Annotated in this window: 46 protein-coding genes; 31 read left to right on the top strand and 15 right to left on the bottom strand. The window is 73.7% G+C overall.

The window, feature by feature from the left end; translation table 11 throughout:
- From AOK09_RS02635 to AOK09_RS02595, 9 genes are all read left to right on the top strand, one after another.
- The coding region (locus AOK09_RS02635) for a hypothetical protein (RefSeq protein WP_055585443.1) at window positions 1–633 on the top strand (633 nt) is incomplete at its 5' end.
- A 344-nt stretch (window positions 634–977) separates the two neighbouring features.
- Window positions 978–2,552, top strand: coding sequence for an MBL fold metallo-hydrolase (locus AOK09_RS02630; RefSeq protein ID WP_063795811.1), 1,575 nt, complete (start codon window positions 978–980; stop codon window positions 2,550–2,552).
- Between the two features lie 64 nt (window positions 2,553–2,616).
- On the top strand, window positions 2,617–3,639 hold the full coding sequence (locus tag AOK09_RS02625) for a VOC family protein (protein WP_055585442.1): 1,023 nt from the start codon (window positions 2,617–2,619) through the stop codon (window positions 3,637–3,639).
- Entirely contained in the window at window positions 3,636–5,033 is a 1,398-nt protein-coding gene (locus tag AOK09_RS02620; protein WP_407675333.1) for an aminotransferase-like domain-containing protein, read from the top strand. Before AOK09_RS02625 ends, AOK09_RS02620 begins: the two co-directional genes overlap by 4 nt.
- 74 nt (window positions 5,034–5,107) lie before the next feature.
- A complete protein-coding gene (gene dpgA / locus AOK09_RS02615) occupies window positions 5,108–6,247 on the top strand; it encodes a 3,5-dihydroxyphenylacetyl-CoA synthase DpgA (RefSeq protein WP_107101210.1) in 1,140 nt (379 codons plus the stop codon).
- 11 nt (window positions 6,248–6,258) lie between these two features.
- Window positions 6,259–6,969 carry an enoyl-CoA-hydratase DpgB gene (gene dpgB / locus AOK09_RS02610; protein ID WP_055585441.1) on the top strand — a complete coding sequence of 237 codons (711 nt, stop codon included), beginning with the start codon at window positions 6,259–6,261 and terminating at the stop codon, window positions 6,967–6,969.
- 11 nt (window positions 6,970–6,980) lie between these two features.
- On the top strand, window positions 6,981–8,327 hold the full coding sequence (dpgC, locus tag AOK09_RS02605) for a (3,5-dihydroxyphenyl)acetyl-CoA 1,2-dioxygenase DpgC (RefSeq protein WP_407675332.1): 1,347 nt from the start codon (window positions 6,981–6,983) through the stop codon (window positions 8,325–8,327).
- Window positions 8,324–9,130 carry an enoyl-CoA-hydratase DpgD gene (gene dpgD / locus AOK09_RS02600; protein ID WP_055585440.1) on the top strand — a complete coding sequence of 269 codons (807 nt, stop codon included), beginning with the start codon at window positions 8,324–8,326 and terminating at the stop codon, window positions 9,128–9,130. The genes dpgC and dpgD overlap by 4 nt, the downstream gene beginning before the upstream one ends.
- A gap of 145 nt (window positions 9,131–9,275) precedes the next feature.
- Window positions 9,276–9,716: a cold-shock protein gene (locus tag AOK09_RS02595; protein ID WP_055585439.1), complete on the top strand. Its 441-nt coding sequence runs from the start codon at window positions 9,276–9,278 to the stop codon at window positions 9,714–9,716.
- 258 nt (window positions 9,717–9,974) lie between these two features.
- Here the strand turns inward: AOK09_RS02595 and AOK09_RS02590 are convergent, their stop codons facing one another.
- Window positions 9,975–10,367, bottom strand: a complete 393-nt coding sequence (locus AOK09_RS02590; RefSeq protein ID WP_055585438.1) for a nuclear transport factor 2 family protein — start codon at window positions 10,365–10,367, stop codon at window positions 9,975–9,977.
- A 449-nt stretch (window positions 10,368–10,816) separates the two neighbouring features.
- Here AOK09_RS02590 and AOK09_RS02585 point away from each other — a divergent pair, with 449 nt between their 5' ends.
- The 3 genes from AOK09_RS02585 to AOK09_RS02575 all read left to right on the top strand — a co-directional run bounded on the left by AOK09_RS02585 (window position 10,817) and on the right by AOK09_RS02575 (window position 14,809).
- Window positions 10,817–13,381 carry a sensor histidine kinase gene (locus tag AOK09_RS02585; RefSeq protein ID WP_055585437.1) on the top strand — a complete coding sequence of 855 codons (2,565 nt, stop codon included), beginning with the start codon at window positions 10,817–10,819 and terminating at the stop codon, window positions 13,379–13,381.
- Window positions 13,378–14,061, top strand: coding sequence for a response regulator (locus AOK09_RS02580; RefSeq protein WP_055585436.1), 684 nt, complete (start codon window positions 13,378–13,380; stop codon window positions 14,059–14,061). Before AOK09_RS02585 ends, AOK09_RS02580 begins: the two co-directional genes overlap by 4 nt.
- A gap of 247 nt (window positions 14,062–14,308) precedes the next feature.
- Complete coding sequence (locus AOK09_RS02575; protein WP_157875776.1) at window positions 14,309–14,809, top strand: hypothetical protein; 501 nt, start codon at window positions 14,309–14,311, stop codon at window positions 14,807–14,809.
- Between the two features lie 79 nt (window positions 14,810–14,888).
- Here AOK09_RS02575 and AOK09_RS02570 read toward each other — a convergent pair whose 3' ends face one another.
- The gene (locus AOK09_RS02570; RefSeq protein WP_055585434.1) at window positions 14,889–15,386 is read right to left on the bottom strand and encodes a MarR family winged helix-turn-helix transcriptional regulator; all 498 of its coding nucleotides are present in this window, start codon (window positions 15,384–15,386) and stop codon (window positions 14,889–14,891) included.
- 107 nt (window positions 15,387–15,493) lie between these two features.
- On the opposite strand from AOK09_RS02570, the gene AOK09_RS02565 reads away from it, so the two are divergent.
- From AOK09_RS02565 to AOK09_RS02540, 6 genes are all read left to right on the top strand, one after another.
- Window positions 15,494–15,838 (top strand): DoxX family protein, encoded by a 345-nt coding sequence (locus tag AOK09_RS02565; protein ID WP_055585433.1) that lies wholly within the window; start codon window positions 15,494–15,496, stop codon window positions 15,836–15,838.
- A 28-nt stretch (window positions 15,839–15,866) separates the two neighbouring features.
- Complete coding sequence (locus tag AOK09_RS02560) at window positions 15,867–16,712, top strand: NAD(P)H-binding protein (protein ID WP_055585432.1); 846 nt, start codon at window positions 15,867–15,869, stop codon at window positions 16,710–16,712.
- A gap of 124 nt (window positions 16,713–16,836) precedes the next feature.
- Window positions 16,837–17,346: a fluoride efflux transporter FluC gene (locus tag AOK09_RS37195; protein ID WP_245687084.1), complete on the top strand. Its 510-nt coding sequence runs from the start codon at window positions 16,837–16,839 to the stop codon at window positions 17,344–17,346.
- The gene (locus AOK09_RS02550; RefSeq protein WP_079062667.1) at window positions 17,343–17,777 is read left to right on the top strand and encodes a DUF190 domain-containing protein; all 435 of its coding nucleotides are present in this window, start codon (window positions 17,343–17,345) and stop codon (window positions 17,775–17,777) included. Before AOK09_RS37195 ends, AOK09_RS02550 begins: the two co-directional genes overlap by 4 nt.
- Window positions 17,777–18,145, top strand: coding sequence for a fluoride efflux transporter CrcB (gene crcB, locus AOK09_RS02545; protein ID WP_055585431.1), 369 nt, complete (start codon window positions 17,777–17,779; stop codon window positions 18,143–18,145). Before AOK09_RS02550 ends, crcB begins: the two co-directional genes overlap by 1 nt.
- Before the next feature lie 329 nt (window positions 18,146–18,474).
- Entirely contained in the window at window positions 18,475–20,112 is a 1,638-nt protein-coding gene (locus tag AOK09_RS02540; RefSeq protein WP_079062666.1) for a cellulose binding domain-containing protein, read from the top strand.
- Between the two features lie 89 nt (window positions 20,113–20,201).
- Here the strand turns inward: AOK09_RS02540 and AOK09_RS02535 are convergent, their stop codons facing one another.
- From AOK09_RS02535 to AOK09_RS02525, 3 genes are read right to left on the bottom strand one after another with little or no spacing between them, the layout of a single operon-like run.
- Window positions 20,202–20,819: a methylated-DNA--[protein]-cysteine S-methyltransferase gene (locus tag AOK09_RS02535; protein WP_055585430.1), complete on the bottom strand. Its 618-nt coding sequence runs from the start codon at window positions 20,817–20,819 to the stop codon at window positions 20,202–20,204.
- Entirely contained in the window at window positions 20,816–21,307 is a 492-nt protein-coding gene (locus AOK09_RS02530; RefSeq protein WP_055585448.1) for an RNA polymerase sigma factor, read from the bottom strand. The genes AOK09_RS02535 and AOK09_RS02530 overlap by 4 nt, the downstream gene beginning before the upstream one ends.
- Window positions 21,308–21,356: 49 nt before the next feature.
- Complete coding sequence (locus AOK09_RS02525; protein WP_055585429.1) at window positions 21,357–21,863, bottom strand: methylated-DNA--[protein]-cysteine S-methyltransferase; 507 nt, start codon at window positions 21,861–21,863, stop codon at window positions 21,357–21,359.
- A 145-nt stretch (window positions 21,864–22,008) separates the two neighbouring features.
- Here AOK09_RS02525 and AOK09_RS02520 point away from each other — a divergent pair, with 145 nt between their 5' ends.
- A complete protein-coding gene (locus AOK09_RS02520) occupies window positions 22,009–23,163 on the top strand; it encodes a methyltransferase (protein WP_055585428.1) in 1,155 nt (384 codons plus the stop codon).
- A gap of 28 nt (window positions 23,164–23,191) precedes the next feature.
- Window positions 23,192–23,875 (top strand): maleylpyruvate isomerase N-terminal domain-containing protein, encoded by a 684-nt coding sequence (locus tag AOK09_RS02515; protein WP_055585447.1) that lies wholly within the window; start codon window positions 23,192–23,194, stop codon window positions 23,873–23,875.
- Window positions 23,876–23,990: 115 nt separating this feature from the next.
- Here the strand turns inward: AOK09_RS02515 and AOK09_RS02510 are convergent, their stop codons facing one another.
- Window positions 23,991–25,565, bottom strand: a complete 1,575-nt coding sequence (locus tag AOK09_RS02510) for an alpha-amylase family glycosyl hydrolase (protein WP_055585427.1) — start codon at window positions 25,563–25,565, stop codon at window positions 23,991–23,993.
- 422 nt (window positions 25,566–25,987) lie between these two features.
- Here AOK09_RS02510 and AOK09_RS02505 point away from each other — a divergent pair, with 422 nt between their 5' ends.
- The 3 genes from AOK09_RS02505 to AOK09_RS02495 all read left to right on the top strand — a co-directional run bounded on the left by AOK09_RS02505 (window position 25,988) and on the right by AOK09_RS02495 (window position 29,377).
- Window positions 25,988–27,760 carry a cholesterol oxidase substrate-binding domain-containing protein gene (locus tag AOK09_RS02505; protein ID WP_055585426.1) on the top strand — a complete coding sequence of 591 codons (1,773 nt, stop codon included), beginning with the start codon at window positions 25,988–25,990 and terminating at the stop codon, window positions 27,758–27,760.
- A gap of 153 nt (window positions 27,761–27,913) precedes the next feature.
- Window positions 27,914–28,564, top strand: coding sequence for a tetratricopeptide repeat protein (locus AOK09_RS02500; protein ID WP_055585425.1), 651 nt, complete (start codon window positions 27,914–27,916; stop codon window positions 28,562–28,564).
- 222 nt (window positions 28,565–28,786) lie between these two features.
- The gene (locus AOK09_RS02495) at window positions 28,787–29,377 is read left to right on the top strand and encodes a DUF421 domain-containing protein (protein ID WP_245687082.1); all 591 of its coding nucleotides are present in this window, start codon (window positions 28,787–28,789) and stop codon (window positions 29,375–29,377) included.
- 200 nt (window positions 29,378–29,577) lie between these two features.
- Here the strand turns inward: AOK09_RS02495 and aceE are convergent, their stop codons facing one another.
- Together aceE and AOK09_RS02485 are read right to left on the bottom strand one after the other, a co-directional pair.
- The gene (gene aceE / locus AOK09_RS02490) at window positions 29,578–32,262 is read right to left on the bottom strand and encodes a pyruvate dehydrogenase (acetyl-transferring), homodimeric type (protein ID WP_055585424.1); all 2,685 of its coding nucleotides are present in this window, start codon (window positions 32,260–32,262) and stop codon (window positions 29,578–29,580) included.
- A 119-nt stretch (window positions 32,263–32,381) separates the two neighbouring features.
- Complete coding sequence (locus tag AOK09_RS02485) at window positions 32,382–33,005, bottom strand: GntR family transcriptional regulator (protein WP_055585423.1); 624 nt, start codon at window positions 33,003–33,005, stop codon at window positions 32,382–32,384.
- A gap of 172 nt (window positions 33,006–33,177) precedes the next feature.
- Here AOK09_RS02485 and AOK09_RS02480 point away from each other — a divergent pair, with 172 nt between their 5' ends.
- On the top strand, window positions 33,178–34,296 hold the full coding sequence (locus AOK09_RS02480; protein WP_079062665.1) for a serine/threonine-protein kinase: 1,119 nt from the start codon (window positions 33,178–33,180) through the stop codon (window positions 34,294–34,296).
- 377 nt (window positions 34,297–34,673) lie between these two features.
- Here the strand turns inward: AOK09_RS02480 and AOK09_RS02475 are convergent, their stop codons facing one another.
- Entirely contained in the window at window positions 34,674–36,164 is a 1,491-nt protein-coding gene (locus AOK09_RS02475; RefSeq protein ID WP_055585422.1) for an ankyrin repeat domain-containing protein, read from the bottom strand.
- 431 nt (window positions 36,165–36,595) lie between these two features.
- On the opposite strand from AOK09_RS02475, the gene AOK09_RS02470 reads away from it, so the two are divergent.
- A complete protein-coding gene (locus AOK09_RS02470; protein WP_055585421.1) occupies window positions 36,596–37,126 on the top strand; it encodes a MarR family winged helix-turn-helix transcriptional regulator in 531 nt (176 codons plus the stop codon).
- Between the two features lie 61 nt (window positions 37,127–37,187).
- Window positions 37,188–38,723, top strand: coding sequence for an MDR family MFS transporter (locus AOK09_RS02465; protein ID WP_055585420.1), 1,536 nt, complete (start codon window positions 37,188–37,190; stop codon window positions 38,721–38,723).
- Between the two features lie 136 nt (window positions 38,724–38,859).
- Here the strand turns inward: AOK09_RS02465 and AOK09_RS02460 are convergent, their stop codons facing one another.
- The 3 genes from AOK09_RS02460 to AOK09_RS02450 are packed head-to-tail and all read right to left on the bottom strand — an operon-like array spanning window position 38,860 to window position 41,114.
- Entirely contained in the window at window positions 38,860–39,297 is a 438-nt protein-coding gene (locus AOK09_RS02460; protein WP_055585419.1) for a MarR family winged helix-turn-helix transcriptional regulator, read from the bottom strand.
- Window positions 39,298–39,325: 28 nt separating this feature from the next.
- Window positions 39,326–40,597 (bottom strand): MFS transporter, encoded by a 1,272-nt coding sequence (locus AOK09_RS02455; protein WP_079062664.1) that lies wholly within the window; start codon window positions 40,595–40,597, stop codon window positions 39,326–39,328.
- Between the two features lie 37 nt (window positions 40,598–40,634).
- On the bottom strand, window positions 40,635–41,114 hold the full coding sequence (locus AOK09_RS02450; RefSeq protein WP_055585418.1) for a MarR family winged helix-turn-helix transcriptional regulator: 480 nt from the start codon (window positions 41,112–41,114) through the stop codon (window positions 40,635–40,637).
- A gap of 190 nt (window positions 41,115–41,304) precedes the next feature.
- On the opposite strand from AOK09_RS02450, the gene AOK09_RS02445 reads away from it, so the two are divergent.
- Genes AOK09_RS02445 through AOK09_RS02435 form a run of 3 tightly spaced genes read left to right on the top strand, consistent with a single transcriptional unit; the run spans window position 41,305 to window position 44,580 of the window.
- Complete coding sequence (locus AOK09_RS02445; RefSeq protein ID WP_245687081.1) at window positions 41,305–42,714, top strand: APC family permease; 1,410 nt, start codon at window positions 41,305–41,307, stop codon at window positions 42,712–42,714.
- On the top strand, window positions 42,711–43,736 hold the full coding sequence (locus tag AOK09_RS02440) for an acetamidase/formamidase family protein (protein WP_055585416.1): 1,026 nt from the start codon (window positions 42,711–42,713) through the stop codon (window positions 43,734–43,736). The genes AOK09_RS02445 and AOK09_RS02440 overlap by 4 nt, the downstream gene beginning before the upstream one ends.
- Before the next feature lie 52 nt (window positions 43,737–43,788).
- Window positions 43,789–44,580: a GNAT family N-acetyltransferase gene (locus AOK09_RS02435; protein ID WP_055585415.1), complete on the top strand. Its 792-nt coding sequence runs from the start codon at window positions 43,789–43,791 to the stop codon at window positions 44,578–44,580.
- An 18-nt stretch (window positions 44,581–44,598) separates the two neighbouring features.
- On the opposite strand, the gene AOK09_RS02430 is transcribed toward AOK09_RS02435, so the two are convergent.
- Window positions 44,599–45,480 carry a diacylglycerol/lipid kinase family protein gene (locus AOK09_RS02430; protein WP_055585414.1) on the bottom strand — a complete coding sequence of 294 codons (882 nt, stop codon included), beginning with the start codon at window positions 45,478–45,480 and terminating at the stop codon, window positions 44,599–44,601.
- A 53-nt stretch (window positions 45,481–45,533) separates the two neighbouring features.
- Window positions 45,534–47,132 (bottom strand): FAD-binding oxidoreductase, encoded by a 1,599-nt coding sequence (locus tag AOK09_RS02425; RefSeq protein WP_055585413.1) that lies wholly within the window; start codon window positions 47,130–47,132, stop codon window positions 45,534–45,536.
- Between the two features lie 50 nt (window positions 47,133–47,182).
- On the opposite strand from AOK09_RS02425, the gene AOK09_RS02420 reads away from it, so the two are divergent.
- Window positions 47,183–47,782 (top strand): TetR/AcrR family transcriptional regulator, encoded by a 600-nt coding sequence (locus AOK09_RS02420; RefSeq protein WP_055585412.1) that lies wholly within the window; start codon window positions 47,183–47,185, stop codon window positions 47,780–47,782.
- Window positions 47,779–49,359 (top strand): glycerol-3-phosphate dehydrogenase/oxidase, encoded by a 1,581-nt coding sequence (locus AOK09_RS02415; RefSeq protein ID WP_055585411.1) that lies wholly within the window; start codon window positions 47,779–47,781, stop codon window positions 49,357–49,359. Before AOK09_RS02420 ends, AOK09_RS02415 begins: the two co-directional genes overlap by 4 nt.
- A gap of 37 nt (window positions 49,360–49,396) precedes the next feature.
- Here AOK09_RS02415 and AOK09_RS02410 read toward each other — a convergent pair.
- Window positions 49,397–49,791: YchJ family protein (locus tag AOK09_RS02410; RefSeq protein ID WP_055585410.1), on the bottom strand; the 395-nt coding region annotated here is incomplete at its 5' end.

The raw sequence follows: 49,791 nt of genomic DNA, 5'->3' as shown, positions 1-49,791 counted from the left end.
TCCGACCGGGCGATCGCCCGGGCGTCGGGCCTGGGAGCCAAGACGGTGGCGGCCATCCGCCGCCGTTCGACTGACGCCGTGCCGCAGTTGAACGCACGGGTCGGCCGGGACGGCAGGGTCCGTCCGCTGAGCAGCGTCGAGGGACGGCAGCGGGCCGCCGAGGTGATGGCCGAACGCCCCGGGGCCTCGCTGCGCGAGGTCGCGCGGATCGCCGGGATCTCCCCGGCGACCGCCGGCGACGTCCGCCGGCGGCTGGAGTCCGGGGAGGCCCCGGCGGCGGGCAGGCCCGTCGCCGTCCGCCCCGACGACACCGCCCAGGTGGTGCCCCAGGTGCCGCGGCAGCGCAGCGGCCGTACGGGGGCGCTGCTGCCCCCGGACCCCGCCTCCGTCCTGGAGAAGCTGCTGCGGGACCCGTCGCTGCGCCACCGCGAGGAGGGGCGGCACCTGCTGCGGCTGCTGCAGCAGAACGCCATCGGCGCGCAGGAGTGGGCCGAACTGACCACCGCCGTGCCGCCGCACTGCGGGGCCCTGGTGGGACGCCTCGCCCGCCAGTACGCCGAGACCTGGATGGAGTTCGCCCAGGAACTCGACGAGCGTGTGCGTTCGATCAGCTGCGAGGCGGGTGTCGGCTGAGACGGGGCGGTGCCCCGTTGACATATCGGGTACGGCCGAGGGGTGGTCCGGGCGGGGTGCTGCCGCGGACCGCCCCTCGGTCATTCATTCCCGGCGTCCCGGAACTGTTGCGGCACATCGCCGTTGATTGCCGCACCCGTTACGGAGAACTCTGCCCGACCGGCCATGAGCCCGGCCTGAGTATTGATCGAAAGTGCGCCGCCGGGTCATAGTGCTTGCGAAGCACGTTTCTTGCGCCGGCTGGGCGGACGGGTCGCCGCCGGCGCCCTGGACTTCATGTTCGTCGGCACCTGGATTTCCAGGCCGTCCCATAGTGCTGGTTTCGCCTGGGGGAGGGGCGAAGAATGGCTGATGAGCTGAAGTTCCTGCGGGCGAACGTGATCGCCGAACCGCTGGTGGACAGGTTCTGCGCCTGGCTGCACACCGTCGCCCCGGTGCAGGCGGCGATGAATCTGGCGTTTCTGCAGCTGCCACTGCTGGAGTCGCATCCGCAGTCTCCGGGGAGCCCGCTCGCGGCGGACCTCGCCCCGGATGCCTACGGCGCCGACGCCGCCGGGGACCGCACCGCGCAGGTGCGCCGGCTGGCCGAGGGCATCAGACGCGACCGGGCCGGCATCCTGCGCTTCGCCGCAGCGGTCGCCGAGGGCCAGGAGATCCTGCGGCTGAACCCCGACGGCCCCGACCTGGGCTCGCTGCAGGCCAAACTGCCCGGTGAGCTGGGCGGCCTGGTCGAACTGGTGCACGACATCGACGGACAGGCGCAGATGCGCTTCCTGGAGCCGCTGGTCTACGCGGACCCGGTGTACGACGAGTCCCGGCAGTCGGTGCGGATCTCCCCCCGGACCGGCACCCGGCGGCCGGCCCCGCTGACCGCTCCGCACCTCGCCTCCCCACCGGGACTGGAGCTGAAGATCCCGCTGCGGCACCATGGACTCCAGGCGCTCTTCAGGACCCGGGTGCGCCCCGCCGCCCTCGGTCGGCTGCGCGAGGAGCTGGAACTCGGCGACGCCCAGGCGGGCCTGCTCTCCCGGCTGCTCACCGACCGGCCCGTCCTGCCGGAGGACCGGCACATCGACGGCGGCGGCCGCATCCGCTACTTCGGGCACGGCTGCCTGGTCCTCCAGACACCCGAAGCCGCCGTGATGACCGACCCCTTCGTCGGCGCGGCCGGCAGCACCGCGGATCACTTCACCCTGGACGACCTCCCCGACTTCGTCGACCTGGTGCTGATCAGCCACGGCCGCCACGACCGCACCGCCCTCGGGACACTGCTGCAACTGCGGGGCCGGATCGGCGCGGTCGTGGCACCGCGCTCCTCACGGGGCAACATCGCCGACCCGTCCGTGGGCCTGATGCTGAAGCAGCTCGGCTTCCCCGTCATCGAGGCGGACGACTTCGACACGGTGCCGTTCCTGGGCGGCAGGGTCACCGCCACTCCGTTCCTGAGCGGCGACGGCGCCCTGGACATCCGCGGCAGGTCCACCTACTGGATAGAACTGGCGGGAAGGAGGATCTTCACCGGAGCGGACTCCTCCGGTGCCGATCCCGTCCTCCACCGCCGCATCAGGGACCACCTGGGCGCGGCCGACCTGGCCTTCCTCGCCATGGAGCACGACGGGGCGACCCTCGGCGCCCACTGGCAGGCCCCGCTCACCGGGCCGGCGGCCGAGCAGCCGGGCGTCACCCGCGCGTGGTCCGGCCCCACCGCGGAGCAGACCGCCGAGGCCACGGCGGAGCTGGGGGCCGCGGAGGCGTATGTCTACGCCGCGGGGGAGGAGGGCCGGCCGAGCCGCGCCGGGGCCGCTCCACCGGGCGGGGGCACCTGCCCGGGTGCGCGGGTCGAGCAGTTCCTGACCTGCTGCGCGGGCCGCGGCGTCCGGGCCCGGCAGCTCGCCGGCCGGCGCGAGTGGCGCTGGTAGGAGAGGCCCCCGACCCGACCGGCATCCCCATCCGTCCTGGCCACCGTCTGCAGGAGGCACCTCCATGGCCGTGCGAGACATTGCGTATGCAGAGCTGTACACACGCGACAAAGTCGCGTCCGTCGATCACCTGGTCTCCTCCCTGGGCTTCACCCGGGTCGCGGACTCGGTGGCGGCGGACCGCAGTTCCGTGCTGCTGCGGCAGAACGACGTGCAACTGGTCGTCACCTCGGGCCGCGGCATCTGGCGGTTCCTGGACGAGCACGGCGACGGCATCGCCGTGCTCGCCATGACCTGTGACGACGTGCCGGACTCGGTGGCCGCGGCGGAGGCCGCCGGTGCCCGGCTGCTCGGCTCCGAGTACGGCAGCCCGGTGGTGTCGGGCTTCGGCGGTGTCACCCACACCCTCCTGCCGCACACCCGCAACCCCGCGGCCGAGCTGCCCGCCGGACGCCGGTGGCACGCCACCCCGGGCGCCCCCGAGCGGCCCGGCGGGCGGATCCGCAGCCTGGACCATCTGGAGATCTGCCTCGACGGCGGCGGCCTCACGGACTACGCCGGCCTCTGCCGCGACGGCTTCGGATTCACCCGACTCTCGTCCGCCCGGGAGGAGTTCGGGGAGCAGGCGATGGACTCGGTCGTCATGTGCGGGTCCTCCCCGCGGGCCACCCTCAGCCTGGTCGCCCCCGCCCCGGACCGCGAGCCCGGACAGCTGGACGCCTTCCTGGACCGCAACGGCGGCCCGGGGGTGCAGCGCCTCGCCTTCCTGGTCGACGACCTCCCCGCGGCCGCCCACGAGTTCCGGGACCGCGGCCTGGAGGTCCTCACGGTCCCGGACGCCGGCGACGGCACCCGGCCGGAGGGCCGCACCGCCCCCACCGAGGACCCCGCCGCGCCGGGGGGCGTGGGGATACCGGTCGACCACGACGGGTCCGGCTCCCTGCTGCGGCTCCTCAGCCGCTCGCCCTATGAGCGCAACACGCTGTCCTTCGAACTCGTCCAGCGCCGCGGCGCCCGCGGCCTCGGCAGCGCGGGCACCCGGGCCCTGTACGAAGCGGTGGAGCGCGATCGGCTGGCAGCCGGATGAGCCCGGCGGTCCCCGGGGGCGGCACGGCCCTCGCCCAGACGGCGCCGGCCGGGCGGCGGACGGCGGATGCCCGGCCGCTGCGCAAGGAGGAGCTGCACGGCAGCCTCTCCCATCCGGTGCTGGACACCATGAACTTCCTCAACGAGGTCACCCACCGCTATCCCGAGGCGATCTCCTTCGCGCCCGGCCGGCCGTACGACGGCTTCTTCGAGACCGAGCAGGTCTTCGAGTACCTCCGCCGCTACCTGGACCATCTGGAGGAGAGCGGCCACTCGCCCGAGCGGATACGGGACGCGCTCTTCCAGTACGGCCCGACCGGCGGCAGGATCCGGGAGCTGATCGCCGACTCGCTCCGCCTCGACGAGGACATCGACGTACCCGCCGAGTCCGTCGTGGTCACCGTCGGCTGCCAGGAGGCGATGCTCCTCGCGGTGCGGGCGCTGATCGCGGGGCCGCAGGACGTGCTGCTGGTCTCCAGCCCCTGCTATGTGGGCATCACAGGCGCGGCCCGGCTGCTCGACATCGACCTCACCGCGGTCACCGAGCGGGAGGACGGATTCCGCTGCGCCGACCTGGAGGCGGCGATCGAGGCCGAGCGGGCCAGGGGCCGCCGTCCGCGGGCCTTCTACGTCATCCCCGACCACTCCAACCCCTCCGGCGCGACCATGCCCCTGGAGACCCGCCGGGAGCTGCTCGAACTGGCCGCCCGGCAGGACATCCTGCTGCTGGAGGACAGCCCCTACCGGATGGTCAGCCCCGGGCGGCAGCTGCCCACCCTCAAGGCGCTCGACCGGGAGCACCGGGTGGTCCATCTGGGATCGCTCTCCAAGACCCTCTTCCCCGGGGCCCGCGTGGGGTTCGCCGTCGCCGACCAGCCCGTCGTCGGCGCCGACGGCACCACCGGGCTGCTCGCGGACGAACTCGTCAAGATCAAGAGCATGGTGACGGTGAACACCTCCCCGATCAGCCAGGCCGTGGTGGCCGGCATGCTGCTCGCCGCGGGGGGCCGCACCTCGGAACTCAACGTCCGGACGTCCGCCTACTACGGGGACGCGATGGAGGCCACCCTCCAGCAGCTGGAGCAGTCCCTCCCGGCGGACCTGCGGACCGCCCTCGGGGTGCGCTGGAACCGGCCCAGCGGCGGCTTCTTCCTGGCCGTCACCGTCCCCTTCCGCGCCGACAACGCCGCACTCAGGCGCTCGGCCGAGGAGTTCGGCGTCATCTGGACGCCCATGTCGTACTTCTATCCCGACGGCGGCGGAGAGCACGCGATCCGGCTGTCCGTCAGCTATCTGACCCGCGCCGAGATCACCGACGGGATCGGGCGGCTGGTGCGCTTCATCCGGTCCGAGGCGCGGACCCCGCAACCACCACACCACACCACGGAAGGCTGACCAGGCATGCTGACGACAGTGCGGCTCATCCGCAGCAAGGCCCGCTCATGGGGGTGGACATTCCGATGACCGCCATGAGCCCCGCGGGCACCGCCCTCCTGGACCCTCCGGAGCCCGAGGGGAGGAAGACCGCCACCGCCGCCCGGATCGTCGGAGTGGGCACCGCCAACAGTGGGGAGTCCTACTCGCAGCGGGAACTGCTCGACATCTTCCGGATCACCGACCCCCGGGTCCGCTCGGTCTTCCTCAACAGCGCCATCGACCGCCGCTTCGTCACCGTCCCGCCCCAGGACGCCGACGGTGCCCGCCTCCCCGAGGCCCAGGGCGAACTGCTCGCCAAGCACCGCCGGCTCGCGCTGTCGATGGGCGCCGACGCCGTCCGGGCCTGCCTGGAGCGCTCCGGACTCGAACTCGCCGACATCGACTATCTGTGCTGCACCACCACCACCGGCTTCCTCACCCCCGGCCTGAGCGCCCACCTGATCCGTGAGATGGGGATCCGGCCCAGGACCAGCAGGGTCGACGTCGTCGGCATGGGCTGCAACGCCGGCCTCAACGCCCTCAACGCCACCGCCGGCTGGGCCGTCGCCAACCCCGGCAAGGTCGCCGTGCTGCTCTGCGCCGAGGCCTGCTCCGCGGCCTATGTGATCGACGGGACCATGCGCACCGCCGTGGTGAACAGCCTCTTCGGCGACGGCGCCGCAGCCGTCGCCCTGGTCGCCGACCCGCCGGACACCGCCTACGCTCCCGCGGACGTGCCGCCGGCCCCCGGCGGCCCCCGGATCCTGGGCTTCGCCAGTCATCTGATCACCGACGCCATCGACGCCATGCGCTACGACTGGGACGACGACCAGGGGAAGTTCAGCTTCTACCTCGACCCGCACGTCCCCTATGTGGTTGGCGCCAACGCAGAGCAGGTCGTCGACCGCCTGCTGTCCGGAGCGGGACTGCGCCGCAGCGACATCGGCCACTGGCTGGTGCACTCCGGCGGCAAGAAGGTCATTGACGCGGTCCGGGTCAACCTCGGACTCACCCGGCACGACGTACGGCACACCACCGGGGTGCTGCGCGACTACGGCAATCTCTCGAGCGGATCGTTCCTGTTCTCCTATGAGCGCCTGCTCCAGGAGAGCGTCGTCAGGGCCGGCGACTACGGCGTGATGATGACCATGGGACCCGGCTCGACCATCGAAACGGCGCTTGTCCAATGGTGACGGAGGACCGGATGAAGGACGCACTGGACGGGACGGCGGCCGGCGAGTGGCAGCCCGGCGAGGGTGAGCTGCTGCTCCGGATCGACGGCCGGCAGCCGCTGTCCGCCGACCGGGTGGCGGCGGTGGCCGCCGTCTGCGACAGCGCCGAGGACCTGGCCGGGCAGGCCAGGGTGATCGTCCAGGTCTCCGGCACCCCCGAGGGCCCGTGGACCGACGACCTCACCGTCGCACTGGTGAGCAAGTGGGAGCGCGCCCTGCGCCGTCTGGAGCGGCTGCCCGCGACGGTGATCGCCATCGCCGACGGCGACTGCGGCGGACCGGCCCTGGACGCCCTCCTCGCCACCGACTACCGCATCGCCACCGGCACCGTACGGCTGATGCTGCCCGTCGGCGACGACGCCACCTGGCCCGGTATGGCGCTCTACCGGCTCGCCAACCAGGGCGCCAACGCGGCCGCGATCCGCCGGGCCGTACTCTTCGGCGCCCCCGTGTCCGCGGCCGAGGCACGTGCGCTGCACCTGGTCGACGAGCTCAGCGACGACCTCGCCGGGGCCTTCACGGCGGCCGCAGGCCTCACCGGAGCGCTCTCCGGTACCGAACTGGCCATCCGGCGGCAGCTGCTCTTCGACGCCGCCACGACCAGCTTCGACGAGGCGCTGGGCGTCCACCTGGCCGCCTGCGACCGTGCTCTGCGCCGCGCCTCCGCCGGGGCCGCGCGGTGATGACAACCGACGTGATCCCCACCGAAGCGGCGGCCCCCGCGACGGGCGTCCCGGCCGTGCACCGGGACCTGGCGCAGGCCCGGGCCACGGTCGCCCGGGTCGCGGCGCAGACCGCCGGGCTGCTGGCCGGCCTGCCCGGCCCCCCGCAGCGCACCGCCGAGCAGCATGCGGCGGCCGCCGCCGCCAACGACGCCGCCCGCACCCTGCGCTGCGCCTTCCTGGACACCCATGGGGACGCCGTCTACGACGAGCTGACCGACGGCCGCTCCCGCAGCCTCCGGCTGCCGGAGCTGGCCGAGGCGGCCGCCACGGCGTTCCCCGGGCTGGTGCCGACCACCGCCGCGCTGGAGGAGGAGCGGTCCAGGCCGCAGGCCGCCAAGGAGGGCCATGAGATCGACCAGGGCATCTTCTTCAGCCGGGTGCTGAGCTCCCCACTGGCGGGACCCCATCTGCTGGACGCCATGCTGCGCCCCACGCCACGCGCCCTCGGGCTGCTTCCGGAGTTCACCCGCACCGGCCGGCTGGACCTGGGCTCGGTGCGGCTGGAACGCAGCGACGGCGTGGCGCGGCTGACCATGTGCCGTGACGACTGCCTGAACGCCGAGGACAACCGGCAGATCGAGGACATGGAGACCGCCGTCGACCTGGCGCTGCTCGACCCGGCCGTCGAGGTCGGCCTGCTGCGCGGCGGCGAGATGAACCATCCGCGCTACCGGGGCCGGCGGGTGTTCAGCGCCGGCATCAACCTCAAGTCCTTGCACGGCGGCGGGATCTCGCTGGTCGACTTCCTGCTGCGGCGGGAGCTGGGCTACATCCACAAGCTGCAGCGCGGCATCGTGCTGGACGAGGGCGCCGCCTGGCGGTCCCGTACCCGGGAGAAGCCGTGGGTCGCCGTGGTGGACTCCTTCGCCATCGGCGGCGGGGCCCAGCTGCTGCTGGTCTTCGACCGTGTGCTGGCCGCGTCCGACGCCTACTTCAGCCTTCCCGCGGCTAAGGAGGGCATCATCCCGGGTGCGTCCAACTTCCGGCTCACCCGGGCCGCCGGCAGCAGGCTGTCGCGCCAGGTCATCCTGGACGGCCGCCGGGTGTGGGCGACCGAGCCGGAGGCCCGGCTGCTGGTGGACGAGGTCCATGAGCCGGAGCGGCTCGACGAGGCCGCGGAACGGAGCGTCGACCGCCTCCGGGGGCCCGCGGTGCTGGCCAACCGGCGGATGCTCAACCTCGCGGAGGAGTCCCCCGACGAGTTCCGCCGCTACATGGCCGAGTTCGCGCTGCAGCAGGCGCTGCGACTGTACAGCGAGGATGTGATCAACAAGGTCGGCCGCTTCTCCGCCGGGAAGCAGGTGCAGCAGCAGTGAGCGGCGACGGCGAACCCCGTGTGCGGTACGAGAAGAGGGACCGGATCGCGCACGTCACGCTCAACCGGCCAGCCGTGCTCAATGCGATGGATCTGCGGATGCACCAGGAGCTGGCCGAGGTCTGGGACGACGTCGAGGCCGACGACGGCATCAGGGTCGCGGTGCTGACCGGCGCAGGCGACCGTGCCTTCTCGGTCGGGCAGGACCTGCGCGAGCGGGCCCGGCGCGATCAGGACGGGGTGCCGCCCTCGACCTTCGGCAGCCGAGGCCAGCCCGGCTGGCCGCGGCTGACCGAGCGGTTCGACCTCTCCAAGCCGGTGGTGGCCCGAGTGCACGGCTACGCCCTCGGCGGCGGTTTCGAACTCGCCCTCGCCTGCGACCTGATCATCGCCTCCGACCAGGCGGTGTTCGCCCTGCCGGAGGCCGGGCTGGGCCTGGTCGCCGGCGCGGGCGGGGTCTTCCGTCTGGCCCGCCAGCTGCCGCTGAAGATCGCCATGGGGTATCTGCTGACCGGGCGGCGGATGGGCGCCGACGAGGCGCAGCGGCTGGGCCTGGTCAACCAGGTGGTGCCCGCGGACCGGCTCGACGACTGTGTCGCCGAGTGGACCGACAGCCTGCTGCGCAGCGCCCCGCTGGCGGTCCGGGCCATCAAGGAGGCGGTGATGCGCTCGCTGGACATGCCGCTGGAGGAGGCGTTCGACGCCGAGTTCCGGTGGGAGCAGAAGCGCCGGCACAGCCAGGACGCCGTCGAGGGCCCCCGGGCCTTCGCCGAGGGGCGCGAACCGGTGTGGCGGGGCTGCTGAGCAGACCGTCCGGTACGGCGCCGCGGCGCCGCGCCGCCGTACCGGACGGGCACCGGGCGCGGGCGGGGTGCACTCCCGGGCGGCTGCCGCGTTACGATCCGGCCTAGGTGTCGGGCAAGGGGCCCGATGTGTTCTGGGGGTTGTTGTGGTTGCTGGTCGTGTGGTGCGGTTCGACGGCGCACGGGGTTATGGGTTCATCGCCCCCGACCACGGCGGGGAGGATGTCTTCCTGCATGTGAACGACATGTTGATCCCGGAGGCGTATGTGCGCTCCGGACTGGCGGTCGAGTTCGAGGTCGAGGACGGTGACCGCGGGCTGAAGGCGCTGGCGGTACGCCTCGCCAAGGGGCCCGACGGGAACCCGCTGACGCCGCCGCTGATGGCCGCTCCGGCGGCCGCGCCCGCGGTCTCCCGGCAGGTCGACGGGGAGGACCCCATGTGCGACGTGCTCACCGCGGAGGAGTGCACCACGGATGTGACCGAACTGCTGCTGCGGGCGGCTCCGGCACTGACCGGGGAGCAGATCGTGCGGATCCGCCGGGAGCTGGTGCAGTTCGCCAAGTCGCACGGCTGGGTCGAGGGCTGAGAGGCAGGGGCCGGTCCGGTCCCGGGCGGACACGGGTCCGCCGGACACCGGACCGGCCCCGCCGGCGTCAGGGCCCGTCCGACGGTTCGTGCCGGGCCGGGATCGCCGGAGAGGACGCCTGGCCCGCCCGGGGGCGGCCGGGGCCGGTGATCAGGAAGACGGCCGCCGCCGCCAGACACAGGAAGCCCGCGGCGCCGGGGGCCGGGACGGCGGGTCCCTGGGGAGCCGGGCGGAGCCAGTGGTCCGGTGGGACGGGCCCTAGAACATTCCATTGGTGTTGCGGGCGTCGTCGGGGACGGGCTGCATCACGTCCCAGTGCTCGACGATCCTGCCGCCCTCGAACCGGAAGATGTCGACGATGGCGGTGCCCCGCTGCCCCGGGATGCGCACCCCGTGCACATGGGCGATGACATGGTCGCCCTCGGCGAAGAGCCGGCGGACGTCGGCGCGCAGGTCGGGGAAGTTCTCGCGCAGGGAGTCGAGAAAGTCCCTGAAGCCCTCGACGCCGTCGGCGATCAGCGGGTTGTGCTGCACATAGCGGTCGCCGATCAGCTCCGATGCGGCGGCGAAGTCCTTGCGGTTGAGGGCGGCCTCGTAGAAGGCCAGCACGGTCTGCTTGTGCTGCTCCAGCTGTGCGGACGAAACGGACATGGTGCGGCTCCCGGACGGGTGAGAGTGCCGACGAATGACTGAAAGGCTGTAGTGCTACAGCTGTAGTGTCAACTGTCGTCCGACGGTCCGTCAACTGGTTCGGCCCGCAGGACGGTGGGCACCTCCCCGCCGCCCGACCGGCGCCGGAGTCCGCCGAACCCCCGGACGAGGCGCGACGACCCGGCGGGCAGGGGCGGATCAACCACCGGTCTTCGGCCCGGTCCGCGCGGCTCCGCACGTCCGGGCCCGTACACCCGGGCCGTAAGCCCGGCTCCGTCCGTCCGGGCCGATCGGCCCGTCCGGGCAGCCCGGCCCCCGGCCGTCAAGATGGCGCCAAGATTGACCCTCCCCGGCCCCCCAGCAGGCCGAGGCGCATTTCCCGGCCGTACGCTCGGGGCGGCGGGCAGCGCGGCTGTCCGCAGGTCGGCGGAAAATCGGGACTGGCACACATGGCGCGCGGCAGGCTGCGGATCTACCTCGGGGCGGCACCCGGAGTGGGCAAGACCTACGCCATGCTCTGCGAGGCGCACCGCCGGGTCGCCCGCGGCGCCGACCTGGTGATCGGCTTCGTCGAGGACCACGGCCGCCCCCACACCAGGGAACTGCTCGCCGGCCTGGAGACGGTGCCCCGGCGGCGGCTGGAGTACCGCGGCGCCTCCTTCACCGAGCTGGACCTGGACGCCGTACTGGCCCGCCGGCCCGCCCTGGCGCTGGTGGACGAACTGGCGCACACCAATGTCCCGGGCAGCCGCAACGCCAAACGGTGGCAGGACGTCGAGGCGCTGCTGGAAGCCGGCATCGACGTGGTCTCCACCGTCAACATCCAGCACCTGGAGTCGCTGGGCGACGTGGTGGAGGGCATCACCGGGGTGCGGCAGCGGGAGACCGTCCCCGACGAGGTGGTCCGCCGCGCCGACCAGATCGAGCTGATCGACATGTCGCCCGAGGCGCTGCGCCGCCGTCTGGCGCACGGCAACGTCTATGCGTCGGACAAGGTGGACGCCGCGCTGTCGCACTACTTCCGGCCCGGCAATCTGACCGCGCTGCGCGAGCTGGCGCTGCTGTGGACCGCGGACCGGGTGGACGAGTACCTGCGGCGATACCGGGCCGAGCATCGCATCGCGGCCACCTGGCAGGCCCGGGAGCGGATCGTGGTGGGGCTCACCGGCGGCCCCGAGGGCGCCACGCTGATCCGGCGGGCCGCCAGGATCGCCGCCAAGGGGTCGGGCAGTGAACTGCTGGCCGTGCACATCGTGCGGTCCGACGGCCTGGCCGGCGTCTCCCCCGGGGAGCTCGCCGAGCAGCGGCGCCTGGTGGAGGACCTCGGCGGCAGCTACCACTCGGTGCTGGGCGGCGACGTCCCCACCGCGCTGCTGGACTTCGCCCGCGGCGCCGACGCCACCCAGATCGTGCTGGGCTCCAGCCGCCGACGCGCCTGGCAGTACGTCCTCGGCCCCGGCGTGGGCGCCACGGTGGCTCGCGAGTCCGGGGACATCGACGTCCACATCGTCACCCATGAGCACGCCGCGGGCGGCCGCCCCCGGCTGCCCGGACGGCTGCCGGTCAAGCTGGGACGGGTCCGCGCGGCCTCCGGCTGGCTGCTCGGCTGCGGCGGTCCGCCGCTGCTGACCCTGCTGCTGACCCGGGCGTCAGGGAACCCCGGACTGCCCACCGCGCTGCTGCTCTTCCTCACCCTCACGGTGGGGGCGGCGCTGGCCGGCGGGGTCTTCCCGGCGATCGCCGCCGCGCTGCTGGGGTCGCTGCTGCTCAACTACTACTTCGCACCGCCCACCCACACCCTCACCGTCTCCGACCCGCAGAACCTGCTGGCCCTGGTGGTGTACGTCGCCGTGGGCATCTCGGTGGCCTCGGTGGTGGACCTGGCGGCCCGCAGGGCGCAACAGGCGGCCCGCAGCCGGGCGGAGGCCGAGACCCTGAGCCATCTGGCCGGCAGCGCGATGCAGGGCGAGGACACCCTGCCCGCGCTGCTGGAACGGGTGCGGGAGACCTTCCAGACCGAGTCCGCCGCGCTGCTGGAGCGCTCCGGTGACCGCGGCGCCTGGCAACGGGTGGCCGGGGCCGGACCGCGTCCGGCGGCGCGGCCCGAGGACGCCGAGGTGGACGTCCCGGTGGGGGAGCGGCTGACGCTGGCACTCAGCGGCCGGGTGCTGCCCGCCGAGGACCGCCGGGTACTGGGCGCCTTCGCCGCCCAGGCCGCGGCGGTCCTGGAACGGCAGCGGCTCGCCGCGCAGGCCGCCGACGCCCGTCGGCTGGCCGAGGGCAACCGCATCCGCACCGCGCTGCTCGCCGCCGTCTCGCACGATCTGCGCACCCCGCTGTCCGGGATCAAGGCCTCGGTCAGCTCGCTGCGCTCCGACGAGGTGGAGTGGGACGCCGAGGACGAGGCCGAGCTGCTGGCCGGGATCGAGGAGGGCGCGGACCGGCTGGACCACCTGATCGGCAACCTGCTGGACATGAGCCGGCTGCAGACCGGCACCGTGGCCCCGCTGACGCGGCCGGTCGACCTGGAGGAGGTCGTCCCGGCGGCGCTGGTGGGGGTGGAGCCGGGCGCGGTGCAGCTGAGTTCCGCCGAGGGGCTGCCGCTGGTCCTCGCCGACGCGGGGCTGCTGGAGCGGGCCGTCGCCAACGTGGTCGAGAACGCGGTCAAGTACAGCCCGCCCGGTGTGCCGGTGGTGGTCCGCGCCGACATGCTGCGGCTGCCCGAGGGCGACCGGGTGGAACTGCGGGTGACCGACCGCGGCCCGGGGATCCCCGACAGTGCCAAGGAACGGGTCTTCGAACCCTTCCAGCGGTACGGCGACGCGCCCCGCGGGGCCGGCGTCGGCCTCGGTCTGGCGGTGGCCCGCGGCTTCACCGAGGCCGCCGACGGCCGGCTGACCGCGGAGGACACCCCCGGCGGCGGCCTGACCATGGTCTTCTCCCTTCCGGTGGCCGGGCCCGCGCCCGCCTCCGACGACCCCGACCGCAGGCGAAAGGCAGCGCACACCCCATGACCCGGGTCCTTGTGGTGGACGACGAACCGCAGCTCATCCGTGCCCTGGTGATCAACCTCAAGGCCCGCAAGTACGAGGTGGACGCCGCCCAGGACGGGGCGGGCGCCCTGCGACTGGCCGCGGCCCGTCCGCCGGACGTGGTGGTCCTCGACCTCGGGCTGCCCGACATGGACGGCGCCGACGTGATCCGCGGCCTGCGCGGCTGGACCAGGGTGCCCATCATCGTGCTCTCCGCCCGGCACTCCTCCGACGAGAAGGTCCAGGCCCTGGACGCCGGAGCGGACGACTACGTCACCAAGCCCTTCGGCATGGACGAGCTGCTGGCCCGGCTGCGTGCGGCCGTGCGCCGCGCCGAACCGGTCACCGGTCCCGGTGAGGGCGCCGTCGTCGCCACCGACACCTTCACCGTGGACCTGGCCGCCAAGAAGGTCCGCCGGGACGAGGCGGACGTCCGCCTGACCCCCACCGAGTGGCATCTGCTGGAGGTCCTGGTCCGCAACCGGGGCCGGCTGGTCGGCCAGACCCAGCTGCTCCAGGAGGTGTGGGGGCCCGCCTACCGCACGGAGACCAACTATCTGCGGGTCTACATGGCCCAGCTGCGCCGCAAGCTGGAGGCCGACCCCTCCAGGCCCCGGCACTTCGTCACCGAGCCGGGCATGGGCTACCGCTTCGAGCCGTAGCCGTAGCCGTAGCCGTAGCCGTAGCCGTCGCGGGCTCGGGGCCCTGGCCGGGCGCGGTGCTGTCCGGTCCGCGTTTCTGCCGGGGTGTCAACGACGCGTAAGGAGAAGGCCCGCCGCCGTACGGAACACGTCAAGGAGCCTTCCGGTCGACTCCCCCCGGATGGTCCGCTGGCAGTGGTGCCGTTCCAGGTGGGGCGTGGAGTGCAGACGGCATCCGGCGGACGGAACGCACCGAGCGGAGGCCGGCATGGCAGTCACCCGAGGGCCGATGTACTGGTCCCGGCCGGGGAGCCCGCGGCTGCGGCGGGTCACGGCGCGGCTGACCGTGCCCATGTCCGGTGCGGCCGCCGCGGTGGGGGCGACGGTGCTGTGCCTGGGGCTGGCCGCGGCCGGCCAGGAGCGGGCCTCCTGGCTGTCACTGGCGCTCTTCGCCGCGCTCGCCGCCGTCGTGGGGCGTTTCTCCAGGGTGTGGGCGGCCCCGGTCGTGGCGGTGGTCTGCTGGCTGTTCTTCGACGGCTTCGTCGCCCATCGCTATGGCGAGCTGGCCGGGTCCGGGTCCGCAGGCCAGCTGCCGGCCCTGGTGGTGACGGCCGCCGCCGCGCTGCTGGCGGCGCTGCCCGGGGCGCTGCCGCGCCGCAGGGTCCGGGCCGCTGTGCTCCGTTCGACGTCCGGGTCCGCCGCGCAGAGGTGCCGCGCGCCGGAGCGGGCCGTGCCCGGCGGGTCCGGCCGGCGGCTCGGCCGACGGTGACGGTGTTCTGACCCGGGCCGGTGTGCTGACCCGGCCCCTCTTCGCTCCGCGGTGCTCCCGGCACCGCGGAGCCGCCGTCTCACTCCCCGGCCAGCGCGTCGGCGGCCGTCCGGCCGGCCTGGGCGGTGTCCTTCAGAAAGCGTGCCAGCAGCCGGAGTTCGTCCTCGGAGTACCCGTCGCAGAGTTCGTCCATGGCGGAGTTCATCCCCCTGAAGAGGCCGTACACCTCGGACTGCCGCTCGGGCAGTGCCCGTACGGTGACCGCCCGGCGGTCGGCGGCCTCGGGGTCGCGCTCGCGCACCACCCAGCCGCCGCGCTGGAGCCGGTCGAGGATCCCGGTGACCGTGGCGGGGTGCAGCCCGGCGTGCCGGGCCAGCGCGCTGGGGGTGAGCGGACCATGGCGGACGATCACATCCAGGCAGTCGAAGTCGACGTCCTTGAGGCCGAGATGGCCGCCGACCTGGTGGTTCAGCAGTGACAGCTGGTTGCTGAGCTCGCGCAGCGAGTCCTTGATCTCCACTCCCAGGCGGCGGCGCTGCCGGGCGGAGGCCGCTCCGGGAGATGATTTGCTGTTCATATCGTATGGATCTCAAATCTCTCTGCTATGGTTCTCATATCATATGGATCGCAGAGGCCGTGCGCTGCAGCCCCGGGCGATCGGACAAGAGGCCATGGAGCTTCCTCGTGCATCTCGCCTACATCATCGTCACCGCGGTGAACATCGCCTATCTGATCTTCTCGGCGGTGCTCGACTTCCTCCGCTTCCAGAAGATCCTCGACAACATGACCGCGGTGGGGGTGCCCCACTCCCTGCTGCCGACGCTGGGGACCGCCAAGGCGGCCGGTGCGGCGGGAATGCTGCTCGGCCTGCTCGGCGTCCGCTGGATCGGCACCGCGGCCGCGATCGGCGTCGTGCTGTTCTTCGTCCTCGCCGTCGGCGCCCACCTCCGCGTCCGCGACAAGGACTTCGGCCTTGCCGCGGCGTTCCTTGCGCTGGCCACGGCCGCGCTGGCGCTGGACCTCGGCTAGCTCCCGCCGTCGACACAGGAGAGAGAACATGATTCTGGTCACCGCAGCCACCGGCACCATCGGCCGTCCGCTGGTCGCCCGGCTCTCCGCCAGGGGCGTCCCCGTACGGGCCCTGACCCGTACCCCCGCCACCGCGTCCTTCCCCGACGGCGTCCAGGTGTGCGGCACCGCCGAACCGGACCTGCACCAGGTGGACGCCCTGGTGCTCAACCTCGCCGGAGTGGGCGGCGACCCCAGCGCGCTGCTGGACGCCGCCAGGGCGGCCGGGGTGCGCCGGATCGTCACCGTCTCCTCCCTGGTGGTGACCGAGGACGGTGAGGAGACGGGGGAGGGCAGCACGGCCGCGCTCCACCGCGAGCTGGAGGCCGCGGTGGAGGCGGCGGCCCCCGAGTGGACCCATCTGCGTCCCGGCGGCTTCGCCGCCAACGCCCTGCAGTGGGTCCCGCAGCTGGCGGCCGGGGACGTGGTCCGCGGACCGCACGCCCTGGCCCGTACCTCACCCGTCCATGAGGCGGACCTCGCCGCGGTCGCCGTGCGGGCCCTGCTCGGCGACGAGCTGCTCGGCAGGACACCGCGGCTCACCGGTCCGCAGGTGCTGACCACTGCCGAGCAGGTGGCGATCCTCGGCCGGGTCCTGGGCCGGCCGCTGCGCCACGAGGAGATCAGCCCGGAGGCCGCACTGCGGGGGATGCTGGCCGCCAACCCCTGGATCCCGGAGCAGGCCCTGGCGTCGATGCTGCGCTACCTGGGCTCGACCGTCGGCGGTGACGTACCGGCCACGGACGAGGTGCGGCGCATCCTGGGCCGCCCCGCCCGGACCTTCGCCGAATGGGCCGCCGACCACGCGGATGCCTTCCGCCCGGCCGGCGCCTGAACCCCCGCAGGACGGTCCGCCCCGCCGCCGTCGGGGGACAGCGGCGGCGGGACCCGTCCGGGCCGGGAGGCCCTGCCCCGGTAAGCTGAGAACGTCCCCAGCAGAGCCGATCCGAGGAGTGGCGGTGCCCCGCGCGGATTCCCCGCAGGCCCGGCGGCAGCCCGAGCCGCGGTCGGCCGCGCCCGCCGCGGGCCGCGCCGGCCGCCCGCGCGGCCAGTGGGACGTCCTGGCAGTCATCGCGCTGGGCGGCGGCATCGGCAGTCTCGGCCGCTACGGGCTCGCCCGGGCCCTCCCCACCCCGCCGGGCGGCTTCCCCTGGGCCACCTTCGTCACCAACGTGGCAGGGAGCTTCGCCCTCGGCCTGCTGATGGTCTACGTCCTGGACGTGTGGCCGCCCTCCCGCCATGTGCGGCCCTTCCTCGGCGTGGGGGTGCTCGGCGGCTTCACCACCTTCTCCACCTACACCGTGGAGACCCGCGGCCTGCTCGCCGCCCACTCCTGGGCGCTGGCCGGCACCTACGCCTTCGCCAGCCTGGCCGTCGGACTGGCCGCGGTGTGGGCCGGCGGCGCCCTCGGCCGCCACGCCGCCCGGACCGCCGCATCGCGGCCCTCCCCGGCCGGAACGGCACGATGACCCCGCATCTGCCCCGCCACCACCACCGGGACGCCGCACCCGGCCACCGGCCCCCGCGACAGCCGCTCCAGGGGCCCGCGCTGCGGCTCACGGTGTACCTCGGCGAGAGCGACCAGGTCCACCACCGGCCGCTGTACGCAGAGATCGTGCACCTCGCCCACCGCGCCGGCCTGGCCGGCGCCTCCGTCTTCCGCGGCATCGAGGGCTTCGGCGCCGGTTCCGTCGTCCACACCTCCCGCCTGCTGGACCTCGCGGAGGACCTGCCCGCCGCGGTGGTGGTGGTCGACGAACCGCAGCGCATCGAGGACTTCCTGCCGCAGGTACGGGAGATCGCCCCGCGGGCGCTGATCACCCTGGACCGGGTGCAGGTGGTCCCCCCGCTGCCGCCCGCGGCGGCGGACGGCGGCGACGACGTCGAAGGAGCCCGCTGATGGCCGTCCTGCTGGTGTTCCTCGGCGGCGCCGTCGGCGCACCCCTGCGCTACCTGGTGGACCGTGCCGTCCAGAAGCGCCACGACAGCGTCTTTCCCTGGGGCACGATGGCCGTCAACCTCACCGGCTGCCTCATCCTGGGCGCGCTCACCGGGGCGGCCGCCGTCGACGGGATGCCGTCGGACGTGCTCCTGCTGGCGGGCACCGGCCTGTGCGGCGGACTGACCACCTTCAGCACCTTCGGTTACGAGACGGTGCGCCTGCTGGAGAACGGTTCCTTCGCCGAGGCCGGACTGAACGCCCTGGGCAGCCTCTTCGCCGGGCTGGCCGCCGCGGCGATCGGCTACGCGGCCGTCGCCGCCTTCTGACCCACTCACTCCGGCTGCGGCCGGTCCGGGCGGCCCGTTGTTGCGGATCTCTCCGGACCGGTATCTTTCGGAGGTCGGAGCTGTGCTCCGTTCCTGTGCCGAGGCCGCGTACCAGCGCGGTGCCCCGGCCACGGGCGACACGCCGGATCGTGCGTGGCCGCCCCTTCGCCGCCGGCGCGCATCGCCTGTCGGACCGCCCCCCTGAGGCTCCGTCCCCACGGAGCCCCGGCAGAGCCGCGCCGGGGCGCTGACCGCCGCCGTCCCCCGCCCGGACCGGAGCCGACGTCAGCCACCCCTGTACGGCCCCCATTTCGCCCACGGAGGACGTCGTGACCACCCCGCGCACCCCAAGACGGCCACTGCTGACCGTACTGCTGGCCGTCCTGGCCCTTGTGACGGCCGTCTGCACCACCGCCACCGCATCGGCCTCGACATCCGCCGCGGCCGCCGTGTCCAACACCGGGAACGCCACCTACTTCGACGGCCTCGGCTCGCCGTACGGAGGGTGCGGCGTTCCGCAGGCCAACCTGGATTCCCAGGACTTCGTGGCCCTGAACGTCTTCAACACGCCCGGCGACGGCACCTACAACACCCGGCCGGTGCCGGCCGCGGACTCCGCCAAGATGGGGGCGTTCGACAACGGCCTCAACTGCGGGCGCTGGGTGCAGGTGACGATCGGCGACTACTGCACCGGCACCAACGACGGCGCCCTCGGCCAGCCGTTCTGCCGCAACGGCTCCTGGACCCAGGACGCCTACAACGGCGCCACCCTGCACATGCTGGTCGCCGACAGCTGCGCCGACCCCAACGGCTGGTGCCGGGACGACCCCAACCACCTGGACCTGTCCAAGCCCTCGCTCAACCGGTTCGCCAAGAACGGCACGGCCGTCGGCGACATGTACCCCGACCACTGGAACAACCGGCACATCAGCTGGTCGTTCGAGCCCGCGCCCAACTACACCGGTGACATCACCATCGGCTTCATGGCCAACGCCAAGCAGTACTGGCCGGCCATCGCCGTCACCCACCTCCCCAACGGCATCCACGGCGTGGAGTACTACGACGGCAGCGCCTGGCAGCCCGCGCAGCGGCAGACCGACATGGGCCAGGCCTTCGTGATCGCGCCCACCGCCGCCAACGGGACCTCCTACCGCATCCGGGTCCGGGACGTGACCGACGCCCTGGTCCAGGGCGGCCGCACCTACAGCTTCTCCCTGCCGGCCTCCTGCTCCGGCGGCTGCTCCGCGCCGTTCACCGCCGTCACGTACACCACCGACGGCGGCACCGCCACCGCGGGGAGCACCACCGGCACCACCGAGGGCACCGTCGGCGGCAGCACCAGCACCGGTACCACCGCGGGCACCACCACCGGCGGCACCGACACCACCGCGCCCACCGCGCCGGGCAAGCCCTCGGTCACCGGCACCACCAGCAGCAGCGTCTCGCTCAGCTGGGCCGCCGCCACCGACGACGTGGGCGTCACCGGCTACAACGTCTACCGCGACGGCACCCTGGTGGCCTCGCCCACCGGGACCACGTACACCGACACCGGGCTGACCGCCGCCACGGCGTACTCCTACACCGTCCGGGCCCGTGACGCCGCGGGCAACCTCTCCGCGGCCTCCTCGGCGACCAGCGCCACCACGGCGTCCTCCGGCGGGACCGGGGGCTGCACCGCCTCCTGGCATGTGGACAGCCAGTGGAGCACGGGCCTCAGCGCCACGGTCACCGTCACCAACAACGGCACCAGCGCCACCCACGGCTGGAAGGTCGGCTGGACCTGGCCCGGCAGCCAGACCGTCGCCTCCTACTGGAACGCCGGCCTCACCCAGACCGGGGCCGCCGTCACCGCCGCAAACCTCGGCTACAACGGCACCGTGCCCGCGGCGGGCTCCACCAGCTTCGGCTTCAACGCCAACGGCACCGCCCCCGCCACCGCACCCGTCCTCACCTGCACCACCTCCTGACCGCGAGCGCCGTCCGACCGGCGCCCGGCGTGAGCCGCCCCGCCCCCACCAGGGCGAGGCGGCTCACGCCGTCTCCAGGGCGGGGCGCCTCACGCCGCCGCCTCCAGGGTCAGCAGGGTCAGCTTGGCCTGCGGGCCGCCCGCATAGCCTCCGGCCGAGCCGTCCGAGCGCACCACCCGGTGGCAGGGCACCACGACCGGCAGCGGGTTGGTGGCACAGGCCGATCCCACTGCCCGCACCGCACGGGGGCTGCCGGCCGCGGTGGCGACCTGTGCGTAGCTCTCGGTACGGCCGTAGCCGATCTCGGTCAGATGCGCCAGCACACTGCGGCGGAACCCCGTGGAGAGCTGGAAGTCCAGCGGCAGCTCGAAACGGGTGCGCCGGCCGCCGAAGTACTCGTCCAGCTGCCTGACGACCTGGTCCAGCCGCCGAGGCGCATGCAGTACGCGCGGGCTGACCCGCTCGGCCAGCTGCTCCAGCGCGGCGGCGTGGTCCTGGCCGGGGAAGGCGACCCGCACCAGCCCCCGGACGGTCGCGGCCAGCAGCAGCTCGCCGACGGGTGTGTCCAGGGTGCGGTAGGCGACATCGAGCAGGCCCTCGTGCTCGGCCTCGGCGGCCAGCCGGGTGTGCAGCCGGGCCAGGGCGTCGCCGTCCCGCTCCGGAAGCGACGAGAACAGGGCGGCGTCGGCCCCGGGTGCGGTCGTCATCGGTTCTCTCCGTCCTCTCTGGTGGCATGTGCGTAGGTGGTGCGCAGAGCTCTGATCCCGTCGGACGCCGCCCGGCGGGCGGCGTCCGGGGAGACCCCGGTGATCGCGGCGATCTCCTTGTAGGGCAGCCCCGCCAGATAGTGGTAGGCCACCGCGGACCGCTGCCGGGGAGGCAGCGCCCTGAGCGCCGCCCACAGGTCGCCGTCCCAGTCCTCGGGCCGGCCGGTGCCGGACGGCCGCTCGGGCAGCCGGTCCACCGCGACCGGACGGCGGGCGGCGGCCCGGCCGGAGTCGATCGCCTTGCGGTGGGCGATGGTGACCAGCCAGGCCTCGACGTTGGCGTCCCCGGGCAGGTCCGGGTACGCCCGCAGCGCAGCCAGGAACGTCTCCGACCAGGCGTCCTCCGCGTCCACCGGTCCCAGCACGGCCCGGCAGACCCGCAGCACCACGGCGCCGTGGTCGGTCACGATCTGCTCGAAAGGTCTCATGGTCACACCGGGTAGACGTCCCGGCGGCCCGGAATGTGAGGTCGCCCGCTCAGAACAGCCTCCCCGCCTCGGCGGCGGCGGGCGCCTCCAGCTCCAGCAGGAAGCGCTTGCGCTCCAGACCCCCGGCGTAGCCGGTCAGCCGCCCGTCCCCGCCCACCACCCGGTGGCACGGGACGATCACCGACAGCGGGTTGCGCCCGTTGGCGGCGCCGACCGCCCGCGCCAGCGAGGGGTCCCCCAGCTCCAGGGCCAGCTCCCCGTAGGAGCGGGTCCGTCCGTAGGGGATCTCCCGCAGCAGCCGCCACACCCGCTGCTGGAACTCCTCGCCGCGCGGTGCCAGCGGCAGCTCGAACCGGGTCCGTCGCCCGGCGAAGTACTCCGCCAGCTGGCGCCGGACCTCCTCGAACCCCTCCTCGGTACGCCGCCCCAGCCCCTCCACGGCGGGCATACCGCGATGGCGGGGGAAGTACACGCCGGTCAGCGCGCCGCCCTCGGCGGTGACCGTCAGCTCACCCAGCGGCGAGGCGACGACGGTGTGCGTCCTGCCTGTGTCCATGGTGCAATCCTCCTCTGCGCCCTTCCCCCGGCAGACGCCCGGCCGCCGCCGATGTGAGCCGCGGCCCGGAACCGGATCACGGCCCCGCCGGTCCGGGCCGCCTGCCTGGGAGGTTCCGCCGGGCAGGGCCTAGCCTGGTCGGACGATGAACCGTCTGAGCACGCCCTGGGGCGAGTACGACCTCGCCCGCTTCCCCGAGGACCCCCGAGACCGGCTCCGCGCCTGGGACGCCGCCGACGAGTACCTGCTGCGGCACCTCGCCGAGGACGGCGCGGTGAGCGGAGGCCGGCCCGGCACCGTCGCCGTCCTCGGCGACCGCTGGGGCGCCCTGGCCACGGTCCTGGCCGACCGGCACCCCGTGCAGATCACCGACTCGTACCTCGCCCAGCAGGCCACCGCGGCCAATCTGCGGCGCAACGGCATCGACCCGGCGGCCGTACGGCTGCTGTCGACCCGGGACACCCCGCCCGACCGGGTGGACCTGCTGCTGGTTCGGGTGCCCAAGAGCCTGGCGCTGCTGGAGGACCAGCTGCACCGGCTGGCGCCCGCCGTGCACCCCGGCACCGTGGTCGCCGGCACCGGCATGGTCACCGAGATCCACACCTCCACCCTGCGGCTCTTCGAACGGATCCTGGGCCCGACCCGCACCTCCCTGGCGGTGCGCAAGGCCAGACTCATCCACTGCACCCCCGATCCGCAGCTCACCCGGGAGCCGTCCCCCTGGCCGCTGCGCTACACCCTGCCCGACGACGCCGGGGCCGCCTCCGGGCTGACCGTCACCAACCACGCGGGTGTCTTCTGTGCCGACCGCCTGGACATCGGCACCCGGTTCTTCCTGGGCAGCCTTCCCTCGGGCCGCGGCCCCGTACGGATCGTCGACCTCGGCTGCGGCAACGGAGTGGTCGGCACCGCCGCCGCCGTGGCCAACCCGGGGGCCACGGTGGTCTTCATCGACGAGTCCCACCAGGCCGTGGCCTCCGCGCAGGAGACCTTCCGGGCCAACGCGGGCCCGCAGGCCGAGGCGGAGTTCCTGGTCGGCGACGCGCTGGCCGCCGTACCACCGGGCTCCGTCGACCTGGTGCTCAACAACCCGCCCTTCCACTCCCACCGCGCCACCACCGACGCCACGGCCCGGCGGATGTTCACCGGGGCCCGCCGAGCGCTGCGCCCCGGCGGTGAGCTGTGGGTGGTGGGCAACCGTCACCTGGGCTACCACGTGCAGCTGAAGCGTCTCTTCGGCAACTGCGAGGTCGTCAGCAGCAATCCCAAGTTCGTGGTACTGCGGTCGGTCAGACGGTGAGCCGGAACCGGCGGAGGGGGTGACCGGCATGGACCGGCAGAGGGTGGGTGAGGCGTTCGCCGCCGAGGCCGGACGGCTCGCCCGGTCGATGGCCGAGGTCTCGCCCGGCGAGTGGCGGCTGCCGACGCGGTGCCCGCCGTGGACGGTGGCCGAGCTGCTGGCGCACGTCCGGGTGGTGATCGGCTGGCTGCCCGGCATGCTGGCCGCACCTGCGCCGGACCACGCCGAGGTGTCGGCGGTGGAGTACTACCGGCCCGGCGACCGGTTCGCCCCGGACACCGACGCGGCGCGGATCGCGCTGGCCAGGGAGCACGCGGCCCGGAAGTCCGGCGGGGCCGCGGTCGCCGAGGGCTTCGCGGCCGCCTGGCAGGAGGTGGACCGTCTCTGCCGGGCCGAGCCGGACGGGCGGGTGGTGCGCACCCGGCACGGTGATGCGATGGCGCTGCCGGAGTTCCTGCTGACCCGGGTGGTCGAGGTCGCCGTACACGGTCTGGACCTGGCCGACGCCCTGGGGCGCGAGCCGTGGCTGACGCCGCAGGCAGCGGAGGTCCTGCAGAACCTGCTGCTCGGTCCGGACGGCGCGGCGGCCCTGGAGGCGCTGGGCTGGAGCCGGCTGTCCTTCCTGCGGAAGGCGACGGGACGCGAGCCCGTCACCCGGGAGGAGGCGGCGGAGGCCGACCGCCTCGGGATCCGCTGGCTGACGCTGGGCTGAGCGCGACGCCTCCGGGGGCGCGGCCGGTCCGCACTCCGGAGAGGTGCCACGATCCGCCCGGCCCGGGGGCGTCCCGGGGCGCCCTTGGAGGCGGGGCGGCGCCGGCCGCACCCGCTCAGAGCTCGAAGACGCCGTAGGAGAAGCCCTCGGCGTGGATCTCGCCGTCCCTGACCTGGACACCGTGCACGGCGAGCGGTCTGGGCCGCGGGGCGGGGGAGGGGGCACGGGCCGGGTCGCGGCGGCCGTTGACCACGACCAGGTGGGTGCCGCCGCGGGTGTAGACGAACGGGTAGCCGTCGTTCAGCACCTCCACCGAGCCGCCGGTGCCGAGCGCCGGGATCGCCCGGCGCAGCGCGATCAGCCGTCGGACGTGGTGCAGCAGCGAGGACTCGTCGGCCATCGCTGCGGCGACCGTCGGCCGGTCCTCGTCCGGGTCGACCGGCAGATAGAGCCGGTCCGCCGGAGCCGTGGAGAATCCCGCGTTGGCGGTGCCGTCCCACTGCATCGGACTGCGGGAGCCCTGGCGGGCCTCCGCGTCCAGCTGGCTGCCCTCCTTGTCGGGCAGGCCCGGCAGATACCGCATCCCGATCTCGTCGCCGTAGTAGATCACCGGCAGCGTGGGCCAGGTCAGCTGGAACGCGAAGGCGGGCGCCACCATGTCCCGGGTGCGCGGCCCGCAGGTCAGCCGGGAGAAGTCGTGGTTGGCCGTGGGCAGCGCCACGAAGCCGGCGCCGTCGATGGCCTGGTCGGCCGCGTACCAGCCCGCCAGGAACTCCGTCATGGAGCCCCGGCCCTCCGGGTCGAAGTAGCAGGGCCTGCCGTCGGCCCACGCTCCCTGGCTGCCGGTGCCGTTGTCCCACAGCGAGCGCAGCGGACGGTCCTGGAAGTGCAGGAAGAAGTCCGAGTGGAAACCGGCCGGGACCGAGGTCCTGGGGTCCCCCCACTCGGCGAGCAGTACGCACTCCGGGTACGCCCGGTCGACCCACTCCCGCATCCCGCCCCACAGCAGGGCCGTCTCCACCCGCCCGGGATCGTCCTTGACCAGGGAGAACGCCATGTCGACCCGGAAGCCGGACACTCCCCGGTCGAACCAGAACCCCATGATCTCCCGCAGCGCCGCCCGGTTGGCCCGCGGCCCCTCCGCGTCCACCGGCTGCCGCCACGGCTCGCCCTCGCGGGGCCGGGCGTAGCCGAAGTTGAGGGCGGGCTGGATGGGATAGAAGTTGGCGAGGTAGTAGCCGCCGCGGGCGGCGTGGTTGGGGATCCAGTCGCGTACCGGGGTGCCCACCCGGTCCGACCAGATGTAGCGGTGGTCGTCCGGGTCCTCGGCCGAGGCCCGGAACCAGGGGTGCCGGTGGGAGGTGTGCCCGGTGACCAAGTCCAGCATCACCCGCATCCCGCGCCGCCGGGCCGCCTCGACCAGCGCAGTGGCGTCCTCCTCGGTCCCGTAGCGCGGGGCGATGGCGAGGTAGTCGGAGACGTCGTAGCCGGCGTCGCCGAAGGGCGAGGCGAAGCACGGGTTGAGCCACACCGTGTCCACCCCGAGCCATGCCAGGTGGTCCAGCCGCTCGGTGAGCCCCGCGAGGTCGCCGATGCCGTCGCCGTCGGAGTCGGCGAAGCTCTGCGGATAGACCTGGTAGAGGACGGCGTCCGGCAGCCAGTCCGGTATGCGTCGTCGGCCGGTGGCCATGGGCGGGACCCCCTCGGTGGTCGACGGTGAGATGACCGCCCTGGCACCGTATCCGACCGGGCCGACACCGCCCGGTGAACGCCCCGGCCACGGCCCCCGGACCGGGGCGAACGGTGCGTGAGACGCTCTGCCCGCCCGCCGGTGGGACCGGGCGCACGCCGCGGTGCGCCCCGTGGGCACCGGTCCTTCGCAGCCGCGTGGATGACGGTGCATCGGAGACACCTGCGGAGCAGACACCTGCCGGGGAGCCGACCGTGGCCGTCGCGCCGAGGTTCCCGGGCATCCGATCCTTCACCCGATCCGGTGGTTTGGCTGTGCAGACGCCCTTCTGTGGCCCCTGGTCCTCTAGTTTCGTCTGCGAACTGGTGTTCCGTTGAAGGGCGGGGTGGGGCGTGACCGGACGTGGGCTCAGCAGACGGCGGATGATGACGGCCTCGGCCGCCCTGGGGGGTGCGACCTGGCTGCTGCGCGGCACCCTGGCACCGGGCTCCGCCCGGGCCGCCGAGGCGCCGCCGGGTTTCCCGGCCGGGTTGGATCTCTACCAGGGCGTCTATGAGAACTGGTCGGGGGAGATCCGCACCGACGCGCTGTGGACGTGCGCCCCGCGGACCGCACAGGATGTGCTCACCCTCGCCGACTGGGCGCACTCCCAGGGATGGCGGCTGCGGCCCCAGGGCCACCGCCACACCTGGACCCCCTTCACCGTGCCCGACGCGGCACCGGCCGACACCCGGGTGGTCCTGGTGGACACCACCGCCCACCTCACCGGCGCCCGGCTCGACGGCCCCGACACCGTACGGGTGCAGGCGGGCACCGCCATGGAGGATCTGCTGGCATTCCTGGGCGGCCAGGGCCGCGGCCTCACCTCCTGTCCGGCGCCGGGGGACCTCACGGTGGGAGGGGCGCTGGCCATCGGCGGACACGGCACCGCGATACCGGCCGACGGCGAGGTCCGGGCGGCGGGCCATGGGTACGGTTCGCTCAGCAGCCTGGTGACCGAGCTGACCGCCGTGGTGTGGGACGCCGGCGCCGGGCGGTACGCACTGCGCACCTTCGACCGCGCCGAGGCCGACTGCGCGGCCGTCCTCACACACCTGGGACGGGCCTTCGTCACCGAGGCGGTGCTGCGCACCGGCCAGGACACCAACCTGCGCTGTGTCAGCCGGCTCGACATCCCCGCCGCCGAGTTGTTCGCCCCGCCCGGCCAGGCCGCCCCCGACCGCACCTTCGCCGGCTTCGTCGACGCCACCGGCCGTGCCGAGGCGATCTGGTTCGCCTTCACCGACCGCCCATGGCTGAAGACCTGGAGCGTCACCCCGCACCAGCCGCTCGGCTCCCGCGCGGTGGGAGAGCCGTACAACTACCCGTTCTCCGACAGCCTCCCCGAACCCGTCGCCCGACTGGCCGGGGAGATACTCAGCGGCAGCTGGTCGCTGGCCACCGTCTTCGGCAATCTGCAGTACCTGGTCGCCAAGGCAGCCCTCACCGGTGACATCAGCGATGTGCTGCTCTCCGGCGGTCTCATCCGCGACCTGCTCGACGGTGACACACTCGCCCATCTGCTCGCCGACGGCCTGCGCTCGGACCTCTGGGGCCCCTCCCGCGACCTGCTGCTGTACGTACGCCCCAGCACCCTGCGGGAGACCGCCAACGGCTATGCGGTGCTCACCCGCCGCGCGGATCTCCAGTGGGTGGTGAGCCAGTTCGCGGCCTACTACCAGACACTGCTGCAGCAGTACGCCGCACGCGGCGAGTACCCGGTCAACGGCCAGGTGGAGATCCGGGTGACCGGGGTGGACGACCCCGCCTGGTCGCAGGTGGCCGGCGCCCAGCCCCCGCTGCTGTCGGCCCTGTGCCCCCGGCCCGACCGTCCGGACTGGGACACCGCCGTCTGGCTGGACATCCTCACCCTGCCCGGCACCCCCGCAGCTCCCCGCTTCTACCGCGACATCGAACAGTTCCTGCTGAGCACCTTCGGCACGGGCGACCGTTCGACGCTGAGGGTGGAGTGGTCCAAGGGCTGGGCGTACACGGCGGACGCCGCCTGGTCCGACCCCGGGGTGATCGGCACGGCCATCCCCGCAAGCCTCCGGGCGACCGGCGCCCCCGGCTGGGACGAGGCCGTCGCCACCCTCGACCGTCTCGACCCGCACCGGATCTTCAGCAGCCCTCTGCTGGACACCCTGCTGCGGTGACAGGCCGCCCGGCCGCGCGGCCCGGGGGCGGACGCTCGGTTGCCTGCCCGCCGCGTGCCCGGCTGCCGCCTCCCCGCTGACCTCGCCGCACCCCGTGGGACCGTGCCCCGGAAGCAACCCTGCGGCGGCCCGGCAGGGCTAGGATCCCGGGGCATGGCTGCCGACGAGCGAATCGAACAGGCCGAACTCCTCTATGAGCGCGCCGTCTTCGGCGGCGACCCCGCAGCCCCGGACGCCGCCGACCGGGTACTGGACGCACTCGAGGCCGATCTCCAGCTGGCCAGGGGCCGGGTGGTCCACGCCCGCTTCCTGGCGGACCGGGTGGTGGACGCGAGGGAGCTGGAACTCTTCGAGCACGCGGCCCGGCTCTACGAGCGGCTGGGTGACACCCGCGGCCTGGGCGAGGCGCTGTTCTGGACCGGCACCTTCCACCAGGTCGTCTGCGGCGACACGGAGGCCGCGCTGCCCGCACTCCGGCGTTCCCTGGAACTCGCCCGTCAGGCCGGAGACCGGCTGACCGCCTCCTATGCGCTACGGCACCTCGGCATCGCCGACCACATGGCCGGCCGGCTCGACACGGCCCGGACCCACCTGGAGGAGTCCACGCGTCTGCGCCGCGAGCTGGAATTCCTGCCGGGTGTGGCCGCCAACCTGATAGGGCTCGCCTACCTCGCCGCCCAGCAGGAGCGGCGGGACGACGCGTCCGCGCTGCTCGGGGAGGCGGCGGAACTGGCCGCGAAGACGGCGTCCCAGGGCATCCTGCGACAGGCCGAGGAGGCCCGTGCGGAGCTCCGGCTGTCCTGAGCGGGCGGCGGTGCCGGACCTCACGGAACGAGGGCGGTTCCCTGTCGTCGGCCGGGGACGCCCGCGGGCCGCCGGTCACCTGTCGGTGAAGCGGCGGCCGGCCCCTGACGGGCCCCCACGGAATTGATCGCCCACGGGGACCCCGGCAAGCTGTCTGCCCGGCGCGGCCACCAGCGTGCGGCGGAGCCGGCAGCCACCGACCTGCGAGCAAGGGAGCCGACGTTGATCTGGCACGACCTGTGGAGCATCGAGATACCGCCCGCGGAGAAGCTGTTGCGCACGGTGCTGGTCTACATCGGGCTGGCGCTGCTGCTGCGGCTGGGCGGCAAACGGGACCTCGCCCAGCTCAACAGCTTCGACTTGGTCGTGATGCTGCTGCTGTCCAGCGTCGTGCAGAACGCGGTCATCGGCAGCGACAGCAGTCTCACCGGCGGCCTGCTGGGCGCGGCCGTCCTGGTCGCGCTCAACGCCGTGATGGTCCGGCTGGTCAACCGCCATCCCCGCCTGGTCCGGCTCTTCGAGGGCCGCTCCACCACCCTGATCCGCGACGGCCGGATGATCCCGCAGGCGCTGCACCGGCTCGGCCTGCGCCGGGCCGACGTCGTGGCCGCCTGCCGCCGTCAGGGAGCCGACGACATCAACCAGATCGCCGACGCCACCCTCTCCCCGGGCGGTGCACTGGTCGTCACCCTCGACGAGGGCCACCAGGGCGCCACCATCGCGGACCTGCGCCGTGAACACGAGTTGCTGCTCACCCGGATCCGGGCGGAGATCGCCGACCTCGAGCACCGGCTGGCCCCGCCGCCCGCATGAACGGCCGCCGAGGCCGGGTGCCGCCGCCGGGCGCGGACACCGGGCGCCGACGCGGACACGCTGAGACCGACGGGCCGGTCCGGGTGACCTCAGAGCGATGTCCGCCGTTCACGCAGTCCGGGCAGTCCGGGCAGTCCGGGCAGTCCGTCCGGCCCGGGTACGGCTCCCGTGCGCCTTGCGGGAGCCGTACCCGGACGTGCTCAGAGCCCGTAGCGCAGCCGGGCCTGCCGGACGGTCTCCGCCTTGACGTCGCCGCGGCGGGCCAGGGCCGCCAGGGCGGCGACGGCGATCGACTGGGGGTCGACGCCGAAGTGGCGGCGCGCGGCCTCGCGGGTGTCGGAGAGCCCGAAGCCGTCGGTGCCGAGGGAGTGCCAGTCCTGCTCGACCCACTGGCTGATCTGGTCCGGGACGGCACGCATCCAGTCGCTGACGGCCAGCACCGGGCCGGGCGCCCCGGCCAGGGCGCGGGTGACGTACGGGACCCGCTCCTCGCCGCTGAGCAGCGCGGCGTCGCAGGCCAGGGCGTCACGGCGGAGTTCGCTCCAGGAGGTGGCGGACCACACGTCGGCGGCCACGCCCCAGTCCGCGGCCAGCAGCTCCTGGGCGTCCAGCACCCAGTGCAGGGCGGTGCCGGAGGCCAGCAGCTGAAGCCTGGGGGCGTCCGGGACGGCGCTTTGGGCGGGCGCCTCCTGGAAACGGTAGAGGCCCCGGAGGATGCCCTCCTCCACGCCCTCGCCCTGCGGCATCGGCGGCTGGACCTTGGTCTCGTTGTAGACGGTGAGGTAGTAGAAGACGTCCTCGGCGTCCGGCCCGTACATCCGCCGCAGCCCGTCGCGGACGATCACGCCGAGCTCGTAGGCGAAGGCCGGGTCGTAGGCCAGCGCCGCCGGGTTGGTGGAGGCGATCAGGTGGGAGTGCCCGTCGGCGTGCTGGAGACCCTCGCCGGTCATGGTGGTGCGGCCGGCGGTGGCGCCGACCAGGAACCCGCGGCCGAGCTGGTCCGCCAGGGCCCACATCTGGTCGGCGGTCCGCTGCCAGCCGAACATCGAGTAGAAGATGTAGAAGGGGATCATCGGCTCGCCGTGGGTGGCGTACGCGGTGGCGGCGGCCGTGAAGTCGGCCATCGAACCGGCCTCGGTGATGCCCTCGTTGAGGATCTGTCCGTTGCTGGCTTCCTTGTAGAAGAGCAGCTGGTCGCGGTCGACCGGGTCGTAGGTCTGGCCGAGCGGCGAGTAGATCCCGTGCGTGGGGAAGAGCGACTCCATGCCGAAGGTGCGCGCCTCGTCGGGGACGATCGGCACCCAGCGCGGTCCGGTGGCGGGATCCCGCATCAGGTCCTTGACCAGCCGGACGAAGGCCATGGTGGTGGCGATCTCCTGGCTGCCGGAGCCCCGGCTCAGCGCCTTGAAGGGCTTGGCGGGCGGTTCGGGGAGCGCCGCCACGGGGTGGATCCGGCGGGTCGGCGCGGGGCCGCCCAGCGCGGCCCGGCGCTCATGGAGGTAGCGGACCTCGGGGGAGTCCGCGCCGGGGTGGGCGTAGGGGACCAGGTCGCCGTCCAGGCTGCTGTCGGGGATGGGGAGTTCCAGCAGGTCCCGCATGGCGCGGAACTGCTTGCCCGTCAGCTTCTTCATCTGGTGGTTGGCGTTGCGGGACTCGAAGCCCGGGCCGAGGGTGTGGCCCTTGATCGTCTGGGCGAGGACCACCGTGGGGGCGCCGCGGTGCTCGACGGCGGCCCGGTAGGCGGCGTACACCTTGCGCGGTTCGTGGCCTGCTCGTGAGCTCTGGAAGCACTCCAGGATCCGGGCGTCGCTGAGCACCCGCGCCATCTCCACCAGGGCCGGGTCGGCGCCGAAGAAGTGGTCGCGGATGTAGCCGGCGTCCCGGGTGGCATAGGTCTGGAACTGGCCGTCGGGGACCTCGCGCAGCCGCCGTACGAGGGCGCCGGTGGTGTCCAGGGCGAAGAGGTCGTCCCAGGCGGATCCCCAGAGCGACTTGACGACATTCCAGCCGGCGGCGCGGAACTGGGACTCCAGCTCCTGCACGATCTTGAAGTTGGCGCGCACCGGCCCGTCGAGCCGCTGGAGGTTGCAGTTGACCACGAAGGTGAGGTTGTCCAGCTGCTCCCGGCCGGCCAGCGCCAGGGCGGCGGTCGACTCGGGCTCGTCCATCTCGCCGTCGCCCAGGAACGCCCAGACATGGGAGGCGGAGGTGTCCTTGATGCCGCGGTTGTGCAGATAGCGGTTGAAGCGCGCCTGGTGGATCGCCGACAGCGGGCCCAGGCCCATCGACACGGTGGGGAACTCCCAGAGCCACGGCAGCCGCCGGGGGTGCGGATAGGACGGCAGGCCGTCGCCGCCCGCCTCCTGCCGGAAGCGGTCCAGCTGGGCCTCGCTGAGCCTGCCGTCCAGGAAGGCGCGGGCGTAGATGCCGGGGGAGGCGTGGCCCTGGACGTAGAGCTGGTCGCCGGAGCCGTCCCCCTCCTTGCCGCGGAAGAAGTGCTGGAAGCCGGTCTCGTAGAGCCAGGCCGCCGAGGCGAAGGTGGCGATGTGCCCGCCCAGGCCCAGCCGGCTGCCGCGGGTGACCATGGCGGCCGCGTTCCAGCGGTTCCAGGCGGTGATCCGCCGCTCCAGCTCCTCGTCGCCGGGGACCGTAGGTTCGGCGGCGGTGGGGATGGTGTTGATGTAGTCGGTCTCCAGCGCCCTGGGCAGTGTCAGCCCGGCCCGCTCGCCGTGCTCCAGGGTGCGGCGCATCAGATAGGACGCGCGCTGCGGTCCGGCCGCCTGGGCGACGGCGTCCAGCGAGGCGGCCCACTCCGCGCTCTCCTCCGGGTCGCGGTCGGGGAGCTGGTCGAGTGCGCTCGCCTGGTGGCGCGGGATGTGGGTCATGGTGGCCGCCTTTTGGGACGCGACGTGGAGACGGAACCGGTGGGCTCCGCCGACACTGTAGGACTGATCGATGATCGATCAAAAGCCCGCGACCCTAATTGGCACCCCGTGCCAGCAGGTCAGGCACGCGGTGCACAGCCGAGCACATGCTCCTTGACCAGTTCGCCCACCCGGGGATCCCGTCGGCGGAAGGCCTCCACGACCGCCTCGTGCTCCTCCGCGTACGACTGCTGGCGGGTCCCCAGCCAGCGGATCGACAGCGCCGTCCACACCTCGATCCCCAGCGACTCCCAGGTGTGCAGCAGCACGCTGTTCCCGGACGCCCGCACCAGCTCCCGGTGGAAGGCGACCGTGTGCCGCACCTGCGCCTCGACGTCGCTGGTGCGGTCGGCCTCCCGCAGCGCGGCCACCTCGGGCTCCAGTACGGAGACGTCCGAGCCCAGCAGGGGTGCGGCCAGCTCGGCCGCGAGCTGCTCCAGACCGGCCCGCACCGGATAGATCTCCTCCAGGTCGGCCGCGGCCAGGTTGCGCACCCGCACGCCCTTGTTGGGAGCCGACTCGATCAGCCGCAGCGCCTCCAGCTCCCGCAGCGCCTCCCGCACGGGGGTCTGGCTGACGTCCAGCTCGGTGGCGATCCGCCGCTCCACGATCCGCTCGCCCGGCTTCCAGCGTCCGCTCACGATGCCCGCCGTGATGTGCTCACGGATCTGGTCGCGCAGGGAGTGGACGACGGGTGGGGCCATGTCTGCTCCTGGTGGGGGGGACGGGAGATCGGCGGATGCCTAGACAATACGGCCGGGGACGTCCGCCGGTGCCCTCACCCCGGACGGAGAGCCCCGCGAAGGTCGGTACCCTGAAGATCGCCACGGCGGCCCGCCGGGCATCTCGCGGCAGCGGAAGGCAGGAGGCAACCGGGTGCTGGTGGCGGATCGGTACCGGCTGGACGCGGCGATCGGCCGGGGCGGCATGGGGGAGGTCTGGCGCGGTCACGACCAGGTGCTGGGCCGCCCGGTGGCCGTGAAGCTCATGCTCGCCGCCGACTCGGACCCGGAGGCGGCCGCCAGGTTCCGGCTGGAGGCGCAGACCGCGGCCCGGCTGCACCACCCGCAAGTGGTCACCGTCTTTGACTTCGGCGCCTGGCAGGACCGTTTCTTCCTGGTGATGGAGCTGGTGGAGGGGCGCAGCCTGGCCCAGGAGCTGGAGGCGCTGGGCCCGCTGGCGGTGGACCGGGTGGCGGCGGTCGCCGCCCAGACCGCCGCCGGACTGGCCGCCGCGCACCGGCAGGGGGTCATCCACCGGGACATCAAGCCGGGCAACCTGATCCGGGGCGCCGACGACGCGGTCAAGATCGCCGACTTCGGCATCGCCCGCTTCGCCGACGACGCCTCGGCCGCGCTCACCGGCGTCGGCCAGATCGTGGGCACCAGCCTCTACCTCGCCCCGGAACGGGCGCTGGGCAGCGCCGCCGGGCCGGGCTCGGACGTCTATGCGCTGGGGTGCGTGCTCTACCAGTTGCTGGTGGGGGAGCCGCCGTTCCAGTCCGACCACGCGGCGGCCGTCCTGCACCAGCATGTCGCCACGACGCCCGCGCCGCCGTCCTGGCGCTGCCCGCAGCTCCCGGGGGCGTTCGAGGAGTATCTGCTGCGGATGCTGGCCAAGCGGCCCGAGGAGCGTCCTGCCGCCCAGGAGGTGGCGGACTGGTTCGCCACCTCGGCCTGGCGGGGCGCTGCCGGGCCGGTCGCCGCCGGGGTCGCGGCGCCCGTCGCTGCGGCCCCCGCTCCGGCCGCCGCCGCACCGACCGTGTACGCGCTGCCGAGGACCGCGGCCTCGCCCGCCGCCTCCCGGCGCGCTCCGGCGGCGAGCGGCCGCCGGCGGTCGGCGAAGCCGGGGCGGCAGGGGAGCGCGGAGACCCTGCATCTGCGCTTCCGGGCGCTGATCCGGCGGCACAAGGTGATCACCATCGCCGTGGCCGGGGCGGTGGCCCTGGTGGTGTCGACACTGCTCAGCATGGCGGCCATCGGCCCCGGAAACTGAGCCGCCCCGACGGCTGAGCGGCACCGCCGGTTGCAGGCGTGGCGGGAGTCCGGCCTCGGGGCGCGCGATGACATCGACCAGCTCGAAGGGCGCACGACCGACCTCGAACAGGAGGTTGTCACCCGGGCGCGTCAGCCCTCGACTTTCGACGTTTCGGCAGGCCTGATGCGGTCAGGCAGCGGTGTCGAGTTCTGCCTGGGCCGGGCCTGTTGGACCGTGCGGATTTCGGCGTCGGTGGGTGCGAGCTGGTCGGTGGGTGAAAATCGGGGCCGCCTCCAGCGCGCGGTCCCAGTCCGGGGCGAAGGCGCACGACCCGTGCGGGGCCCGGTGGTAACGGCCGCGGAAGCAACGACAACGCTGGTCGTCGGGTTGCGGGCTCACTGGCTCGTCAGTGGTCGGAGGAAGTGGGCGACCTCGGTGTGGCGGAAGTGCTCGGCCCAGCCCAGCGGTGTGTTGCCGAACCGGGTGTCGCGGATGTTCGGGTCGGCTCCCAGACCGATCAGGAGGCGCGCGCCGGTCACGTCGTCAGCGGCCGCTGCCTGGTGCAGCGGGGTCTCCCATGGCTGTTCAAGGGGGGCGTCGCCGCGGCCCAGCGCGTTGACGTCGAACCCCAGTTCCGCCAGGAGCGGGACGGCACGCCAGGAACGGCGGGCCGCCGCCCACACGATCAGCCCGGGCCGCTGCCGGCGTGCGGTGCCGGCGTGCCCGCGCAACCGCTCGACGGTTGCGCAGTCGCCTGCCAGGGCTGCGGCGATGAGTGCGTCCACGCCGTCGGCCGTTGACCAGGGAGCGCCGTACGCACCCAGGTACTCCAGCACCTGGGTGCTGCCGCACAGCGCGGCCAGGCGTGCCGGTGTGCTGCCGTTCCAGACTCGCAGGTGGGCCGGGCTGCCGTCCGGGATGCGGAACACAGCACGCAGGTCGGCGCATTCGGCGAGCAGCCGTACCCGATCGGCGAGGTCATGGGCGACCGCCCACCAGAGTTGACCGGCGATCAGGTCGGCGGGGCGGGGAATCGCGTCGCCCAGCCGTGTCCGCCACGGGCCGCCGCCGTGTCCGAGCCCGTGGTCGATCAGCAGGCGGAGGTGGTCGTCGTCCGAGCCGAACTGGCGGTTGTACAGCGCTTGGGCGTCGTTGGGATCGGCGCCGGCGGACAGGAGTGTGCGAGCCAGCGCGTCGGCCGCCGGGTGGGCCGGCTGTCCGCGCTCGCCGCCACCCAGCGCACCGGCCAGCGCGGTGAAAGGTGAGGTCAAGCCGTGCCACAGATAGCCGGCGTTCGGGTCGGCGCCGTGATCGAGCAACATGCGGGCGGCCCGGACGACCGCGTCCGCAGGGATGGTGGGGGCGTGCCGCGCGTATGCGAGGTACAGGATGGGCTCCCATGCGAACGGCCCGCCCTCGGCGGCGGCCAGCGTCGGATCCGCGGCGAGCAGGCCGGCGAGTGCGTCGATGTCGGCCGCTGCTGCCGCCGCGTGCACCGAGGTGGTGGTGAGCCCGGGGTGGGCGGCGAGCAGCGCGGCGGCCCGCCTCCAGCGGGCCGGTTCGTCGTCGTGGCCGTACCGCAGACAGGCCAGCAACAGGAACTCGTCGGCGTGCGAGGTCGCCGTGTCGACCTGGTCCGGAACACGGCGATAGCGCTGGATGGTCTGGACGTGCCGCTTGAGCGCCGCCCACGACGGGAAACCGTGACGGCGGGCGATGACCAGTTGCGCACCGGCCAATGACGGCGGGTGCGGGCCGTCCGGGTGGTGGGCGCCCACCAGGGCCAGCGCATCCGAAGTGCCGGACCTGGCTTGGTCGCGAAGGTCCTTCGCCTGCTTGCGCAACTGCTCGAAGCTCGGGTCGTCGGGAAGACGAACGGTCGCCACGGCGACCTCCTTCCATGGCCCGCGGTCCGCTACGCCGGGCTGAAAGGAGGTACGGGGCCATGCCGATGGCGCACGCACAGCCGGGTGGGCTCGGCCCTCTCCGCGGACGGGTGGCGCCCCGGGGCGCCACGCCGAGTGTAGCCGGGGCGTCGTCATCGGGGTGACCGCCTCGCCGACGCCGCCCGGCGGTGAGGACGCCGAGGCCGTACGCCGGCCCGGTCACTGCATGCGCTGCCCCCTGCACGCACATCGATCCCCAGGGTGCCGGCGGCCTCTGCGCCCTGCGACCGCCGAGCGGCGGCCCACCGGCGCCGACTCCAGGTCCTGAACGAGGTGACGCACAGCACACCGGCAGATCCATCTGCAGGGATGGTTGCCTAGGGCAACCACTGATAAGGTTGCCTCAGGCAATCATCAGTGGAGATGTATCGATGTCGAGAAAGCGGGCCCTGTCGGAGCTGTCCGACGATCTCAGAGGCGTCACCCTGCTCCTCCGCCGCGGCGACCGGACGGTCCCCGTGCAGACCAGGGCGGCCGTCGCCATGCTCGCCACCCTCTGCAGGCAGGGCGAGATGCGGATGGTCGAGCTCTCCGAGTGCCTGCTCCTCGACATGTCCGTGGTCAGCCGCCGGCTGGCCCACCTGGAGGAGTTCGGCCTCGCCGTCCGCCGGCCGAACCCCGCGGACGGCCGCTCCTGCCTGATCAGCGCGACCCGGGCCGGCCGCCGGATGGTCGCCGACGCGCGGCGCGCCCGGGCGGTGCAGCTGGCCGACGCCACCGACGGCTGGGACGACACCGACCTGGACAGCCTCGCCCGACTGCTCCGCCGGCTCCACACGGACCTGGGACTCCTCCCCCCGCAGGCCGGCGCCGGACACGGGCCGGACTGGACCCCGACCGCCGAACCTCCGTACACCACCGCATCACCGGCCGCGCCCAGCGCGGCACGAAGGGAATCCTGACGTGGCACAGCAGCCAGCCACCGCTCCCGCAGGAACGGGAGATCCGGGCGCCCCGGCGCCTATGACGCACCGTCAGATCATGGAGGCGCTCTCCGGACTCCTGCTCGGCCTCTTTGTGGCGATCCTGTCCAGCACCGTGGTCTCCAACGCGCTGCCCCGCATCGTCACGGCCCTGCACGGCAGCCAGTCCGCCTACACCTGGGTGGTCACCGCCACCCTGCTGGCCACCACCGTCTCCACCCCGATCTGGGGCAAGCTCGCCGACCTGACCAGCAAGAAGCTGCTGATCCAGCTCTCCCTGGGCGTCTACATCGTGGGCTCGGCGCTGGCCGGCCTGTCGCAGAACACCAGCATGCTGATCGCCTGCCGGGTGGTGCAGGGTCTGGGCGCCGGCGGTCTCACGGCGCTGTCCCAGGTCATCCTGGCCACCATGATCCCGCCGCGTGAGCGGGGCAAGTACAACGGCTACCTCGGCGCGGTGATGGCCGTCGGGACCATCGGCGGTCCGCTCCTCGGCGGTGTCATCGTGGACACCTCCTGGCTCGGCTGGCGCTGGTGCTTCTACGTCGGCGTCCCCTTCGCCGCCCTCGCCCTGATCGTGCTGCAGCGCACCCTGAAGCTGCCGGTGGTCAGGCGCCGGGTCCAGGTCGACTACCTGGGCGCCGTGCTGGTCAGCGCGGCCGTCAGCCTGCTGCTGATCTGGGTCTCGCTGGCTGGCGACAGCTTCGCCTGGGGCTCCTGGCAGACCGCCGTCATGGTGGGTGGCGCGCTGCTGCTGGGCGTGGTGTTCGTCCTGGTGGAGACCAGGGCCGCGGAGCCGATCATCCCGATGCACCTGTTCCGCGGGCGGACCGTCACCCTGGCGGTGCTCGCCAGCCTCGCGGTCGGTACCGCGATGTTCGGCGCCACGGTCTTCCTCAGCCAGTACTACCAGATCAGCCGCGGCAAGTCGCCGACGGTCTCCGGCCTGATGACGCTGCCGATGATCGCCGGACTCTTCCTCTCCTCCACGCTCGTCGGCCGTCTGATCACCTCCACCGGCCGCTGGAAGCGCTACATGGTGCTCGGCGGTGTGCTGCTCACCGCGGGCTTCGCCCTGATGGGCACGGTACGCGCGGACACCTCGTTCGTGCTGCTGGGCGTCTACATGTTCCTCGTCGGCTGCGGCGTCGGCATGACGATGCAGAACCTGGTCCTGGCCGTGCAGAACACCGTGCCCATGCACGAACTGGGCGCCGCCAGCTCCGTGGTGTCCTTCTTCCGCAGCCTGGGCGGTGCCATCGGGGTCTCCGCGCTCGGCGCCGTGCTCGCGGCCAAGGTCAAGACCTACACCGCGGACGGCCTGACCGCCCTCGGCGTCCACACCGGCGGCGGCAGCGGCTCGCTGCCGGACGTGCACACCCTGCCCGCACCGATCGCCCATGTGGTCGAGACCGCGTACGGGCACGCCTCCGGCGACATCTTCCTGATCGCCGCGCCGATCGCGCTGCTGGGTCTGGTGGCCATCGCCTTCATCCGCGAGGTGCCGCTGCGCACCGGGCAGTCGGACTCCAAGCCGGCCGACCGCGCCACCCCCGCACCGGTGCCCGCCGGCTGACGGGACGCCATCCTCGGCGGCCCTGTGGCCGGGGACAGGCCGGGCCGCCGACCGGCGCACCGGAGGGCATACGGTGCGCCGAAGGGCCGGGACCGGACGTGATCACGTCCGGTCCCGGCCCTCTGCCGTCGTCCTCTCAGGGCTGCGGTTCCCCGGTGTGTGCCGCCAGCGCGGCGGCGGCCTCCCCGAGCGCCGCGACCAGCTCCCCGGCCCGGGGCCCCGCCGCGCCCAGCAGCTCGTGCAGCAGCGGGGTGGCGTCGACCGCCGGTACCGAGGTCGCCAGCTCCCTGAGCCGCGCCGTGGTGGAGACCAGGTTGCGCCGCCGGTCCCGGGGGTCGGGCACGACCTCCAGCAGCCCCCGCTCACGCAGCTCGGCCACCACGGTGGAGATCCGGCTCTGTGCGAACCCGCACCGCCGGGCCAGCTCGCCCACCGCCAGCCCGTCCTCATCGTGCAGGCAGCGCAGCACCACCAGCTCGGTCGGTGACAGCGGTACCGAGCCGGTGGGCTGCATGGCGTGCACGGCCGCGGCGGACAGGGCCCGCCCGAAGAGATGCAGTTCGGCGAGGTTCATGACGCCAGTCTGCTGGGTGGGCGCAGGCTCAGCTTGCGGAGCCCACGTCCTCGGCCAGCGCCTGCTGCTCCAGCCGGTCCTGCTCCGCCCGGTCCGGGGCGTGGCCGGCCGCCTCGGCGGCCTGCGCCCGCTCGGCGTCCGCCAGCAGCGAGTGGCCGGTGGCCAGTACGCCGATGCCGATCGCCACCGCGACCGCGCCGACGTAGAACGGCGCATGGACGCCGTTGTGCTCGGCGATCTTGCCGGCCGCGTACGGAGCCAGGCCGCCACCGATGAAGCGGACGAACCCGTAGGCGGACGAGGCGGTGGGGCGCTCCACGGGGGAGACCGTCATCACCGCCTGGGTGGTGATGGTGTTGTTGATGCCGATGAAGGCGCCGGCCACGATCACCGCGGTGACCAGCGTCGCCCGGGAGTCGGTGAACAGCGCGATCACCAGGATGTCCAGGGCGAACAGCGCCAGGTTGAGGTAGAGGGTGCGGGCGATGCCGAAGCGGGCCTGCAGCCAGGGGGCGCCGAAGACGGAGAAGAAGGCCACCAGCACGCCCCAGCCGGTGAAGACATAGCCGAGCTGGTGGGTGCCCAGGCCCATCGGGTAGGGCGCGTAGCCCAGCACCGTGAAGAAGCCCCAGTTGTAGCAGAGTGCGGTCAGGCCCATGGTGAGCAGACCGCGGTGGCGCAGCGCCTTCAGCGGGTCCAGCACCGAGGCCCGCCGGGCCGGTGCGGGGGTGGGCTGCACCAGGACAACGGTGGCGACCAGGGCTGTTGCCATCAGCACGGCGACGCCGAAGAAGGGGCCGCGCCAGCTGATCGAGCCCAGCTCGCCGCCGAGCAGCGGGCCCACCGCGATGCCGACGCCCAGTGCGGTCTCGTAGAGGATGATGGCGCCCGAGAAGCCGCCGCTGGCCGAGCCCACGATGACCGCCAGCGAGGTGGCGATGAACAGGGCGTTGCCCAGCCCCCAGCCGGCCCGGAAGCCGACGATGCTGTTGATGCTGCCGGAGGACCCGGCCAGTGCGCTGAAGACCACGATCAGGGCCAGGCCGGCGATCAGGGTGCGCTTGGCGCCTATCCGGCTGGAGACGAAGCCGGTGACCAGCATGGCGACTGCGGTGACCACCAGGTAGCTGGTGAACAGCAGGGACACCTGGCTGGGGGTGGCGTGCAGCTGGGAGGAGAGGGCGGGCAGGATCGGGTCGACCAGGCCGATCCCCATGAAGGAGATCACACAGGCGAAGGCCACGGCCCAGACGGCTTTGGGTTGCCGGAAGGGGTTGGGTGCTCCGGGGTGAACGGACATGGGGGAACTCCAGACTCGAGTGCTGTGTGACGCCTCGTCAGTCGACCGGACGGCGGTCCGCCGCCGGGAGGCCGGCCTCGGCCGCCGCGGCCACCAGCCGTTCCAGGGCGGGCAGCGCTCCGGCGGCCGCGGCCGCCAGCGCCTGCCGGTCCTCGTCGGGCAGTGCCGCGAGCAGTGCCGCCAGGCGCTCGGTGCGCGCCTGGCGGCGGTCGGCCAGCAGCTCCCTTCCGGCGTCGGTGACGGCCACCAGGACCACCCGGCGGTCCGCCGGATCGCTGGTGCGCCGCACCAGGCCCTGCCGCTCCAGGCGCTGGACCAGCTGGGTCATCGACGGCTGGCTGACCCCCTCGTCGGTGGCGAGGGCGGTCAGCCGGGCGGGGCCGCCGCGGGCCAGCCGGCCGAGGGTGGAGGCCGTGGTGAAGCTGATGTCCCGGGGCGTCAGATGGCGTACTGCGAGGACCGCCAGCTGCTCCAGGAAGGCGGCGGTCTGGTCACCGTTCGGCTGGGCGTCACTCATGGCGGGTTTATATCACGCACCTATATAGGGTGACTATGCTTATCTTCCGCCGACCGGCGCAGCCCCCCGCACCGCTGCCCGGTGACGGCGGGCCGGGGGTTCACCCAGGGAGAACGTGCCGTTCCGCCGGTGCCGCCGGGCCCCTATCATCACTGCGGCAGCCATGCGCCACCGTCCTCCGGGAGGCGAAGTGAGCGAGCAGTCGTCCGGCGAAGGCACGATCGAGGACTACGGCTACGCCCAGGAGCTGCAACGCTCACTGGGCTTCCGCGACCTGCTGGTCTACGGACTGGTGTTCATGGTGCCGATCGCGCCGTTCGGCATCTTCGGCGGCGTCTTCGCAGGCTCCGGGGGCATGGTCGCCCTGGCGTACGCGGTGGGCATGCTGGCCATGATGTTCACCGCCGCCTCCTACGCGCAGATGTCCCGGGCCTTCCCCATGGCCGGGTCGGTCTACAGCTACGCGGGGCGCGGCATCGCGGCACCGGTCGGCTTTCTCGCGGGCTGGATGATCCTGCTGGACTACGTCCTCGTCCCCGCGCTGCTCTATCTGATCGCCGCCGTGGCCATGCACTCGCTGGTCGGCTCGGTCCCGGTGTGGCTGTGGCTGCTGGGCTTCGTCCTGCTGAACACCGCCGTCAACTACCTCGGCATCACCATGACCGCCCGGATCAACAAGGTGATGCTGGCCGCCGAACTGGCCGTGCTGGCCGTCTTCCTGACCGTCGGCGTCATCGCCCTCGCCCAGGGCAAGGGCAACGGCTTCAGCCTCCATGCCTTCTACGACCACCGCACCTTCTCCTGGTCGCTGGTCTTCGGGGCGGTCTCCATCGCCGTCCTCAGCTTCCTCGGCTTCGACGGCATCTCCACCCTCGCCGAGGAGAACCGGGAGTCGGCCCGCGCCATCGGACGCTCCATGGCCGCCGCACTGGGCCTCGCCGGACTGCTCTTCATCGCCCAGACCTGGGTGGCGGCCATGCTGGTACCGCACCCCGCCCGGCTGATCAGCGACGGCGACCCGGACGGCACCGCCTTCTACGACGCCGCGCGGGCCGCCGGAGGCGCCTGGCTGGGCACCCTCAGCGCACTGGCCACCGCCGTCGCCTGGGGATTCGCCAACTCCCTGGTCGCCCAGGCCGCCACCTCGCGACTGCTCTACGCCATGGCCCGTGACCGCCGGCTGCCCGCCTTCCTCGCCCGGGTCGACCCCCGTCGCAAGGTCCCGGTGAACGCCACCCTGCTGGTCGCCGCCGTCTCCCTGGGACTGGGCCTGTGGATGGACTCCCGTTCCGACGGCATCACCCTGCTCGGCTCACTGGTCAACTTCGGTGCGCTGACGGCGTTTCTGGTGCTCCATGTCACGGTGGTGGTCCACTACGTGGTACGCGGCGGGAGCCGGGACTGGTGGCGTCATCTGCTGGCCCCGGCCGTCGGCTTCGCCATCCTGGTGTACGTGGTGGTCAACGCCAAGGTGGCGGCCCAGCGGCTGGGCTTCCTCTGGCTGGCCGCCGGAGTGGCCGTCCTGCTGGTGCTGCTCGCCACCGGGCGCCGGCCCGACCTGGAGACCACTGCCGTCCACGCAACGAAGGAGCAGCCTTGAGTGACCTCGACGTGGTCCGCCTGGACCCCGCGCCCGACCGCTTCTGCTACGCCTTCGGCGGCCGGCAGCCCGTCCTGCGGGTGCGGCCCGGCACCGTGGTCGAGCTCTTCACCGAGGACTGCTTCGGCGGGCTGGTGCGCTCCACCTCCGACCTGCCCAGCCAGGTCTGCACCTTTCCGTACCTCAACCCGGTGACCGGCCCCATCCATGTGGAGGGCGCCGAACCCGGGGACACCCTGGCCGTGCACTTCGCCGACATCGCCCCCGCCCGCGACCAGGCGTTCTCCGCCACCTTCCCGCACTTCGGCGCGCTGACCGCCACCCATGCCACGGCGATGCTGCACGAGCCGCTGGAGGAGGTGGTCTGGGTCTACGAGATCGACCGTGCCCGGCGCACCTGCCGGTTCCGCCCCCGGTTCGACGGCACCGGGCCGGAGGTCGAACTGCCGCTGGACCCCATGCACGGCACCGTGGGCGTCGCCCCGGCCGCCGGCGAGGTCGTCATGAGCATCACCCCGGGCGCCCACGGCGGCAACATGGACACCCCGGAGCTGCGCGCCGGCACCACCCTCTATCTCGGTGTCAACGTCCCCGGCGCGGCGCTCTCCCTGGGCGACGGCCACTGCCGGCAGGGCGAGGGCGAGGTCTGCGGCACCGCCGTGGAGTCCGCGATGAACACCGCCGTGGTCATCGACCTGATCAAGGGCGGCGCCCCGGCCTGGCCCCGGATCGAGTCCGACGCCTTCCTGATGTCCACCGGCTCCACCCGCCCCCTGGAGGACGCCTACCGCATCAGCCAGCACGACCTGGTCGGCTGGACCGCCGGGCTGACCGGCCTGCACCGGCTGGACGCCTACCAGCTGGTCAGCCAGGCCGGGCTGGCCCCCGCGGGCAATGTGGTGGACACCAACTACACCATGGTGGCCAAGCTCCCCAAGACCGTCCTCGGCGGCACCCGGGCCTACGACGGGCTGCACGACGCCCTCCGCGAACGGGCCGCCGAGTACCTGCGGCAGCGCTGAGCCGGCCCGGCCCAAGGCAAAAGCAGTTGCCGGGGTTTGTAACGTCTTCCCTGTGACGGACATCGACGGCCTGCTCGCGGCCTATGACGAGCAGATGCGCGGAGCAGCGCCCACCCCGCCGGCCGGGGCCCGCTACGAACAGGACGGGCCGCTGCTGCGTATCGTCGGCCAGTTCCGCGGCCTGGTCACCGGCCCCGCCGACCTGGGCGTGGGCGGCGCCGCGCTCGACGGGCTGATCGCCCGTCAGCGCGACTACTTCGCGGCGCGGGGGGAGGCGGTGGAGTGGAAGGTCCGGGGCCACGACCGGCCGGCCGACCTCACCGACCGGCTGCGGGCCGCGGGCTTCGTCCCCGAGGCCCAGGAGACCGTCCTGATCGGCCGCGCCGACGAGCTGGCCGCGGAGCCCGTCCTGCCGGACGGCGTCGTACTGCGCCAGGTCACCGAGGACCGGGACATGCGCCGGATCGCCGCCCTGGAGTCGGCCGTCTGGGGCATGGAGATGAGCTGGCTCGGTGACGACCTGTCAGCCCGGATCTCCGCGTCCCCCGACCAGATCGCCGTGCTGGTCGCCGAGGCCGGGGACGAGGTGGTCTGCGCCGCCTGGCTGGTGCTGCGGGCGGGGACGGAGTTCGCCGGCCTGTGGGGCGGCTCCACACTGCCCGCCTGGCGGGGCAGGGGGATCTACCGGGCGACGGTCGCCGCCCGCGCCCGGCTCGCCCTCGCCCGCGGGGTCACCTGGCTCCAGGTGGACGCCTCCGACGACAGCAGCCCCATCCTGCGCCGGCTGGGCTTCCACGCCGTGACCACCACCACCCCCTACGTCTGGACGCCGCCGCAGCCGTGAGGGGCGGTGGCGGCCGGCTCAGCAGAGGATGCCCAGCGCTCCGGGCAGCACCCGGGCGGTCACCGGGAGCACGGCGTCGACCTCGCCGTCCAGGCCGTAGGGGAGCGGGCGGTCGGCCTCGATGCGGACCTCCCGGCCGCGCAGCACCTCCACCTGGGGGCGCCTGGTGTGGGTGCCCGACTTGAGCTCGTTCATCACCGAGAAGAAGAGCAGCCGGGAGGTCTCCCGGATGACGACCACGTCCAGCAGGCCGTCGTCGACCCTGGCGTCGGGGGCGATGCGGCGCCCGAAGCCGTAGAAGGCGGAGTTGGCGGCGACCACGGTGAAGCCGCGCCGTTCGTGCAGGATGCCGTCCAGGGTGATCCGGTAGTCGGCGTGCCGCCAGCCGAGGACGGCCCGCAGGCCGCCGAGGTAGTAGGAGGCGGCGCCGCGCAGCAGCCGGGTCTCGTTGGCGTAGCGGTTGGCCAGGGCGTCCACCCCGGCGTACACACTGCCCAGTCCGGCCGTCGGCGGGCGGCCGGGGGAGCTGACCTCCACGGCGTCGATCCGCCGGGGTTCGCCGTGCAGCAGCACCCGGGCGAGGTCGTCGGCGGCGGTGGGCAGCTCCAGGGCGCGTGCGAAGTCGTTCCCGCGGCCGGCCGGGACCAGCCCGAGCAGGGCGTCCGTACCCACCAGCGCGCCGCCGACGCAGCCGGCCATGCCGTCGCCGCCGACGGCGAGCACCACCCGGCCCCGGCCGGCGGCCTGCCGGGCCACCTCCCGGGCGTGGTGCAGGCCGCGGCTGTACTCGACCTCGACGTCGGCACCGGCGCCGCGCAGCAGCGCGGCGAGCGGGAGCAGCGCCGCCGCCCCGGTGGACCCGCCCGCGGTGGGGTTGACGACGGCGGTGAGCTGTCGCATGGCGTGTGCCTCCAAAGGCGGTGGGCGGGCGGCGGCGGGGGGGTGGCGGCGGGTCAGCGGGACGGGAGCAGGACGCCGGGGTTGAGGATCCCGGCGGGGTCGAGCACGGCCTTGACGGCGCGCAGCGCCGCCACCCCCAGCGGGCCGACCTCCTGGGTGTACCACGTCCGGTGGTCGGTGCCCACGCCGTGGTGGTGGCTGATGGTGCCGCCGGCCGCCGCGATGGCGTCGCAGGCGGCGGCCTTGGCGGGGGCCCAGTGGGCGACCGGGTCCTCGCCCTGGGCCGAGACCACGGTGAAGTAGAGCGAGGCCCCGGTGGGGTAGACGTGGGAGATGTGGCACATCACCAGCGGCGGGGTGCCGGCCGCGGTGAGGGTCTCGGTGAGGGCCCGCTGCACGGCGTCGCGGAGGGCCGGAACGGCGGACCAGAAGGCGGCGGTCTCCAGGGTCTCGGCGAAGGCACCGGCGTTGAGCAGGGCGTCGCGCAGATAGGGCGCGGAGTAGCGCCCCCGGGCCCAGTGCTCGCCCGGGGCCTCGCCCAGCGGTTCGCCGCCGCAGTCGAGCAGCACGGCCCGGGCCTGCTCGCGGCGCCGGGCGGTCTCCTCGGCGGTGCCCTCGAACCCGGTGACGGCCAGGCAGCCGCCCGCCGCCGGGCCCCCGTCGGCCGTACCGATGGCGTCCGGCCGGGCCAGGCCGACCATGGTCTCGGTCTCGTCGGAGAGCCGCAGCACGGTCGGCAGCGGACCGTCCTGGGCGAGCCGGCGCAGCGCCGCCGCGCCCGCGTCGAAGGACGGGAACCGCCACCCCTCGTAGACCCTGCTCTCGGGCAGCGGGTGGATCCTTACGGTCACCGAGGTGATCACGCCCAGGGTGCCCTCCGAGCCCAGCACCAGCTGGCGCAGGTCGGGCCCGGCGGCGGAGCGCGGCGCCCGGCCGAGGTCCAGCGTCCCCTCGGGGGTGGCGACGGTGAGGCCGACGACCATCTCGTCGAACCGGCCGTACCCGGCGGAGGCCTGGCCGCTGGAGCGGGCCGCCGCGAACCCGCCGACGGTGGCCCACTCGAAGGACTGCGGGAAGTGCCCCAGGGTGAAGCCCTGGGCGGCCAGCAGCGCCTCGGCCTCGGGCCCGCGCAGGCCGGGCTGGAGGGTGGCGGTGCGGGAGACCGTGTCCAGGGCGGTGAGCCGGCGCAGCCGGCGCAGGTCCAGGGCGACGAAGCAGCCGTCGGCCTCGGGGGCGAGGCCGCCGACGACCGAGGTGCCGCCGCCGAAGGGGACCACCGCGACGCGGTGGCGGGAACAGGCTCGCAGGACGGCCAGCACCTGGTCGTGGTCGGCGGGCAGCAGTACGGCGTCGGGGGCGGCGTCCAGCCGTCCGGCCCGGATCTCCAGCAGGTCCGGGGTGGACTTGCCGCGAGTGTGCCGGATGCGGCTCTCCGGGTCGGTGCGCAGCTGCTCCGGCCCGCCGACGGCCTCGGTGAGGGCGGCGAGCGCGGGGCCGGCCAGCCGGCTGGCGGGGACGGTGAGGGCGGACGGGTCGGCGGGCGGGGCGCTCACCGGCTTCACCCCGAGCAGGTCGCGCAGCAGGCCGGCCACCGGCTCGGGCAGCGGGGCCGCCTTGGCCGGGTCGCCCCAGCCGCTCCACAGCATCTCCAACGGAACGCACTCCCCTTCGCCCGACCGGCCTGTGCGTTACACTGTGACACATGACGCCGATTCGTCACAATGGAATGGACGACGATGCCGTGCTGGACGCGGCCCGCGCGTGCGTGCTCGCGGTGGGGGTGCGGCGGACCACCCTCACCGACGTGGCCCGCCGCGCAGGCGTCTCCCGGATGACCCTCTACCGGCGCTGGCCCGACGTGCGCACCGTGGTCGGCGATCTGATGACCCGTGAGTGGATCGCCGTCGCCCTCGGCGCAGCACCGCCCCGCGACCCCGCCCGCCCGGCCCGGGAACGGCTGGTCGAGGGCCTGGTCGCCGGAGTGCGGGCGTTCCGCGACCACCCGCTGTTCCGCAAGATCCTGGACGTCGACCCCGAACTGCTGCTGCCCTACGTCCTGGACCGGCGCGGCGCCAGCCAGGACGCCCTGCTGGAGTTCCTCGCCGACGCCCTGCGCGAGGGGCACACCGACGGCTCCGTACGGCAGGACCACCCCGTCCGCCAGGCCCGCGCCGTCCTGCTGGTCGCCCAGTCCTTCACCCTCTCGCTGCGCACCATGACCGACGACGCCGACTCCGGCCTCGACGCCGACGCCTTCCTCGGCGAGCTGAGGCACATCCTGGAGAGGACCCTGGCACCGTGAGCGCAACCCCCCGTACTCCGCACGCCTCCTCCCTCGGCGCGGCCCGGCGCGGCCGCGAACTGGCCGAACTGGCCGACGCTGCCGCCCCCGTGGACGTCCTGGTGGTCGGCCTCGGCGCGACCGGAGCCGGGGTCGCCCTGGACGCCGCCTCCCGCGGGCTGACCGTCGCCGCCGTGGATGCCCACGACCTGGCCTTCGGCACCTCCCGCTGGAGCTCCAAACTGATCCACGGCGGACTGCGCTACCTGGCCTCCGGGCAGCTGGACGTCGCCCGGGAGAGCGCGGTGGAACGCGGCGTCCTGATGGAGCGCACCGCCCCGCACCTGGTGCACGCCCAGCCCTTCGTGCTGCCGCTCACGCCGCTGGTCCCGCGCCGCAACGCCACCCTGGCCTGGAGCGGACTGCGGGCCGGCGACCTGCTGCGCGCCTCCGCCCGCACCGCCCGCGCCACCCTGCCGGGCCCGCGCCGCCTCTCCGCCGTCGAGACCCTGGAACTCGCCCCCGGCCTGCGCCCCTACGGGCTGCGCGGCGGACTGCTCTCCTGGGACGGCCAACTCGCCGACGACGCCCGCCTGGTGACCGCGATCGCCCGCACCGCCGCCGCCCACGGAGCCCGCGTGCTGACCCGGGTCCGGGCCCTCACCCTCGACGGCACCGGGGCGCTGGTGCGCGACGAACTGACCGGTGAGCAGCTGGAGATCAAGGCCCGCGCCGTGGTCAACGCGACCGGCGTCTGGGCCGGCACCCTGGCCGGCGACATCCGGCTGCGGCCCTCCCGGGGCACCCATCTGGTGCTGCGCTCCGAGGCCCTCGGCGGGATGCGCACCGGACTGCACATCCCCGTCCCCGGCGAGAGCGACCGCTTCGTGCTGGTGCTGCCGCAGGGCGACGGCCGGGTGTACGTGGGGCTGACCGACGAGCCGCTGGACGGGCCCGTCCCGGATGTCCCCAAGGTACCCGAGACCGACATCGGCTTCCTGCTGGACGTCCTCGGCTCGGCGCTGGACGTGCCGCTGCGCCGCGGCGACGTGGCAGGGGCGTTCGCCGGGCTGCGGCCGCTGCTGGACTCCGGCGGCGCGGACGGCGACCGCACCTCCGACCTCTCCCGCCGCCACGCCGTGCTGACCTCGCCAGACGGAGTGGTCACGGTGGTCGGCGGCAAGCTCACCACCTACCGCAGGATGGCCCAGGACGCGGTGGACGCCGTGGTCGCCGCCCGGGGGCTGTCCGCCGGGCCCTGCCGTACCGCCCGCCTGCCGCTGGTCGGCGCCGCCGCGCCGGGCACCCTGGCCGCGCTGGACGCCCCGCGCCGCCTGGTCCGCCGCTACGGCACCGAGGCGCCCGCGGTGCACGCCCTGGCCGTCGCCGACCCCGGTCTGGGACGGCCGGTGGTGCCCGGACTCGCCGTCACCGCGGCCGAGCTGGTCTGGGCCGTACGCCACGAAGGCGCGCTGGACGAGGCCGACCTGCTCGACCGGCGCACCCGGATCGGCCTGGTCCCTGCCGACCGCGATGCTGCGCTGGCCGCCGCGCGGGAGGCCCTGCGGGAGCTGCCCGCGCCCAGCAGCCCGCGCTGATCCGCGCCCGGCGGGCGCCGTCGAGGGGAGGGCGGGTTCAGTCGCCGCCCTCGTCCACCACGCCGTCCAGATAGACCCAGGCGCCCTCGTGGCGGACGAAGCGGCTGTTCTCATGGAGCTCGCCGCCCTGACCGCCCTGGGAGCAGTGGGCCCGGAACTCCACCGTGCCCTCGCTGTGGAACGGCCCCCCGTCGCTGCCGCCGAGAACCTCCAGCCGCAGCCAGCGCGTCCCCGCGTCCAGACCGAGGCGCTGCGGGCGGGTGCGGGGGTGCCAGCTGCGCAGCAGATAGGCCTCGTCGCCGACCGCGAAGGCGCTGTAGCGGGACCGCATCAGCTGCTCCGCCGTGGCCGCGGCCGCCTCTCCGCGGTGCAGCCGGCCGCAGCAGTCGGCATAGGAGGAGGGCAGACCGCAGGGGCACTGCTGCGGGGCGG

It is taken from the genome of Peterkaempfera griseoplana, assembly GCF_001418575.1.
In the GTDB taxonomy this organism is placed as follows: Bacteria; Actinomycetota; Actinomycetes; order Streptomycetales; family Streptomycetaceae; genus Peterkaempfera; species Peterkaempfera griseoplana.
The sequence above is the reverse complement of the archived record's forward strand: the minus strand, read 5'-3'. Positions and strand labels throughout refer to the sequence as shown.

Bases quoted from the DNA above. Each gene is read 5' to 3' on its own strand.
- AOK09_RS02630 (WP_063795811.1), top strand. From the start codon at position 978: ATGGCTGATGAGCTGAAGTTCCTGCGGGCGAACGTGATCGCCGAACCG.
- AOK09_RS02625 (WP_055585442.1), top strand. From the start codon at position 2,617: ATGGCCGTGCGAGACATTGCGTATGCAGAGCTGTACACACGCGACAAA.
- AOK09_RS02620 (WP_407675333.1), top strand. From the start codon at position 3,636: ATGAGCCCGGCGGTCCCCGGGGGCGGCACGGCCCTCGCCCAGACGGCG.
- dpgA (WP_107101210.1), top strand. From the start codon at position 5,108: ATGAGCCCCGCGGGCACCGCCCTCCTGGACCCTCCGGAGCCCGAGGGG.
- dpgB (WP_055585441.1), top strand. From the start codon at position 6,259: ATGAAGGACGCACTGGACGGGACGGCGGCCGGCGAGTGGCAGCCCGGC.
- AOK09_RS02590 (WP_055585438.1), bottom strand. From the start codon at position 10,367: ATGTCCGTTTCGTCCGCACAGCTGGAGCAGCACAAGCAGACCGTGCTG.
- AOK09_RS02585 (WP_055585437.1), top strand. From the start codon at position 10,817: ATGGCGCGCGGCAGGCTGCGGATCTACCTCGGGGCGGCACCCGGAGTG.
- AOK09_RS02580 (WP_055585436.1), top strand. From the start codon at position 13,378: ATGACCCGGGTCCTTGTGGTGGACGACGAACCGCAGCTCATCCGTGCC.
- AOK09_RS02575 (WP_157875776.1), top strand. From the start codon at position 14,309: ATGGCAGTCACCCGAGGGCCGATGTACTGGTCCCGGCCGGGGAGCCCG.
- AOK09_RS02570 (WP_055585434.1), bottom strand. From the start codon at position 15,386: ATGAACAGCAAATCATCTCCCGGAGCGGCCTCCGCCCGGCAGCGCCGC.
- AOK09_RS02560 (WP_055585432.1), top strand. From the start codon at position 15,867: ATGATTCTGGTCACCGCAGCCACCGGCACCATCGGCCGTCCGCTGGTC.
- AOK09_RS02550 (WP_079062667.1), top strand. From the start codon at position 17,343: ATGACCCCGCATCTGCCCCGCCACCACCACCGGGACGCCGCACCCGGC.
- crcB (WP_055585431.1), top strand. From the start codon at position 17,777: ATGGCCGTCCTGCTGGTGTTCCTCGGCGGCGCCGTCGGCGCACCCCTG.
- AOK09_RS02535 (WP_055585430.1), bottom strand. From the start codon at position 20,819: ATGACGACCGCACCCGGGGCCGACGCCGCCCTGTTCTCGTCGCTTCCG.
- AOK09_RS02530 (WP_055585448.1), bottom strand. From the start codon at position 21,307: ATGAGACCTTTCGAGCAGATCGTGACCGACCACGGCGCCGTGGTGCTG.
- AOK09_RS02525 (WP_055585429.1), bottom strand. From the start codon at position 21,863: ATGGACACAGGCAGGACGCACACCGTCGTCGCCTCGCCGCTGGGTGAG.
- AOK09_RS02520 (WP_055585428.1), top strand. From the start codon at position 22,009: ATGAACCGTCTGAGCACGCCCTGGGGCGAGTACGACCTCGCCCGCTTC.
- AOK09_RS02515 (WP_055585447.1), top strand. From the start codon at position 23,192: ATGGACCGGCAGAGGGTGGGTGAGGCGTTCGCCGCCGAGGCCGGACGG.
- AOK09_RS02510 (WP_055585427.1), bottom strand. From the start codon at position 25,565: ATGGCCACCGGCCGACGACGCATACCGGACTGGCTGCCGGACGCCGTC.
- AOK09_RS02505 (WP_055585426.1), top strand. From the start codon at position 25,988: ATGATGACGGCCTCGGCCGCCCTGGGGGGTGCGACCTGGCTGCTGCGC.
- AOK09_RS02500 (WP_055585425.1), top strand. From the start codon at position 27,914: ATGGCTGCCGACGAGCGAATCGAACAGGCCGAACTCCTCTATGAGCGC.
- aceE (WP_055585424.1), bottom strand. From the start codon at position 32,262: ATGACCCACATCCCGCGCCACCAGGCGAGCGCACTCGACCAGCTCCCC.
- AOK09_RS02485 (WP_055585423.1), bottom strand. From the start codon at position 33,005: ATGGCCCCACCCGTCGTCCACTCCCTGCGCGACCAGATCCGTGAGCAC.
- AOK09_RS02470 (WP_055585421.1), top strand. From the start codon at position 36,596: ATGTCGAGAAAGCGGGCCCTGTCGGAGCTGTCCGACGATCTCAGAGGC.
- AOK09_RS02465 (WP_055585420.1), top strand. From the start codon at position 37,188: ATGACGCACCGTCAGATCATGGAGGCGCTCTCCGGACTCCTGCTCGGC.
- AOK09_RS02460 (WP_055585419.1), bottom strand. From the start codon at position 39,297: ATGAACCTCGCCGAACTGCATCTCTTCGGGCGGGCCCTGTCCGCCGCG.
- AOK09_RS02455 (WP_079062664.1), bottom strand. From the start codon at position 40,597: ATGTCCGTTCACCCCGGAGCACCCAACCCCTTCCGGCAACCCAAAGCC.
- AOK09_RS02450 (WP_055585418.1), bottom strand. From the start codon at position 41,114: ATGAGTGACGCCCAGCCGAACGGTGACCAGACCGCCGCCTTCCTGGAG.
- AOK09_RS02430 (WP_055585414.1), bottom strand. From the start codon at position 45,480: ATGCGACAGCTCACCGCCGTCGTCAACCCCACCGCGGGCGGGTCCACC.
- AOK09_RS02420 (WP_055585412.1), top strand. From the start codon at position 47,183: ATGACGCCGATTCGTCACAATGGAATGGACGACGATGCCGTGCTGGAC.